A 54848-nucleotide genomic window follows, 5' to 3' on the forward strand; every position below is an offset into this window, starting at 1 on the left:
ACTGCGCGGCATTCTGGACGAGTTCGCCGAGCACGTGCGTAAAAAGACCGGCAATGTGGTGGTCTCGGACGTGGCGTTCCACCTGGCGGTGGCGACGGCGACGGGCAACCGCTATTTCCACGACATCCTCAAACAACTGGGCAAGGCCATCATCCCCCGGACGCGCGTCGATTCGGCGGCCCTGGCGGAAGACGACCGTACCGCCTATCTCGGCCGCGTCCATGTCGAGCACGAGGACATCTACAACGCCATCGTCCGCAAGGACCCGGACGCGGCCCGTGCGGCGATGCGCACGCACCTGACCAACAGCCGCGAACGCCTGCGCCGCGCCCAGGAAGCCGCTGAGCAGGGCGCCTGAACGCTTGTGTCATCGTATAAGCGATAAGCGACTGTGGCATGCCTTGTCCATTGACGAAATCGCCACACAAAATGACTTTATATAAGGGTATACGCTAGTCCGAAAGGATTCTTCTTGTTCATGGTTGTCTTATGTCATATGATGACGTACGACATGAACGGATAAGACAGGCGCCAAGTGCGCCTGTCCAGACCAGAGGACACCACGCAAATGACGACTTGCCAGGAACTGAAAGAAATCATGCGGGACGGACTGCTGTCCTTCCCCATCACCGATTTCGATGCTCAAGGAAATTTCGACCCCAAGGGTTACCAGGCGCGCCTGGAATGGCTGATGCCGTATGGCGCCCGCGCGCTGTTCGCGGCCGGCGGCACGGGTGAGTACTTTTCCCTGACGCTGGAAGACTTCTCGCAAGTCGTGCGCACGGCCGTGCAGACCTGCAAGGGGCACACGCCCATCCTGGCCGGTGCGGGCGGCCCCACGCGCACCGCCATCGCTTTCGCCCAGGAAGCCGAGCGCCAGGGCGCGGCCGGCCTGCTGCTGATGCCGCACTATCTGACCGAGGCGCCGCAGGACGGCATCGCCGCACACGTCAAGGAAGTCTGCCGGTCCGTCAATATCGGCGTGGTGATTTACAACCGGGGTCAGTGCCGCCTGTCGGCCTCCGTGCTGGAGCAACTGGCCGAAGAATGCCCGAATCTGATCGGTTTCAAGGACGGCATCGGCGACATCGAGAACATGGTCCGGGTGCGCCGCCGGCTGGGCGATCGCTTCTCCTACCTGGGCGGCCTGCCCACGGCCGAGGTCTTTGCCGAAGCCTATCGCGCCCTGGGCGTGCCGGTGTATTCGTCCGCCGTGTTCAACTTCATCCCCGCGACGGCGATGAAGTTCTACGAAGCGGTCCGCGCCGGGGATCATGAAACCACCGGCCGGTTGCTGGACACGTTCTTCCTGCCGATGCTTGAAATCCGCAACCGCAAGCAGGGTTATGCTGTGAGCATCGTCAAGGCCGGCGCCCGCATCGTCGGTCATCCGGGCGGTCCGGTGCGCGCGCCCCTGGTGGATCTGACGGCTGCGGAAGAAGACGAACTGCGCGCGCTGATCGAAGCGCTCTGATCCGCCCATGCCCATGTCCGCCGTCTCCGCCTCGCCTGCCGAACTGGTGCTGCACCCGCGCAACCTGACCGGGGAAAGCCCGGTCTGGCATGCGGGCGAGCAGGCCCTGTACTGGGTGGACATTCCCGCCGGGACGCTGCATCGCTGGCGCGCCGGGGATGGGCAGCACACCAGCTGGCGTGCCGATCAACGGCTGGCGTGCATCGCCCGACAGGCCGGCGGCGGCTGGCTGGGCGCCATGGAAGACGGCGTCTACCGTCTGTCCTTGCAGGCCGGTCAGCGCTTGGAGATGACGCCGTATGCGGGCGTGTCCCACGCGCATCCCGGCATGCGTTTCAACGACGGCCGCTGCGACCGCCAGGGGCGTTTCTGGGTCGGCTCGATGCTGGACAATGGCGGGCCGGCGGCGCCGGTCGGTGTGCTGTATCGCCTGACCGCTCCGGACGGTGCGCCGCGCCTGGATGTCTTTGAGCAGGGCATGCTGACGCCCAACGGGCTGGCCTTCAGCCCCGACGGACGCACCCTGTACCTGTCCGACTCGCATCCCGATCAGCAGCGCGTCTGGGCCTTTGACTACGACCCCGACGACGGGACGCCCAGCGGGCGCCGCCTGTTCATCGAGAAACTGCCGGGCGGCCGCCCCGATGGCGCGGCGGTGGACGTGGAGGGCTGCTACTGGATCTGCGGCAATGACGCCGGCCTGATCCATCGCTACACGCCCGACGGCCGCCTGGACCGCAGCCTGAGCGTGCCGGTGGCCAAGCCCTCCATGTGCGCGTTCGGCGGCCCGGACCTGGATACCTTGTTCGTGACCTCGATCCGCCCGGCCGGCGCCGGACCCCTGGCGCTGGACGGGGCGCTGTTCGCCCTGCGCCCGGGGGTGCAGGGGATCGAGGAACCCGCTTACGCGCCTTGATGCGCCTGGGCGGCGTGCGGCGGAAACGGCTGCCGCGGCGGCTCTTTATGCTATCTTGCTGACCGCCCTGTAACGGAGCTTTTCCGCATGACGTCTCCCGCTGTCCTGCCCCGCCGCACCGCCGTGGCCATCCTGCTGTTCGTGGGGGCGCTGTTCGCCGGCAACCACGTGTCGGCCCGCCTCGCTTTTGATGATCAGGCCGGCTTGCTGCTGGCCATCGTCTGCCGTTCCGGCCTGACCTTGCTGGCCCTGGCGGGCTTTGTGTTGTGGCGTCAGCCGCGCCTGCGCATGGCGCCCGGCCTGCTCAAATGGCAGATCACGCTCGGCCTGCTGGTCGCGTTGCAGAGCCTGTGCCTGTACTCGGCCGTGGCCCGCATTCCGGTGGCCCTGGCGCTGTTGATCGGCAATACCTTTCCGATCCTGCTGGCGCTGCTGACCTGGGCGCTGGGCGGGTCGGCGCCCACGCGGCGCGCCTGTCTGCTGATGGGCATGATTCTGTGCGGCCTGGTGCTGGTGCTGGACCTGCCGGCCTGGTTGTCGGCTTCAGAACCCATGACGCCGGCCTGGAAGGCCGGGATCGGCTTTGCCTCCCTGGCCGCTTGCGTGTTTGCCTGCGGGCTATGGATCACCGAGCATCGCCTGTCGTCCCTGCCGGGCGCGGTGCGCAGTCTGTACACCATCATGATCGTGTTCTGCGGCATGCTGGCGGCCGGTGCGGCAGGCGTGGTGCCCGGCGGCATGAACCTGCCGGCCGGCGTCCAGGGCTGGGCCGCCCTGGCTACGCTGTCGGTCTTGTACGCCACGGCGTTCACGGGCCTGTTCGTGTTCGTGCCGCGCCTGGACATGGCGCGCAACTCGCCGGTGATGAACATCGAGCCCGTCGCCAGCCTGCTGTTCGGCTGGCTGCTGCTGGATCAGGTCTTCGGCGGTCTGCAGTTGGCGGGCGGCGCCGTGGTGCTGGGCGGGATCGTGCTGCTGGCGTATTCGAAGCGGCGCTGAATGCGCCGGTTTCCCCACCTCGCCGCTTGCAAGCGGCTCCGATTCATCCACCTCGCGGCCTGCATGCCGCTCGGATTCGGCAGGCGCATCAGGGTCCGCAGGGACCCTGATGTGTCCTGCCTCATCCTGAGTTTCTCAATCCTGCGGCAATCCCGTTGATCGTCATGTGGATCGCGCGCTGGTCGCGCGATTCCTGCTCGTCGGCGGCGCGGCGCGTGGCGGACGGGCCGGAGCGCATGCGGCGCAGCAGCTCGACTTGCAGGTGGTTCAGCGGGTCGATGTAGGCGAAGCGTTCGGCCAGGGCGCTGCGCAGGGGCTCGTCGCGTTCCAGCAGATCGTGGCCGGTGACGGCGCGGAAGGCGTCCCGGGACGTTTGATATTCGGCGGCGATGCGCTCGAAGATCCGCTTGCGCAGGGGCTTGTCGGGCACCAGTTCGGCGTAGGCCCGGCCGATGGCGAGATCGGTCTTGGCCAGCACCTGTTCCATGTTGGACAGCAAGGTGCGGAAGAACGGCCAGTCCCGCGCCATGGCTTGCAGGCGTTGCAGGCGTTCCTCGCGCGACAGCGCATGGTCGGGGCCGCCTTCGGACAGATAGCGTTCCAGCGCCGTGCCCATCCCGTACCAGCCCGGCAGGGGCAGGCGGCACTGCGCCCAGGAGAACGACCAGGGGATGGCGCGCAGGTCCTCGATGCGCTGCAGGGCCTTGCGTGAAGACGGGCGCGAGCCGATGTTCAGGCCGGCGATCTCGCGGATCGGCGTCGAAGCGAAGAAATAATCCGTGAAGCCGTCCGTGCCGTAGACCAGGTCGCGGTAGGCGTGCCGGGCGGTGTCCGACATCCAGGCCATGGCCTCGCCGTAGCGGGCCGCGTGCTCGTCTTCGGCGCGGCTGGCCGGGGAGCCGGACGCCAGGCTGGCCTCCAGCGTGGCGGCGACGAACAGTTCCAGGTGCGAGCGCCCGACCTCGGCGTCCTTGTAGCGGCCCTGGATGATCTCGCCCTGTTCGGTCAGGCGGATCTGGTTGTTCACGGTGCCCGGGGGCTGCGACAGGATGGAGTCATAGCTGGGGCCGCCGCCCCGGCCCACGGAGCCGCCGCGCCCGTGGAACAGGCGCAGGCGGGTGCGGTGCTTGCGGAAGACTTCGACCAGACGCCGTTCTGTTTGATACAGCGACCAGTTCGAGGTCAGGTAGCCGCCGTCCTTGTTGCTGTCGGAATAGCCCAGCATGACCTCCTGGATGCCGTGCTGGGCGTGGCGCACGCGCGCGGCGACTTCGGGCAGCGACAGCCAGGCGTCCATGATGTCCGGACCGCGCTCCAGGTCGGGGATGGTTTCGAACAGCGGCACCACCATCAGTCCGCTGTCGGGGGCGGTGTCGCCGCCCGTGGTGGGGGCGATCAGGCCGGTTTCCTGCTGCAGCACCAGGACTTCCAGCAGGTCGCTCAGCGTTTCGGTGTGGGACACGATGGCCTGGCGCAGGGCGGCGGCGCCGAAGCGCCGGCGGCAGTCGGCGGCCGTGCGCAGGATGGCCAGTTCCTTGGTCGTTTCGGCCGAGTATTCGATCCAGGGCGATACCAGGGGACGCGGCTCGCGCAGTTCCTGGCGCAGCACGCGGATGCGGTCGGCTTCGGACAGCCTGGCGTAGCGCACGGGCTTGCCGTCCAGGGTCACGCGGGCGTGGCGCATCAGTTCGTCGATCACCCGCTCGTGGACGTCGGAGCTTTGCCGCAGGTCCACCGTGGCCAGGTGCAGGCCGAAGATGCCGACGGCCTGGCGCAGGTGCGTCAGGCGCAGCCGCGCCACCAGGGCGCCGTGATGCGCGTCCAGCGATTCGGCCACGACGCCCAGGTCGGCCGCCAGTTCGCCGGTCGTGCCGTAGGCCGGGGCCTCGTAGATGGTGCGTCGGGCCAGTCGCCGGCCCGTCAGGGCCTGTGCGGTGGCGGCGAGCCGGGCGTAGATATGGATGCAGGCGCGCCGGTAGGGCTCGTCCTGGCGATGGGGAGACGGGTCCTGGCTGGCTGCCGACAGTTCGGCCAGGGCCGGGGTGACGCGCGTCAGCGAATGCGAGATCGACAGTTCGGCGCCCAGGGCCTGGACCTCCGTCAGGTAGTAGCGCAGGACGTGCGTGCACTGGCGCAGCAGCGCCTGTTCCAGGGTGCCGGCGTCCACGTTCGGATTGCCGTCGCGGTCGCCGCCGATCCAGCTCCCCATGTGGACGAAGGGCGGCAGCGGCGCGTTGTCCACGTCGAACACGGTGCGCGCCGGCTTGCGCAGCAGCGCCCCCATGTCCAGGTGCAGTTGGGGCAGGGTGCTGAAGAAGGTGCTGGTGTAGTAGGACAGGGCGTTGTCGATCTCGTCGAGCACGGTGAGCTTGCTCTGGCGCAGCATGCGGGTCTGCCACAGGGCGGCGATCAGCCCGGTCAGGCGTTCCCCCAGCCGGGCGGATTCCAGCGGCGCATGAGGCGTGTCCAGATGGCGCAGGTGCCGGGCGATGTCCTGGTGCAGGTCCAGCGTGCTCTTGCGCTGGACTTCGGTGGGGTGCGCCGTCAGCACCGGCACGATGCAGGCCGAAGCCAGATGCTGGCGGATGCGGGCGCCGGACAGGCCGGCGCCCTGCAGCAGTTCGACGGCGTGCTGCAGGCTGCCCGGTGTGGCGGGGCCTTCGGCCTGCCACTGCCGGCGCTGGCGGCGGGTCTGGTCGCGGTCCTCGGCGATATTGGACAGGTGCAGGAAATAGCTGAAGGCGCGCGCCACGGAATTGGCCTCGCCGTCGGCCAGGCGGCGGATCTGGCGTTCCAGCATGCGGCCGTCGCTGTCCCGGCCTTCGCGGCGGAATTTCACGGCGGCACGGCGCAGTTTTTCGATCACGTCGTAGACGGCGCGGCCCTCGCAGTCCCGGATGACCTCCCCCAATGTGCGGCCCAAGAGCCGGATGTCCTGTCGCAGGGGGGAAATGGCTTCGTTCGGGGATGCGGGTCTCACGGGGTCTCCATCGTTGGGAATCGGTCTGCGCAATCCGCCCGCCCGGGCCGGCCGGGCGGGAGGAACCGTTTATGCGTTTATGTTTATGATAAGCGTTTTTGCCCCTTCCGCTTCCAGGACAGCCGCCATGCCGCACTATCGTTCCCGCACCTCGACCCACGGCCGCAACATGGCCGGCGCCCGCGCCCTCTGGCGCGCTACCGGCATGAAGGACGGGGATTTCAGCAAGCCCATCATCGCCGTGGTGAACTCCTTTACCCAATTCGTGCCGGGCCATGTGCACCTGAAGGACATGGGCCAGCTGGTTGCGCGCCAGATCGAGGCGGCCGGCGGCGTGGCCAAGGAATTCAACACCATTGCGGTGGACGACGGCATTGCCATGGGGCACGGCGGGATGCTGTATTCGCTGCCCTCGCGCGAACTGATCGCCGATTCGGTCGAATACATGGTCAACGCGCACTGCGCCGACGCCATGGTCTGCATCTCCAACTGCGACAAGATCACCCCGGGGATGCTGATGGCCGCCATGCGCCTGAACATCCCCGTCGTGTTCGTGTCCGGCGGGCCGATGGAGGCCGGCAAGGTCGTCGCCAAGGACGGCAAGACCGTGGTGCGCAAGCTGGACCTGGTCGACGCCATGATCGAGGCCGCCGACCCCAACATCACCGACGAGCAGGCTGAAACGGTCGAACGCAGCGCCTGTCCGACCTGCGGCTCCTGTTCCGGCATGTTCACGGCCAATTCCATGAACTGCCTGACCGAGGCCCTGGGCCTGGCGCTGCCGGGCAACGGCACGGTGGTCGCCACGCATGCCCGGCGCAAGGGCCTGTTCGAACTGGCGGGCAGCCTGATCGTGCAACTGTGCAAGCGCTGGTACGAGCAGGACGACGCCTCCGTCCTGCCGCGCAATATCGCGACGTTCGAGGCTTTCAGCAACGCCATGACGCTGGATGTGGCGATGGGCGGGTCCACCAACACCGTGCTGCACCTGCTGGCCGCCGCCCAGGAAGCCGGCGTGGCCTTCACCATGGCCGACATCGACCGGATTTCCCGCCGCGTGCCCTGCCTGTGCAAGGTCGCTCCGGCCACGCAGCAATACCACATCGAGGACGTGCACCGCGCGGGCGGCATCATGGGCATCCTGGCGGAACTGGCCCGTGCCGATCTGCTGAACCTGGACGTGGGCAATGTGCATGCCGGCACGCTGGGCGAGGCCATCCGCCGTTGCGACGTGCGGGGTGAGCATGGCGCCAATATGGCTGACTTTTACCGCGCGGCGCCCGGCGGCGTGCCCAGCCAGACCGCCTTCAGCCAGGACCGCTACTACGAAACCCTGGACCTGGACCGCGAGGCCGGCTGCATCCGCGACCGCGCGCACGCGTATTCGCAGGACGGCGGCCTGGCCGTGCTGTACGGCAATCTGGCGCCCAACGGCTGCATCGTCAAGACGGCCGGGGTGGACGAAAGCATCCTGACCTTTACCGGCCGCGCGCGCGTCTATGAAAGCCAGGAGACCTCGGTCGAGGGCATTCTGGGCGGCGAGGTCGTGGCCGGCGACGTGGTCATCATCCGCTACGAAGGCCCCAAGGGCGGCCCCGGCATGCAGGAAATGCTGTATCCCACGTCCTACCTGAAGTCCATGGGCCTGGGCAAGTGCGCGGCCCTGCTGACCGATGGGCGTTTCTCCGGCGGCTCGTCGGGCCTGGTGATCGGCCACGCCTCGCCCGAGGCGGCCGAGGGCGGCAACATCGCCCTGGTCGAAGACGGCGACACCATCGAGATCGACATCCCCAACCGTCGCATCAATCTGGCCATCGACGACGAAACCCTGGCGGCACGCCGTGCGGCCATGGAAGCGCGCGGCGCCAAGGCCTGGAAGCCGGTGGACCGCCAGCGCGAAGTCTCCCAGGCGCTGCTGGCCTATGCGGCCTTGGCGACCTCGGCCGATCGGGGCGCGGTGCGCGATGTGGGTCAGTTGAAGTGAGGTGACATGGCGGCGGCCCGCAGGCCGCCGCCATGGTGTTCAGGGTAATTCCTGATTCCAAGTCATACGATGACGTATCACAATACATCCGATCAATCAGTTCGATAATGCATTGGATGGAGAAGTGTGTGGCTGAAAACAGGTTCGAACGCGTGCTGCTGACGGGCGCGGCCGGCGGCTTGGGGCGCGTGCTGCGCGAAACGCTCAAGCCGATGGCGCGCATCCTGCGCCTGTCCGACGTCCAGCCGCTGGGCGAGGCCGCCGAGGGCGAGGAGCTGCAGCCCTGCGACCTGGCCGACCGCCAGGCCGTGGACGAACTGGTGCGCGGCTGCGACGCCATCGTCCACATGGGCGGCGTGTCGGTCGAGCGGCCTTTCGAGGAAATCCTCGAGGCCAACATCAAAGGTATTTTCCACATCTACGAGGCCGCGCGCCGCCACGGCGTGCGCCGCGTGATCTTCGCCAGTTCGAATCATGCGGTGGGCTTCTATCCCCAGGCCCAGACGATCGACGCCGCGATGCCCACCCGTCCCGACGGCTATTACGGCCTGTCCAAGATGTACGGCGAGGGCATGGCCAGCTTTTATCACGACCGCTACGGCATCGAGACCCTGTCCATCCGCATCGGTTCGTCGTTCCCGGAACCCCGGGACCGCCGCATGATGCACATCTGGCTCAGCTATCGGGACCTGACCGAGCTGATCCGCCGGGGCCTGTTCACGCCCGGCATCGGCCACACCATCGCCTTCGGCCTGTCCGACAACAAGGAGCCCTGGTGGGACAACCGCCTGGCGGCGCACCTGGGCTATACCCCCCAGGATACGTCCGAGGCCTTCCGCGCGCAGATCGACAGTCTGCCCATGCCGGCGGCCGACGATCCGACGATGGTCCTGCAGGGCGGCGCCTTCACGGCTCAAGGGCCGTTCGATCCGCTGGACGCACCCTCTTGAATATACGATGTCTTATCTTTAAGTCGTGAGTCGAGAGGCCTGGCGTGCGCTACACCTTCAATTTTCCCGGCCTCGCGCCTTACTGGGACGTCTTCCTGGGCGGCGCGCTGACCACACTGGAACTGACCCTGGCCTCGACCGTGTTCGGCCTGATCCTGGGCGTGCTGTGCGCCATCGGCCGGCGCGGCGCCCATCGCGGGCTGTCGGGGCTGTGCGGGGCGTACATCGAGACCGTGCGCAACACGCCGTTTTTGGTGCAGATCTTCATCTTTTACTTCGGCCTGTCCAGCCTGGGCTACACCATGCCCGCCGCCGTGGCGGCGGTGATCACCATGGTCATCAACGTGGGCGCCTATTCGGCGGAAATCATCCGCGCGGGCATGGATGCGGTGCCGCCGGGCCAGATCGAGGCGGCTGAATGCCTGGGTCTGTCGCGCGCCCGCATCTACTGGCACGTCGTCATGCTGCCGGCCTTTGAAAAGGTCTATCCGTCCATCACCAGCCAGTTCGTCCTGATGATGCTGATGTCCTCCGTGACATCGCAGATCTCGACCGAGGAACTGACCGGCGTGGCCAACAACGTGCAGTCCATCACCTTTCTGTCGCTGGAAACCTATATCGTCGTCGCCTTCCTGTATCTGTGCCTGGCTGTCCTGCTCAAGGCGCTGTTCTGGCTGGGCGGGACGCTGCTGTTCCGCCGTCGCCGGGTGGTGGCGCGGGCCGCGCGCCGTCAGGCCGCCGCCGCACCGCGCGGGGCCGTTCGGGAGATGCGCCATGGATGAATTCAGCCTCGTGCAGTTCGTCTATCTGCTGAAGGGCCTGGGCTGGACCCTGGTGTTGTCGGCCCTGTCCTTCGTCCTGGGTTCGGTCGCCGGATTCGGCGTGATGCTGGCGCGCGTGTCGCGCCTGGCGGTGGTCCGGGCGGCGGCGGTCCTGTTCATCCAGACGATCCAGGGCATTCCGTTGCTGGTGCTGCTGTTCGTCGTGTATTTCGGCGTCGGCATTTTCGGCATCGACGTGCCGCCGCTGCTTGCCGCCGGGGTCGCCCTGATGGTGTACGTCAGCGCCTTCCTGGGAGAAATCTGGCGCGGCAGTGTGGAAGCCATCGAGAAGACCCAATGGGAGGCCTCGGAATGCCTGGGGTTCTCGCGCTGGCAGTCGCTGATCCTGGTCGTCATTCCCCAGGCCGTGCGCCTGTCCCTGCCCGCCACCGTGGGCTTTCTGGTGCAGGTCATCAAGTCCACGTCCCTGGCCTCGGTGGTGGGGTTCGTGGAACTGACCCGCGCCGGGCAGATCATCAACAACTCCCTGTTCCAGCCCTTCCTGGTGTTCGCGCTGGTGGGCGGGTTCTATTTCCTGCTGTGCTACCCCTTGTCCCGGTGGAGCCGCGCCATGGAGAAAAAGCTCAATGTCGGCCGTCGTTAGTCTGCAGAACGTCCATAAGTCCTTTGGATCGAACCAGGTCCTCAAGGGGGTGTCCTTCGACATCGCCCGGGGGCAGGTGGTGGCCATCATCGGCCAGAGCGGTTCGGGCAAAAGCACGGCCTTGCGCTGTATCGACCGCCTGGAAACCATCGACGAAGGCCACATCCAGGTGTGCGGCCATCAGTTGGACGGCGGCAAGGTCGATCTGGAACAGTTGCGCAAGGATGTGGGCATCGTGTTCCAGAGCTACAACCTGTTCCCTCACCTGACGGTGGGCCGCAACATCACGCTGGCCTTGCGCCACGTGCGCAAGCTGCCGCGCAAGACCTGCGAGGAACGCGCCCGCCAGGTGCTGGAAACCGTCGGCCTGCTGGAAAAATACGACAGCTATCCCGAGCAGTTGTCCGGGGGCCAGCAGCAGCGCGTGGCGATCGCGCGTTCGCTGGCGATGGAGCCCCAGGTGATGCTGTTCGACGAGGTGACCTCGGCTCTGGACCCGAAGCTGACCGGCGAGGTGCTGAAGGTCATCGAGAAGCTGGCCGAGGGCGGCATGACCATGGTGCTGGTCACGCACGAGATGGCCTTCGCCCGGCGCGTGGCGGATCAGATCGTGTTCATGCACCACGGGCAGGTCTGGGAAACCGGCGGACCCGACATTCTCGTCAATCCGCAGACGCAGGAATTGCAGGATTTCATAGGCAACGGCCTATAGAAGAAAGCTGGGGCCCCAAGGCCCCGGCGCAACCACTTGATGGAGACTTCAATGAAACTCAAACAAACCATGCTGGCCGCTGTCCTTGGATTGTGCGCGGTTGGCGTCACCGCCCAGGCAGGCGATCTGGACCAGATCAAGAAGGACGGCGTGATCCGCGTGGCCATCGCCATGGGCGTGCCCATGTTCAGCTACGCCAACGCGCAGATGCAGCCCGAGGGCTCGGACGTGACCACGGCCGAAATGCTGGCCAAGGACCTGGGCGTGAAGCTGGAACTGGTGCCCATCACGAATGCCGCCCGCGTGCCGACGATCCAGACCGGCAAGGCGGACCTGGCCGTGGCCAATCTGTCGATCACGGAAGAACGCGCCAAGGTCATTGATTTCTCGGTGCCCTACGCCTCGTTGCAGATCATCGTCGCGGCGCCCAAGGACGTGAAGATCGCCGACTACAAGGATTTGAAGGGCGTGAAGATCGGCGTGACCCGCGCCACGGTGAACGATACCGACATCAGCAAGAATGCGCCGGATGCCAATATCCGCCGCTTCGAGGACGATGCGACGCTGGTGACGGCGGCGGCGTCCAGGCAGGTGCAGGCGATCTCGTCGCAGTGGCCCAATGTGGCCGAGGTCAACAAGAAGCTGAAGGCCGATCCCTACGAAACCAAGTTCGTGCAGCACGAATTCATGCTGGGCATCGCCATGCCCAAGCAGACGCCGCAATTGAAAGAATGGGTGGACGGCTGGGTGCGGACGAACCTGAAGAACGGCCGCCTGAACGAGGCCTACAAGAAGTACCACGGCAACGACCTGAGCCCCAAGGTCCTGGCCAACGGGAACTGACGGTTCCGCTTCGGGCGTCGCCCCTGCAGGGCGTCGCCCGCCTCGCGCCCGGGACGCCCGGGCGCGAGTGTTTCCGGGATCAGGGATCAGAACTTGTAGGTGACCCCCGCCGTCACGCTGCGGCCGTTGCCGGGCAGGAAGGTGGGGTCGGCGGCGCCGGCGGTGTTGCGGATGACGAAGGCGCTGGCGTAGGTCTGGTCCGTCAGGTTGTCGCCCTGCACGTAGGCCTGCCAGTGCTTGTCGATCTGGTAGTCCACCTTGAAGCCGAGCAGGGCGTAGCTGTCCTGCTGGGTGTCCGGCGTGTTGGCGTGATTGGTCTCCGTGGCCGCCGGCATCCAGCGCACGTTCGGGCCGAAGCGCAGTCCGCCGATGCGGTACAGGACCTCGGCGCTGAGCAGGTGGCGCGGCACGCCGGCGATGCGGTTGCCCGCGTACTCGCCGCCCTTGAAGCGGAAGTCGCTGAAAGTGTAGGCGACGCGGTAGTCGAAGGCCGCGCCTGCGCCCGGGGCGGGCAGGCTGCCGTTCAGGCCCAGCTCGATCCCCTGGTGGCGGGTGCCGCCGCGGTAGTTGTAGGTGCCCGCCGCCGTGCCGTTGGCGGTGCTGACCGACATCAGTTCGTCCTTCACGTCGCTGTGATACAGCGTCAAGGCCCAGTGCGGCGCATAGGATCCCGCGCCCAGCCGGCCCTCGCCGCCGATCTCGACGGTGTCGGCGCGCTGCAGTTTCAGGGCGCTGAGGCTGGTCGTCGCCGGAATCGGCATGACGGAGTTCGGGCGGGGCGGCACGGTGCCGTTGACGATTTCCCAGTAGGTCGGCGCTTCATTGCTGCGGCTGACGTTGACGAAGAAACGCTGGTCCTCGGCAGGCTGCCAGACCAGGCCCAGTTTCGGGCTGACGTAGTTCCAATCCTGGTCGAGGCTGTTGCCCGAGCCGCGCTCGCGCGCGTCCCGGACCGCCTGGGTGAACTTGGCATCGCCCACGACGGTCCATTGCGGGTTGACGTGCCAGGCGAATCCCAGCAGCGCGCTGCGATTTTCAGCCTGCAGGTCATAGTTCCCGAAGCGCTGCAGGCGCGAACCGTCTTCCGGCCGGACGACGTAGAGCTTGCGGTCCATGTTGCTGCGGGACCAGTCCAGCGCCACGCGGTAATCGATGGCGCGGTACTTGCCCGCGAGCTGCCACTGCGCGCCGTAGGTCATCCCGTCGGTCACGGTCGCGCTCAGGGGATCCTGGAAGGTGTCGTCGATGCTCTGGGCGTAGACGCCGAAGGTATTGTTCAGGTCCTCCGTGCCCCAATAAGTGCGATTGGCGGCGCGGAACTGGCTCGATGTGCGGTGCGGGTTGCGCTTGTATACGTTCAAGGGGTGATTGGCCGTATTGCCGTCGCCGATCACGCGGGTCGGATCGTCCTCCATCATGGCGCGAGGCACGACGAACGGAATGTCCACGTCCAGATCCACGTACGACAGGTACGTCCGGTTCTCGAAGCCGTCGCCCTGGACGCCGAAATTGCCCTGCACACTGGTGCGCTCGGACCCGGAGTGGTGGCGGTAGCCGTCGTATTTGTCGTGGGTGACGCTCAGGCGGCCGTCCAGGCTGTCGCTGCGGAATCCCTTGGCGGCCTGGGCGCCGAAGCGGCCGAAGCTGCCGCCTTCCACGCGCAGCAGGTCGCCTGCCGTGCCCGTCAGCGACTGGAAGTCCAGTTCGCCGCCCAGGGTGGTCGCGGCCGGCGACAGGGCGTTGGCGCCCCGGCGCGCGCTGATCAGGCCGGCGTTGCGCGGTTCCAGGAAACCGATCACGAAGGATCCGTCGGCCTCGTTCAGCGGCAGGCCGTCCTGCAGCAGCATGACGCCCCGGTTCACGGGGTTGCTCTGGATGCCCGAGCCGCGGATGTTCAGGCGCGGCTGGTCCAGCCCGCCGAAGAATTCCTGCACCACCAGGCCGGGCTGGTAGTCCAGGGCGTCCCGCAGCGTGGCCAGGCGGGTTTCTTTCTGCGGCTCGATCAGGTTGGTGCCGCCGGCCACGCCGTCCAGGCGGGCGCGTTCGGCCTTCACGCCGGGGTTCAGCGGCGTGGCCTGGGCGTCGCCGCTGACGGTGATGGGGTTCAGGCTCTGGACTTGCTGGGCGTGGGCGGGCGCCAGGCCGGTGGCTGCGAAGGCCAGGGCCAGAGCCAGGGGCGTGAGGGCGTAGGGTGCGCGCATGGGGGTTCCTCGGTGAGGGGATGTGGATGAAAAGGGTGGCAAGGATCGGGCTACGGACCGGCGGGCGGGGCGGCAGCGTTGGCCCCGTCCGGACGGCCGGCGGGGGCCGGCTGTTCCTGGACGCGGCCGCCGGCCACGCGCAGGATGCGGTCCACCAGGCCGGCGAGTTCCCAGGGCTGGTGGCTGATGCAGACCAGCGCGGCGCCGGTGGCGCGGGCCTGCTCGGCGCACAGCCGCCCCAGGTCGGCGCGCAGCGCCGGATCCAGCGCGCTGAACGGTTCGTCGAGCAGCAGCAGGTCCGGCTCCAGCGCCAGGGCGCGAGCCAGGGCCGCGCGCTGGGCCATGCCGCCCGACAGCTCGGCCGGCCAGGCCCGCGCCGCGTCGGCCAGCCCCACGCGGGCGAGCCAGCGGTTGCGCCGCGCGGCGATCTCGCCGGCGGGGACGCCGCCCGCGCGCAGGGCGATGTCCAGGTTGTCGGCCACGCTGCGCCAGGGCAGCAGTCGGGGTTCCTGGAAGACCAGGCGGGTGCGTTGGAAGGTATTGCGGCAGATCCCGCCGTCCGGGCGCAGCAGGCCGGCCGCCAGGCGCAGCAGGGTGCTCTTGCCGGCGCCGCTGGGGCCGATGACGCCGATGCGCTCGCCGGGGCGCACGTCCAGGCGGATGCCGTCGAGTACGGCGCGCGGGCCGAAGGCCAGGTTCAGGTCGCGCATTTCAAGCATGGCTGGGCTCCTGCCAGCGGGTCAGGCGGCGCTGGACGGGCTGCAGCAGCAGGAATTCCAGCAGGGCCACCAGGCCCAGGATCAGCAGCACCCAGGCGTACAGCCGGCCGCTGTCGAAGGTGCTGCGCGCATTGGCCAGCGCGTAGCCGACGCCGCTCTCGGCGCCCAGGACTTCGGCCATGACCACCAGCCGCACGCCGCCGCAGGCGGCGATCAGCAGCGCCGCCGTCAGGGGCGCGGCCAGGGCGGGCAGGTAGATGTGGCGCAGCCGCGTCCAGGCGCCGAAACGGTAGACCTGGCCCATTTCCAGCAGGCCGGCGTCGATCATGCGCATGCCCTTGACCGTGTTGACGTACATGCCGGGCGCCATCATCAGGACGGTGATGAAGATCACCATGCCCGAGCCCAGCCCGAACCAGAGCATGGCCAGCACGACCACGACCACGGGCGGAATGGCCATCAGCAGCCAGCGCAGCGGTTCCAGCAGGCCGCGCAGGCGCGCGTCGTGGCCGGCCAGCACGCCCAGGGCGAAGCCGATGCCGCAGCCCGCGCCCACGCCGATGGCGATACGCGTCAGGCTGTCGCGGCTGTGCGCCCAGAAACCCGGGTCGCCGGCCAGGATGCCGATCGAGCGCAGGGCCTCCAGCGGCGTGGCCATCAGCATGGGTCCCATGAGGCGGGCGGCGAGTTCCCAGCCGGCGAAGATCAGGACGACGCCCAGCGCGGACCAGCGCCGGGACGTGCGCTTGGGGCGGCCCGGCGCGGCCATCTTGTTCATGGCCCGTAGAAGCCGGCGTCGGGCAGGCGGCCGCCGACGGCTTCGGGGTTGTGCTGCAGGATCAGGCCGTAGAGGGCCTCCAGGTCGGGCTGCACGGCCTGCGCGTCGCGGCTTTCCAGGCGGGTGACGCGGATCGAGGCCTCGATGGCCTCGACCGGCAGGAAGTCCAGGTGCTTGTGCACCAGGCGCGCGCATGCGGCCGGTTCGGCCTTGCACCAGCGCGCCGACCGGTCGTAGGCGCGCGTGAAGGCCTCGCCCAGGGCGCGGTCGCCGGCCACGCCGGCATTGGCCATGATGCCGGCCTGCGGCAGGTCGGGATGGTCCGGGAAGGCGCCGCGCCAGGCGTCCTCCAGGCTCTGCACGCGGTGCAGCGGGGCGCCGCCGCGGCGGGTATTTTGCGCCAGCAGCAGCGAGACGGAGGGTTCCGGCAGCAGGGCGCTGCGGGCCTCGCCGGTCAGCAGCAGGGCGGTGGCGTCCTGGGCGTCGCGTGCATAGCGGATGACCGGCGCGTGCTCGCCGGTCAGGCCTTGCGCGTCCAGCAGCCGCTCCAGCAGCAGGGCGGGCAGGTCCCGCTGGAAGGTCGTCAGCAGCGGCTTGCCGGCCAGGTCGGCGACCGTGCGCACGTCCGGGTCGGCGCTGACGAACCACAGCAGTCCCCAGACCGAGACGTTCAGCAGGCGCACGGACATGCCGCGATTGGCCATGATGGCGGGCAGATTCACCGGCGTGGCGCTGAAGTCGACTTCCTGCTTGGCGAGCAGCACGCGCAACTGGTCCGGGCTTTTCCAGTGGCGGAATTCCACCGTGCGGGCCCAGTCCGCCAGGGCGCCGGTCTCGGCCATGTGGATGAGCGGAAAGCTGACGGCGGCCGTGGGGCCGGCCAGGACCAGGCGCTCGCGCGGCGCGGCCGAGACGGACAGGCCCGTACCCAGCAAGACGGTCAGCAGGCAGAGCCGCGCCAGGCGGTATGATGCTCGAAGGGATTCCCACATAATTGAATGCGAATTATTATCAATCTCGTATCGTCGCATCCCGAATCACCGAGTGCCAATGACAAAAGTCAATCCGACCGAGGATTCTCCCGCCCGGGTGCTGGGGCATCCGCTGTTCCAGGACGCGCCGTCCGAAGTGGCATCCCTGCTGCTGCGCGACGCCGCGATGCTCCACGTCCAGGACGGGGATGCGCTGTTCCGTGAAGGCGAGGACGCCATCGAGTACCTGTACGTCCTGAGCGGCGGCATCGAGGTGCTGCGCCACACCCAGGACGGCCAGGAGCGCGTGTTCCATATCTTTCGCGCCGGGCAGTTGCTGGCCGAGACGGCCATGTTCATGACCCACGGTCGCTATCCGATGCACGCCCGGGCGCATGGCGACGCGATCGCGCTGTGCCTGAAGCGGGCCGGCCTGCAGGCGGCCTGCCGCATCTGGCCGGCCCTGTCCATGCGGTTGCTGGCGCGCCTGAGCGACCGGATCTACCAGCGGGTCAACGAGGTGGAATGGTTCAGCGACAGCACGGCCGCGCAGCGCCTGGCCGACTACCTGCTGCGCCTGCGGCCGGGCGAGGGGGCGTCCGTGCATCTGCCCCTGACGCAGCGCCAGCTCGCGGCGCACCTGGGGGTGCGCGCGGAAACCCTGAGCCGCTTGCTGGCGGACTGGGTGGCGCAAGGCCGCATCGCGGGCGCGCGCCGGGACTGGATCCTGCACGATCCGGCCTTCCTCGACGATCTGGCGCAGCCGGCCCGGCGCAGCTTCTGAGCCCGAGGCGCCGCTTTCGCGCCCAATACCCGCGCCCGGCGTGCGCGTGTCCGGTCCGCCGGCGCGGAGAAGTCTTAAACTGAAAGATTCCGCACCGACTTTTCGAAAGGACTCCGTCATGGCCAAACCGCTGCGTTCCTCGAACATCACCCAGGGCGTCGCCCGGGCGCCGAACCGCTCGATGTATTACGCGCTCGGCTACACGGAATCGGATTTCGACAAGCCCATGATCGGCATCGCCAACGGCCAGAGCACCATCACGCCGTGCAACAGCGGCCTGCAGCCCCTGGCCGACGCGGCCGCCGCCGCCATCAAGGACGCCGGCGGCAATCCGCAGATGTTCGGCACGCCGACGATTTCCGACGGCATGGCGATGGGCACCGAAGGCATGAAATATTCCCTGGTGTCCCGCGAGGTCATCGCCGACTGCGTGGAAACCTGCGTCCAGGGCCAGTGGATGGACGGCGTGCTGGTGATCGGCGGCTGTGACAAGAACATGCCCGGCGGCATGATGGGCATGCTGCGCGCCAACGTGCCCTCGATCTATGTCTACGGCGGCACCATTCTGGCGGGCAGTTGCGGCGGCAAGGACCTGAACATCGTCAGCGTCTTCGAGGCCGTGGGCGAGCACGCGGCCGGGCGCATGTCCGAAGCCGATCTGCACGAGATCGAGACCCACGCCATTCCCTGCAGCGGATCCTGTGGCGGCATGTACACGGCCAACACCATGAGCTCGGCCTTCGAGGTCATGGGCATGAGCCTGCCGTATTCGTCCACCATGGCCAATGTGCACCAGGAAAAGACCGACTCGGCCGCCGAATCGGCCCGCGTGCTGTTGAACGCGGTGAAGCTGGACCTGAAGCCGCGCGACATCGTCACGCGCAAATCCATCGAAAACGCCGTGGCCGTCATCATGGCCACCGGCGGCTCGACCAACGCCGTGCTGCACATCCTGGCGATCGCCCACGCGGCCGGCGTCGAATGGACCATCGACGACTTCGAGCGCGTGCGCCGTCGCGTCCCCGTCATCTGCGACCTGAAGCCCAGCGGCAAATACCTGGTGGTCGATTTCCACAAGGCGGGCGGCGTGCCCCAGGTGATGAAGCTGTTGCTGAATGCCGGCCTGCTGCACGGCGACTGCATCACCATCACCGGCAAGACCATTGCCGAAACCCTGGCCGATGTTCCTGACGCTCCCAGTGCCGACCAGGATGTGATCCACACGCTGGACCAGGCCCTGTACGCCGAAGGCCACCTGGCCATCCTCAAGGGCAATCTGGCCGAACTGGGCGCGGTGGCCAAGATCACCGGCCTGAAGAATCCCGCCATCACGGGTCCGGCGCGCGTGTTCGACGATGAACAGTCCGCCATGGACGCCATCCTGGCCGGCAAGATCCATGCCGGCGACGTGCTGATCCTGCGCTACCTGGGCCCCAAGGGCGGGCCGGGCATGCCCGAAATGCTGGCCCCGACCAGCGCCCTGGTGGGCGAGGGCCTGGGCGATTCCGTCGGCCTGATCACCGACGGCCGCTTTTCCGGGGGCACCTGGGGCATGGTGGTGGGTCACGTCGCGCCGGAGGCGGCCGTGGGCGGCGCCATCGCGCTGGTCGAGGAAGGCGATTCCATCACCATCGACGCGCACCGCCAGTTGTTGCAGGTGAACGTGTCGGACGATATCCTGGCTGCCCGGCGTGCCGCCTGGACGCCGCCCGCGCCGCGCTACACACGCGGGGTGCAGGCCAAGTTTGCCTTCAACTGCTCCGACGCCAGCACCGGCGCGGTGCTGGACCGTTTCGAGGACCGCTGAATGAACGATGAGCAACGTGCGTTGCAACTCCAGATCCGTCTCTCCCTGGGCGTGGTCGACGCCTTCGACGCCCAGGCCGAAATCGAGCGGCGGGTGGAATTCCTGGCTGAACTGCTGCGCTCCACCGGCGCCCGCGCCCTGGTGCTGGGCATCAGCGGCGGCGTCGATTCCCTGACGGCGGGGTGCCTGTCGCAGCGGGCCGTTGAACGCGTGCGCGCGCAGGGCGGGGATGCGCGTTTCGTGGCCATGCGCCTGCCCTACGGCGTCCAGTTGGACGAGGCCGACGCCCAGGCGGGCCTGGCGGTGATCCGGCCCGACGACCTGCTGACCGTGGACGTGCGGCCGGCCTCGGATGCGATGCTGGATGCAGTGCGGGCCTCCGGCCAGACGTTCCGCGATGCCGCCCAGCAGGACTTCCTGCATGGCAACATCAAGGCGCGCCAGCGCATGATCGCCCAATACGCCGTGGCCGGTGCGCGCGGCGGGCTGGTGGTCGGCACCGACCATGCCGCCGAGGCGCTGATGGGTTTCTACACGAAATTCGGCGATGGGGCGGCCGACGTCACGCCGCTGGCGGGTTTGAACAAGCGCCGCGTGCGGGCCCTGGCGGCCGCGATGGGCGCACCCCATGATCTGGTGTTCAAGGTGCCCACCGCCGACCTGGAATTGCTCACGCCGCTCAAGCCCGACGAGGACGCCTTCGGCGTCAGCTACGAGCAGATCGACGATTTCCTGGAAGGCCGGGATGTGGCGCCGGAGGCCTTCGACACCATCGTGTCGACCTGGCGGCGCAGCGCCCACAAGCGGGCGCTGCCGATCGCGCCCTGAGCATCAGGCCATCAGCCCGGCCGCGATCTCGTAGGACCGCATCCGGGCCGCATGGTCGTGCATATTGCAGGTGATCATCAGCTCGTCCGCGCCGGTGCGTTCCACGAACGCGCGGATCTGTGCGGCGGCGGTGTCCGGCGCGCCGATGGCGGCGCAGGCCAGGACGTGGTCCAGCAACCCGCGGGCGGGCGGCGGCAGGGATTCCAGATAGCCTTCGACGGGGCGGGGCAGCAGCCCCGGCCGGCCGGCGCGCAGATTGACGAAGGACTGCTGCCAGGACGTGGCCAGGAAGCGGGCCTGCTCGTCCGTGTCGGCGGCGAACACATTGAAGCCCAGCATCACGTAAGGTTTGTCCAGGTGGCGCGAGGGCCGGAAGTGGCGCCGGTACACGGCGATGGCGTCCATCATCTGCGCCGGCGCGAAATGCGAGGCAAAGGCATAGGGCAGACCCATATAGGCGGCCAGTTGCGCGCCGAACAGGCTGGACCCCAGGATCCAGACCGGCACCTCGCAGCCCGCGCCCGGCACGGCGCGCACCGGCCCCTGTCCCTCGAAATAATCCATCAGCTCGGCCACGTCGCGCGGGAAGGCATCGGGGTCGGAATCCAGCGTGCGGCGCAGCGCCCGCGCGGTGGCCTGGTCCGAGCCGGGCGCCCGCCCCAGGCCCAGATCGATGCGGCCGGGATACAGGGTGGCCAGCGTGCCGAACTGTTCGGCGATCACCAGCGGCGAATGGTTGGGCAGCATGATGCCGCCGGCGCCCACGCGGATGCGCGAGGTCGCTGCCGCCACGTGGCCGATCAGCACGGCGGTGGCCGCGCTGGCGATGCCGGGCATGCCGTGGTGTTCGGCCATCCAGTAGCGCCGGTAGCTCAGGGCTTCGGCGTGGCGGGCCAGCGCAGCCGTGTGGGCAAAGGATTCGGCCGCGCTGCCGCCTTCGGCGATAGGGGCGAGGTCGAGGACGGAAAAAGGAATCGAAAGGCGCGTCATGCAGGTTCCGGCAGGTTGATGAGCGTTTGTTGCATCAGGGCGATGGGCGTTTTCTCGTCCGCATTCAGGGCGTAGACATCGACCTGGACGACGGTCAGCGTGCGGCCCGAGCGGATCACCCGGCCGACGGCTTCCAGGGATTCGCCCCGCGCGGGCGCCAGCATATTGATCTTGAATTCGACCGACAGCACCGTATGGCCCAGGGGGGCCAGCGTCATCCCGGCGAAACCGCCGGCGGCGTCGGCGATCGAGGTCGTGGCGCCGGCGTGGAAATACCCCAGGTGCTGAGTCAGCGTGGCGCTGTAGGGCAGGTGGATGTGCGTGCGGCCCGGGGCGACGTCCCCCAGGCGCGCGCCCAGGTGCAGCATCAGGCCGGAGCGGTCAAAGCTGTCCTGGATGCGGGCGTGCAAGGCGGCTGTGTCCGGCGCGGCGGTCGGTGACGTCATGGGCAGTCCTGTATAGTCGTGAGTCGCAAGCATCCAAAGATCGGAAGCCATTTTCGCTGTGCCCTACGATAAGCCATTTTCCCCTACGTCCTCAAACCCGGCGCCGGCGCTGGGGGCCGTGCCCACAAGGCTGGGCCAGGGCATCGGCCTGGCGGTCTGCCTGGCCGTGGCCGCCATGGTCAGCGTGCAGACCGGCGTGTCACTGGCCGTGCCGGTGATCCACGACTACGGCGCGCTCAGCACGTCCAGCCTGCGTCTGTGCTGGGCCGCGCTGGCGCTGCTGCTGTTCGTGCGCCCGCCGGTGCATCGTTACGGCCCGGCCGAGTGGCAGGCGGCCCTGATTCTGGGGGCCGGCATGGCCGTCATGTCGTTGGCCTTCTTCCTGGCGATCGAGCGCCTGCCGCAGCACCTGACCGTGGCGCTGGAGTTCTGCGGCCCCCTGGCCGTGGCGGCGTTGGGCGCGCGCGGCCGGCGTGCCCTGGCCTGGCCGCTGCTGGCGGCGGCCGGGATCGGTTTGCTGGTGTCGGGCGACGCGCACGCGGCCGGCGGCGTGGATCCTGTGGGCATTGCCTTCGCCCTGCTGGCGGCAGCCGGTTGGGGGGTCTACATTGTCATGATGAAAAAGGTCGGCCATGCATTTCCCGGGCTGCAGGGGCTGGCCGTGTCGCTGGTGGTCGCGGCGCTGCTGTCCTTGCCGTTTGCCGCGGTCGAGGCCGGCACCGTGCTGTTTCCCGGGCGTCAACTGCTGTACACGGCGGGCCTGGCCGTGCTGGTGCCGCTGGTGCCGTATGTCCTAGAATCCATTGCCTTGCGGCGCATGCCGGCCGCCTCGTTCGGCGTGCTGATGAGCCTGGAACCCGCCATCGGCGCGATGTCCGGCTGGATCCTCCTGAGCCAGGGCATGAGCCTCGGCCAGATGCTGGGCACCGGCCTGGTGGTCGCCGCCAGCGTCGGCGTCGTGCGGGCGGCTAAGGGACCTCTGATCAAGTCGAGCTGAAAACGGGACCGAGCGCGTGCTTTGGGAACTTGTTGCGAGACTCCGTTACTGAAGCACATACCTTCCTACATCCCGCCCGGGGGGCTCCCGGGCTCCCGGAGCCCGTTTTTCCATGCGTTTCCCGCTGATTCCAGCATTCCTGTTCAGTCTGTTGATCGCCACCTGCCTGGCCGCCGGGACCTGGATGACGGAAGGCTCGCTGCTCAAGGCCTATCGCGGCATCCTCGAATCCCGCTTCGCCATTGCGCTGGATCGTGCCGCCGAAGGCGCTACGCACGCCGCCTCTCTGGGCGTGGGGCTGGACAGCCAGGAAGACACCCTGGGCGCGGCTCTGCGGCGAGAGCGCACCCTGGACCCGGCCATCCTCGGCATGGCTGTTCAGGATGCACGGGGCCGGCGGCTCTATGGCGAAGGCGTCATGTCCGGTTCCTCGCCGGCCGACACCTTGCGGCAAACGCTGATCGACGACCTGGGGCTGCCGTTCGGGCAGATTCTGCTGCGTTACGATCCGCACGCCCTGGCCGCGCCTTCGGCGGAAATCCGCCGCGACATGCGCGGGCATGCCGTGCCTGTCGTGGCGGTCGCCGCCCTGCTGGGCCTGCTGGCGGCGCTGGCGCTGCGCGCCCGGCGCGCCGATGCCGGCCGCGTGGCGGCCCGGCTGCGCCTGCCTGTGGCGCTGGCGCTCATCCTGGGGGGCGGCCTGTTTCTGATCGACCACCAGGCCTTGCGCATCATCGACCGCACGCTGAATCCTCTGATCGAGACCAAGGTCGAATCTATCGGCAATGGCGCCCGTACGCTGATCGACAAGGCCCTGGATCTGGGGATCCCGCTCGATCAGATGCAGGGCGTGCCGGAATATTTCGAGTCCCTGCAGCGGCACTATCCGGAACTGGAGCGGATCACGCTGGATGCGGCGCCGGCCGCTGCCGGTGGCGACGCCGCGCCGGACAGCCTGGTTCTGCCGGTCCCGGCCCAGGGGCCTGTCGTGGCGAACCTGGTGGTCACGCCCGACACGCGCCAGGCGGCCGCCCAGATCCATGGCCTTTTGCTGGATACGGCCTTCCTGGGGCTGGTGGCGCTGCTGATCGGCTTCGAACTGCTGTCGATGCTGACGCAGACCGGCGCCTTCCGGCGCGCTCTCGACGCGGCTGATCCGCGCGTCGGCCCGTCCCCGCCAGCCGAACAGGTCCGGGGCGTCCTGTTCGTCTTCATGATGGCCGAAGAACTGAACCGGCCGTTCCTGCCCAGCCTGACCGAACGGCTGCTGCCGGCTGGCGCCCACGCGCCGCTGCTCGTCAGCCTGCCGATCGTCATCTTCATGGCCATCGTGGCCCTGGGGCAGATCCCCATGGCTCTGTGGTCCGAGTCTCTGGGCCGGCGCCGCGGCCTGGCGCTGGGCGCCGGCATCGCGGGTATCGGCTACGGCCTGTGCGCCTTCGCCGACGCCTATTCGAGCCTGCTCCTGGCCCGCGCGCTGAGCGCCGTCGGCTTTACCCTGGTCTTCACCTCGGCGCAGGGGCACATCGTCGATCAGCACGATCCCAAGGCCCGCTCGGCGGGGCTCTCGGTCTTCATCCGCGCCATCCTGACCGCCGCCCTGTGCGCGCCCCCCATCGGCGGCTTTCTGGCGGAACACTTCGGTGGCGGCATGGCCTTTCTGGGCGCCGCCGGTTTGTGCCTGGCGTCCCTGTGCCTGGCGCGGGTCATGATGCCCGCGACGCCGCCGCACGGCCGGCCGCGCGCCGCGCGGGGCACCGTCGGCGTGATCGGCGAGACCTGGCGCATGCCCGGCCTGCGCGCACTGCTGCTGGGCTGCGCCGTGCCGGCCAAGCTCATCCTCACGGCCCTGTGCTTCTTCCTGGTCCCCCTCATCCTGGCCGGCGAGGGCCATACGCTGTCGAGCATCGGTCGCGTCCAGATGATCTATCCGCTGATGATGGTGCTGTTCGTCCCGATCTTCTCCCGCTGGGACGAAACGCCCGGCCGCGACCCCCGGGCCCGCAAGATCGTCCTGGGCGGGATCATCGCCGGCCTGGGCGTGGCGCCGATCGTGCTCTGGCCGGGTCTGGGCGCCATCATGGCCTTCCTTGTCTTCCTCGGGCTGGGCCAGGCCCTGTCGATCACCCCCCAGTCCTCGCTGATGGCCACCTACGCCCACCACGGCCAGGGCCGGCATGCCGCCCAGGTTCTCGGGCTGTTCCGCCTGGTCGAACGCGGAGGGTCGGCCGCCGGCCCCGCCCTGGCCGGTGCCCTGCTGGGCCTGCTCGGTCCAGTGCCCACCCTGGCCTTGTTCGGTCTGTTGACCTCCGGCGGCGCCCTGCTCTACGGTTATGGGCAGTGGCGCCCCGCTTCCGATGCCTCAGGCAGCCTCTCATGAACGCTTACGTGCCCTCCCTTCCTCTCCGGCGCCGCCTGCTGCGCGCCGCCCTGGCCATCGGCCTGCTGGGCGGTGCCGCCCCCCTCGTCGCGCGCGCGGCGGACCGGCGCCGCATTCTGATGATCACCTATCGCGGGCGCACGGAAGTCGAGGACGGTTTCCTGGAATACCTGCGCGCGCAGGGCCGGGACCTGGACATCGTCCACCGCGACGTCGGCCAGGACATCCGCCGGCTGCCCGCCATCCTGGACGAGATCCCCGGCCTGGCGCCCGACCTGATCTACACCTGGGGCACGCCGGTGACCCTGGGGGTGGCCGGTTCCTGGCGGCATCCCGATCCCTCCGGCAAGGTGGGCCGCATCCCCGTCGTCTTCGCCCTGGTGAGCGCGCCGGTGGCCGCCGGGATCGTGCCTTCGCTCACGCAGCAGGGCCGCGACGTTACCGGGGCCGTGCACGTGGTGCCCACCGAAACCCAGGTCAAGGCCATGGCGGCCTACCGGGAATTCGGCAAGGTTGGTCTGCTGTATTCGACCACCGAGCCCAATTCCCGGGCGATCGCCGCCGAAATGGAGGCCTTGTGCCGTGTGACGCACCGCACGGCCATTCACCGGCATTTCCAGCTGGACGCAGCCGGGCGCCCCACCGCCGAAGGCCTGGAACGGCTGATCGCCGAACTGCGGGAAGAGGGCGCCGACTGGTTCTACCTGGTGCCCGACACCTTCCTGGGCACGGTCTACGACCGCGTGATCCCGGCCAGCATCGAACAGAAGCTGCCCACCTTCGGCGCCACGGAACTCGCCGTCCGGCAATATTCGGCCCTGACCGGCCTCGTCAGCCGCTACCGTTCCGTCGGGCGCCTGGCCGCCGTGCAGGCCGACGCCATCCTGTACCAGGGCACCCCCGCCAGCCAGATTCCCATCGAAACCCTGAAGCGTTTCGCCCTGCTGATCAATCTGCACACGGCCAAGGCGCTGGGGGGCTTCTATCCGCCCATCGAAATGCTGAACTACGCCGACGTGATCACCCGGGCTCCGCAGCCGACGAGGCATCTCGGATGAGCGCCGACGCGTTTTCCCGGTTGCGCTGGCATCGCCTTGGCCCGGCGGATCTCGACCGGATTTTCGCGCTGCACCTGCGCGCGATCCAGGGCCTGGGCCCGGACCAGGTCCGGCCCGAATCCCCCGGGTTCTTCGAGGCTCTGCTAGGCGGGGCGGGGCGGATCATCGGCGCCTGCGATCCGGACGAGGTCCTGGTGGCCTACGGCGTGCTGCAGGACGGCCCCGATCCCGGGACCCGGCCGGACCTCTGGCTGGGCTGGCACTTTGACGCACGCATCCAGAAGCTGGCCGGGTCCTCGGTCGCCCTGGAATACCGGGGGCATCGCCTGCAGCGCGAACTGATCCGCCGCCGCGTCGCCCTGGCCGATCCCGGCGCCTATCTTTACGCTACGGCTGCGCCGTCGAATCCGGCCAGCTGGCGCAGCCTGCTGGGAGAAGGCTTCGAGATCCGGCGGCTGCGCCGGGTCTACCAGGATTCGCTGCGCTATCTGCTGGCCCGCCGCGCCGGCCCGTTCGCTGCGCCGGCCTCGCCGGCGGACGGGGACGAGGTCCGGCCTCTCGACGGTCTTTCCCTGGACGAGCAGGACAGGCTGCTGTCGCAAGGCTGGCGCGGGCGTCTGACGCCGTCCGGCTGCGTCCTCGTGCTGCCGGAGGTCGTCGAGTGACCGCCGTCGTCAACGCCGATACGCCTCGGGTGGACATCGACCTGGGCCGCCTGGCCGTCAACTGGCGGATCGTGCGCGGCCGCTACACCGGCGCGGAACTGGGCGCGGTGGTCAAGTGCGACGCCTACGGCCTGGGGCTCGATCCCGTCGTCACGACGCTGTCGGCCCAGGGGTGCGGCCAATACTGGACCCTGGATTTCGATGAGGCCCGCCGCGTGCGCGTGCTGGCGCCGGCGGCCGAAATTTTCGTCCTGGGCGGGTTGCGTGGCGCCTCGCCGCAGGCCTTCCGGGACAGCCGCCTGATTCCCGTCCTGAATGCGCCGGACGAAATCGACCGGGCCCGCGACAGCGGCGCACTGACGGTGGCCATCGCTCTGGACACCGGCCTGGGGCGGCTGGGCCTGCGGCCCGAAGCCGTGCGCGATCTGGCTGCGCGGAGGCTGGACGGGCTGCGCGTCCGGGCCTGGATCACCCAGCCCGCCAGCTTCAGCGCGCCCGAAGGTCCAGGCAGTCAGGACCTGTACGACCGCTTCCTGGCGCTGGTCGCGCCGCTGCCTCGCGCGGCCTGCAGCCTGGCGATTTCGGCGAGCGTGTTCGCGCGGCCCGAGCATCACCTGGACATGGCCCGCGTGGGCAGCGCCCTGTACGGTGTGGACACCACCCCCGAGCGCGCTCTGCCGCTGCGGCCCGTGGCCCGCCTGGACGCTCCCGTCCTGCAGGTCGCGGACCTGCCGGCCGGCGCAGGCATCGGCTATGACGGGCAGTTTCGCTGCCCGAAACCCATGCGTGTCGCCACCCTGGGCATCGGCTACGCTCATGGCCTGCCCTACGCCTTGATGAACCGGGGGGCGGTGCGTTTCGGCGCGTACGCCGCGCCCATCGTGGGCGGCATTTCTATGGGCCTGACCAGCGTGGACGTGACCGGGCTCCCGGCCGATCTGGCCGTGCCCGGCGCGCGCGCCGAGATCTTCGGCGATCACCAACGGGTCGAGGATCTGGCGGCCCAGGCGGGTCTGCCCGCCAATGTGCTGCTGGGGCTTGCCGCTGCCGTGTGTCGCAAGCGCTATCATGCCCATCGTCCTGACCAGCCTCTCTCTCCCAGCCTGTCGGAAAGTCTGCCATGAGAACGCCCCTGCCCCTGATCCTGGCCCTGGCCTGCTGCGTCCTGGCCGCCGTGCTTGGCGCTACGCTGCTGACTGTGCGCATCGAGCAGCGGGCCATCGACCAGACCCGGCAGGCCCACGAGGAATACATCCTCGGCAATCTGCGCAATACGATCGAGGCCACCCTGACGCTGGGCCTGACCCTGGAACAAAGCTCCAGCCTGCAGCGGCTGATCGAGCGTGAAAAATCCGGCATGCCCGACATCCGGGACATCAGCATTCATGGCCCGTCGGGCCGGGTGCTCTACAGCACCGACCTGGGGTTGCTGGGTGCCGCCATGCCGACCGCCTGGGCGCGGCCGGGGGGCGGGGGCATCTGGTGCGCCGACGACCAGAACGGCCGTAGCTGCGGCATCGGCCTGCGCGACGAGCTGGGGCGGGATGCCGGTGGCCTGGTCCTGATGGCGCCGCATGCGGCGCAAGCCTACAGCCTGCAAGCCTGGCTCGCGCGCGGTCTGCCCACCTTGGCCCTGGCGGTGCTGGCCGTGCTGGCCTCCACGGCGGGCGCCTGCCTGCTGGCGCGCCGCCGCCTGCGGCCCTTTCTGCAGGCTGCCCGGATCCTGCGGGATCCGGCGGTTGCCGGCGACGTCCGGGATTCCCTGGTGGCGGCCGCCCGGCAGGCCGGCGAACGCCACCAGGCCAGCCAGAGGGCGCTGGACGGCCAACTGCTCCAACTGAAGGAACTGGATCATGCCGACGACTGACCGTTCCGTCCGCGCCTGGCTGCGCGACGCCGCCGGCGGGTTCCTGATCGTCCTGGTCGCGGCCGGCCTGGCCAGCGGGGTCCTGCTCTGGCGTCTCCAGGATACCGTCGCAGTCGCCACGCAAGGGCAGTCCCGCGATCTCGCCGCCTCGGTCGGCCGGTCCCTGGGCCGGCAGTTCATTCGCGCCGGTCAGTTGGGCATTCCGCTCGACGAGATTCCGGCCATCGATCGCAGTCTGGACGGCACGCTGACGCATGTGCGGCAGTTGACGGCAATCACGCTGACCAATGCGGATGGCAAGATCCTGGGCGACGCGCGGCGATCCCGGGCCGGCGCGCCGACGGCCGTGAGCACGGCACTGATGATCGGCGAACGGCGCATCGGCACGCTCGAGGTCGCGGCGGCGCCGCCCGACCTGCGCGGTTCGCATGCGGCCCTGCTCACCGGCATGCTGCTGCTGATTCTGCCCCTGGCCTTGCTGGGCGGGTTGTGCACCGGCCTGTACGGCGCGCATCTGCGGCGTCATCGTGGCCGGTTGCAGGCCATGCTGCTGACTGCGCCCGATGATCTCGTGCCGCCCGTGCCGGGTCCGCAGCCCGAATCCCGGGACATCCTAGGACAGGCCTGGCACGGCTTGCAGACGATGGCGGCCCGGACCGCGCAGCGGCGGGCCGACCTGGCCCACCAGGCGGAATCGCTGCTGGCGGTCGATTTCGACGGCAGCATCCAGCCCCGGCTTGCGGCCCTGGGTATCCCGCTGTCCGAGCCGGCTCCCCGGTTCCGGATCGTCCCGCCGGACCGGGCCCGGCGGCTTTCGCTGCGGCTGCGCCTGACCCTGGCCATCGCTCTGGGCTTTGCCCTGCTGATCGGTTCGTTGTCGGGCCTCCAGGCCCTGCGCGAGCACCTGCTGCGCCAGCAGGCCGCCAATCTCGGCCAGGAGGACCAGGACGCCCTCTGGAAGCAATTCCTGTCGTCTCAGACCCTGACGATCGCCGGCGAGCTGCAGGACGCGTCCGCCCGGTTCGAGGTCTCGGGCGCGGACGCCGAAATCCCGCGTGCCTGGACTACACCGCTGGACCGCCTGGTCCTGATCGATCCCAATCGCCAGGCCTATCCCCTGAAGGGCGACGCCACCAACACCGCGCTGCTTGATGCCGGCACGCTGGACGAAGTCCTGGCGGGTCGGACGGCGCAGGGGCTGCGCAACCTGGACGACGATCAGACCCTGCTGGTCGCGGCGCGGCCCGTGCGGCTGCAGGGCGGTACCTGGGCGCTGGTCGGCGCGCGCGCGCTGGATACGGCCCTGCAGCAGGTCGATCCGGACGGGCTCGACGCGCAATACAGCGTCCATTTCCTGAATCCCAAGGGCCGTCTGGTGGCCAGCACCGGGCGCGCGCTGTGGGCGCGCCTCGGCTTGACCCCGCCCGTCCAGCACACACAATACCGGACGCTCGAGGACGGCGACCGGATCCTGCTGCTCACGGCCACGCCCGTGGCCAGCGTCTCGGGCAGCGCTGGCGGCCTGCTCCTGATCCTCAAGGACGTCACCGCCCTGATGAAGCCCAGTTTGACCCTGGGCTGGCTGACGCTGCTGCTGGCCGCCGTCCTGGCCATTCTGGGGCTGGCGCTGATCCACCGCATCATCTGGCGCAGCTTCCGCCCGCTGCAGGATTCCCTGCAGACGCTGGACGAACTCAGCGGTCCGCAGGCCGACGCGGGCGGGCGGTCCGGCGGCCGGCGGGACGAGATCGAGCAGTTGGGGCGCAGCATCGCCGCCTTTCGCCACAAGACCCTGCAACTGGCGCGCGACCAGGCTCAGCAGGCGCGCATCCGTCGCCGCCAGGAAGCCGTCATGGCCGGCGAACTGCGGGCCCTGGCCGATTCCATGGACGCCGCCAGCCGCCAGGAGGTCCAGGCGCTGATCGATCGCCAGGGCGAGACCGGAGACGGCGATGGCCTGCGGCGTCTCGCGGAAGTCATGAGCGATCTGCGCCATCGGTTGGTCGAACAGCACCAGCGGCTGTCCGACATGGTGATCGAACTGCGCGACGCTCTGGTCACCAAGACCAAGCTGGCCGGGCTGCAGCAGGAACTCCAGATCGCCAGCGCCGTGCAGCTCAGCATCCTGCCGCGCGCCATGCCCGACGATCCGCGCATGGAACTGGGCTGCCGGATATTGCCGGCCCGCGACGTGGGCGGGGATTTCTACGATTTCTTCATGCTCGATGAGCACCACCTGGGCTTCGTCATCGCCGACGTTTCGGGCAAGGGGATCCCCGCCGCCCTGTTCATGGCGATCTCACGCACGCTGTTGAAATCGACGGCGCGCTTCGTCCGCAAGCCGGCCGCCTGCGTCGAGCGCCTGAATGCGCTGCTGGCGGCCGAGAACGAACAGATGCTGTTCGTGACGCTGTTCTACGCCACGCTGGATCTGCGCACCGGCAAGCTGGATTACGTCAATGCCGGCCACCATGCGCCCTGGCTGATCGACGCCCAGGGGACGTTGTCCGCCGTGCCGCTGACCCACGGCATCGCCGTGGGCGTCGAAGAGGAAATCGCCTACGAGCAGAAGACTCTGCATCTGCGCCCCGGCGACATGCTGTACCTGTACACGGACGGCATCACCGAGGCCTTCAATCCGGAAGGCGAGGTTTTCGGCGAGGCGCGTCTGGCCGGCCTGCTGCGCGCGCAGCCCGCGGATGCGGCGCTGGACGTCCTGACCGATGCGGTCATTGCCGATGTGCGTGCGTTCGAGAACGGCACCGATCCGACTGACGACGTCACCAGCCTGTGCCTGCGTTATCACGGCTGAGCCGTGACGCGGGCCGGCCGGATCCGGCGGTGCCCGAGACCGGTCGTCAGGCGATCTTCATGACCAGAGTCAGGCAGTTCCAGCCGTCCTGGCGCCGATAGGCGAGCGTATCCAGGTAGTGTCGCATCAGCCGTACGCCGTGGCCGCCGACCTCGGCCTCGTCCAGGCAGGCAACCAGGGGGGGCGGATCGCCTGCCGTGGGATCGTAAAGACGGCCGTTGTCGCGCAGTTCCAGTTCGATGCGCTGGCCGTCTGCCCGGCAGGACACGATGATGGCAGGATTGTCCGGTGCGCTGGTCTGATCGAAAGCATAGGACACCACATTCGTCAGCGCCTCGTCCAGCGACAGGGTCAGGCCGAAGGTCGCGCGGGGCGTCCAGCCCTGGCGCTCGGCCAGCGTCTCGAGCCATTGCAGGGCGAGCGGCACTGCGCTCAGATCGACGGGTAGATCGAGAGTGTGGTGGCTGTCGGGCATGGGATCCCTGGGGGCGTGGGGATGAATTACCGGGTCGCGTCGCCTCGGATACGGGCAGCGAGATCGGCGGCCACTGCGGCCGAAGGCACCTCGAAGGCCAGGATGCCGCGGTCCAGCGGGCCGCCGATGCGGGGTGCAGCCACCAGTTCGCGACCGATGACCAGGGCCAGCAGGCTGCCGACGTTCTGGCGGCTGACGGCATTTAGTCTTTCGGCGCCCGCAGGGGTCAGGCGCAGACCGACAAAATGCCCCCCCTGCCGATCCGAGAGGGCTGCAGCGTCGGTCAGATCTTCGCGGGCGAGGACGGGGCGGGCATGGAGATAGAGTGCCCCGTCGGGGATCGGGACGGCGACCAGTTGGTCGCCAGGGGCTGACTGAGCGAGATAGATGGCGATCGGCTGCACGACACGGGGTGTCCCGGCGGCACTGTTGCCGGATGCCGTGACCGGCGTGTCTGTCGTTGTCTGTGGAGCGGCCGAAGGCAGGGTTTTGCACCCTGACAAAGCCAGCAGGGCCGCCAGCAGGGTGGGAATGAACGCGCGAGTTGTCAGATACATGATGGGTGGTTCTGGTGGTCGGGCAGAGTGAAAACCGACCGCCGTGCGCCAGTGTGTCGCCCTGCGGGAACTAATCGCCGGGGATCTGTCACTCAGCAGCCAATCGGCGTGCAGCGACGCCATCACCGGAGACTATACACATGGATGCAAGCCAAGCCAATGTCTACGTGGCTGATTTAGGGCAGGCGTTAGGCCTGGGCGGCCTGAGCCTGGACGAGGGCGGGACGTGCCTGCTGGCGCTGGGGGCGGACGATGATCTGATCGTGTCTTTGGGGCTGGACGTGGCCGGCGGCCTGCGCATCATGATCTGTCTGGACGATGTCGTGCCCGAAGGCGAGCAACTGGCCGAGATCCTGACGGCGAATTTGTCCGGGGCATTGACCGAGGGCGGTACGTTTGCGCTATTGCCCGAGACCGGGGCCTTGGTGCTGCATCGCCGCTGCGGCGTGGATGAACTGCAGGCCGGCGGCCTGACTGCCGTGGTGGCAGGCCTGGCGGGTGTCGCACGGCACTGGCGCAGCCGGCTGGGGTCTGAACCCTTTTCGTCGGTGACGCATTCTTTTCTGGGAGATCGGGTATGAACGGCATTACATTGCGTCAATTTGAATCACTGGCGGGTCAAAATCAGTCCGGGGTCATCACGCTCGACAAGAGTAATCAAGACCTGTTGATCAATAACAAAGGCACGTTGGGCCGAGCCATTGTCAGCGCGTTCAAGGATATCGGGCAGGCGCTGGGCTGGGGTGATTCGACGCGCGCCCAACGCCAGTCAGAAGCCCTGGAGGTCTTTCAGAAACTGCTTGAAAGCCGGTATGGCAAGGCCGCCACGGCGCAGGCCATGCAGCAGGCGGGTTTGCAAGGCGCCAGTCAGTTGAATGCCCGGGACGTGGATCGCGTGATTCAGTTGGCCGCCCGGGGTCGCCACGAAAATCTGCTGGATCAGGCCGCGCGTCTGAGCAAGTACGAACCGCCGATTGCGGGGTCGGACCCTTCAGAGGCGTTCCAGCGCATTCTGTCGAGCTTCAAGCCCCCCGTGGTCTTGTCCAGCCTGAGCGATCAGGTCTGCCGGGAATACACGCAGCGCCTGTCCGAAGGGTGCAAGGGGATCAGCAACCTGGGGGTCAAGCCGCTGAGCGAAGAGAAAATGTTCGCTCTGGGACGTGAAACGCTCAAACATGTACTCGGGATGGAGGCACGGGGCCAACTGGACGATGCCCGTGCGGTGCGAGACAGCCTGCGCCAGGGCTGGAAAGACCTGCTCCTGGCCATCGGCCAGGGCGCGACCCCGCAAGACATCATGAATTGCCTGGACGTCATCCAGCAGCGCACCAGCCTGCTGCTCAGGTACGAGACCGGGCCGGACGAGGATATCGGCTCGGACTTTTTCCAGGAATGTGCGGGGACCGCGCTGTTGGGCGCACTGAACGAAATGCGCGGCGAACAGGCCCCGCTCGTGCGCAGCTTGCTGGACCGCGCGCTGGACGACCAGGGGGCGTTGAAATCGATCTATCTGGCTGTCCAGGATGGTCTGTCCGCATTCGATGAGCATGGCTCGTTGACCAACCTCCAGTTCGCCGGCCGTCTGCAGCGCGACATCGGCACGCTGGTCAGCGTGCTCACCAGCGCGATGGGCTCGCGTGGTGGCAGTGATGACGACAATATCGACCGCCTGGGCGCCGAGACGCTGAAAGGCTCGTTGCGTCAGGAGGGTGTCCAGATGTTCGAGCAGGCGCGGCAGCGGCAATTCGACCCGCAGCGCGATCTGATCCAGGGTTACCTGTCTCGGTATGATGATCCCGACACGGATGAAGACCTGCCGCTCTGGTACAAGACCGAGGCGCTGGTGCAGCTCGAGCAGGATGTGCTGGCACAGGCCGAGTCCCTGCAGCGCTCGCCTCGCGAAATCCTGTCCGACCTGCGGGTCGCGCTGGATACGTTCGAGGACATGCTGCCCGAATTCAAGGCCCGCATCGTGGCGGCTTTTGACGCCATCGAGGCCGGACTGACGATGCACGAGCGCCTGGATGATCATCCCGTGTTCGGTGTGTTGGCGCCGCAAGACCATTGGCGTCTGTTTACCCCCGGCAACCTGCAGGATCTGCCCGGTGCGGGCAAATGGACTCTGGAACAGTATGGTCAGGGCTCGTTGGCCGCCATGCAGCGCGCCTTTCTCGGGATGATCGACGACCTGCGGGATGGGGCCCCCCTGGACGACCGCTGGTTGGACCGGATCCAGCAGACAGGCTCGAAGAACACCTTTCGCAACGAAGACTTGAGCAACACCTACAAGACGTCTTTCAAAGCGATGGACGAGGACGGCAGCGAGGCGATCAGCCTGCTCGAGGAATCGCGTGTGCCCTCGGGCTATCGCAATGGGGACACCAACCTGAATCTGCGGCAGGACACCCAACTGACGCCCGCCGGCCGTGACGAGCTGCGGGCATTGCTGCAGAGCGATCCGTGGTTCAAGAGTATCAACGAGACCGACACTGGATTCGATATCTCTTTTACATCCAGGACGGACCAGGAATGCCGGGATCGGGCGCGCGACATCCTGGCGCGCCACGAACAGGACATGACTCGGGCGCTGACCGACGAGGACCGGATCGCCGTCATCGCGCGGACCACGCAGGCCCTGTACCGTTCGCACCTGTTCATGGACGGCAACACCCGGACCACTGTGTTCGTCGCCATGAACGGGCTCCTGCTCAAGGCCGGCCTGAGCCCCTGCATCCTGCCCGAACCCAAGGCGGCGGCGGGCTTTTCGTCCGACGAGTTTGCCCAGGAAATCATCAGGGGACAGCAGGTGTTTCAGGCTCTGTCGGACAACCAGGACAGCCTTTGACCGACCACAGGGGAACCCGGGCGGCGTCCGGGTTACTCAATCGTCAGGATGTCATGAGTTTTTGACAAAATTACGGAGAACGTGATGGCAATCGGCCTCGACAGTTTCAGACAGGTAGGCGGCGGGGTCTTCGAGCGGGAAATCCGCCAGAACCCCCAGGGTCAGGAAGGCGTCCGCCAGAGTGGCCTGTCGCGTCTGGCGGGTCGTATCCAGAACTGGTTCCGCTCTCCCGAGGACATGCAGGCGCGCCACCAGGAGCGTTCCCAGGTCAAGGAATCCTTTGTCAATCTGCTCATCAAGACCGAAGGCCAGGCCGGCGCCCAGCGCGCGCTGCGGTCCTGCGGCCTGCCGGACAACTGGGTCAGCAACGATCGCCCGCTGACCAATCATCAGGTCGAAAAGATCCTGAACAAGGCCCAGGAATACCGGCTGCAGGTGGTGCGGCACAACGAAACCCTGCTGAACGACACGCTGCAGGGCCTGGAAGGCCCCGAACTGCGCGATGTGCGGGCGGCCGTCACCCGCGCCGTGCGCAACGACTCCCGCTACGGCAATACCCCCCTGAGCCGGGTGGATGTCCAATCCTTGCGCACCCGGGCCGAGACCGAACTGCGCGATGTGCGGGCCCAGCAGTGCAAGGAACGTTTCCCGGCGCTGACGAAGCTGATCCAGATGGCGCCTCCGGGCAGCCCGCTGTCGCGGGTCGAGCTCAATCCCGCCCGCCTCACTCAGGACCTGCGCCAGATCTGCGGCAGTGTCGGGCGGTCGGACCCGCAACTGGTCGAGATGTTGAACCGGCTCGACCAGACCACCGAAGTGCTGGGCCGGCAGGCCTGGACGCAGGACAGCCTGCAGGGCTTGTCGGGGGACCTGGATCAGCAGCGCCAAAGCCTGACAGAGGGGCAGGCCCAGATGCTCGACCGGTTTCAGGACTTGAGGGAGGTGGAGGACGAAGTCCGGGTCGAGCTGCTGGATGTCGAGGATCAACTGAGTCAGAACCCGGATCCCGATACGCGCAAGCAATTACAGGGACAGAAGGATCAGTTGGAAGGCCAACTGCGCATGCTGAGCGACAAGCAGGATCTCTGCCTGGCGCTGCGCAAAGAAATGGATCGCCAGACCAGTCTGCTGGACGCCAAGAGTACGTATATCGATACCATGCGCCTGACCGATCCTCTGACCGACCGTTCCGTCAAACACAGCAATCTGGTCTGGGCCGAAGCAGGTCAGTATTTATTGAACCAGGTGGCCGAGGACGTGCGCACGGGCGAATTGGTGCTCACGGTTGAACAGCAAAATGTGCTGGAGCAGGTTTGGAATCAATGGGATCAGGTGTGTCTCGACTGCAGCCAGGCCTACCGGGACAGTGAAAACGTCGATACGCTGCAGACCATCGAGGCGCCTAGCGGTTCCAACAAGGACACGCATCCGATCGTTCAGGGTAAGCGCGACATGCTGCAGGATTTGCGGACACGCCTCGAGGGCGTCGGCATCCCCCGGGATGCGCTGGATGCGCTGTTCTCCAAGACCAGCCTGGCCCGCAGCGAACGTCTGGCCTTGTCGGGGCTGGACACCTGGCAACCGCTGCGGCGCGAGATGCCGGTGATGCGCGATGGCGTGATGCGCACCTATACCAGCGAGATCGTACCGGCCCAGTTCATCAATCACAGTCTGGGCGTTGACTTGGGTAACGGCCATACTGGCGGGGTGTCTGCCGGGGTCAAGGACAGCGACGACCATGCCCGCAATCTCAAGGTCAGCCGCTTGCTGGACCCCGATGGGCAGGTGATGACCACAGTGGTGGGTCATGGCGTGCTCGATATGTGGGGGATAGAGGACGAAAACCTCCGCCAGCAGTCCAACAAAGACGGTGCGCGCGAAGTGCTGGAGGTCGCCTTGACCAGCAATGACCGGATGCGCCGGGTGCTGACTGATCCGGATCGGCCGCAGGACGCGCCGCCGCCCAAGCTGGTCCATGTCAGCGTCAATTTGATTTCGCCCGATACGATGCGGGACTTCTTCGGTGTCAAGGACTACCAAGAACGCACCTACACGCGCAATCAGTTCCGGGCCTTCGAGGAAAACTCGGGGCCGAATCAAAGTCTGCGCGTGTTTGATCCGGACCATCCGGGCCAGCAGGGGCAGGTGCGGGACGTGGATGTGGACACCATCACCTTCTCGTTCGGTATCAACGGCATTGCCACCAGCGGCTTGCAGAATTTCATGGGCGTCTGGCACAACGTTCACGAGCACAATACCGCCAATATGATCAAGCTGGTGGGGGATCTCGGTGACGGGCAATTTGGCGCCCGGGGCGTGCGGCCGGGCGGCTTTGTGGGCGAGGTCTATGATCGTCTGGAAGCGGTAGTGAATGATCCTGGCACGCCGCCCGGACAATTCGCGAAGGCCCGGAGTCTGATGGCCCAGTTGCGCGGCCAGACTGATCTGGTGCGCGGCATGTTCACCGAAAAAACCTTCCGCGAAGGCAAGGGCGACACGGCCAAGATGGGCCGCGAGGTCCTGGTGCTGCAGGGCTTGGCCGAACAGGGCCTGGACCTGGTGGGCGCCACCGACCTGGCCGGCACGATGTCCAAGGGCTGCAAGAGCGACAAGGACCGGGGCGGCGTCACCGATGTCGAACTCAAGTCCAAGCTGATCCTGCGCGATCTGGGCGGTGAAATGAATCCGGACGAGCAACTGCAGGGCGACGACCAGGGTGTTTACTATACGGTCAGCTCCAGCTCCGGCCAGCTCGAAAACCAGCGTTGGAACACAGGCCTGTCCGGCAGCAAAGAGGCAGGCCACCTGAAAGACCGGCTGCCCGACCCCGAGGTCCGGCAGTTCCTGTGCGGACTCGGTCAGTTCGCCAAAGCCTGACCTGATCCCGCGACCCGATATTTCTTGAATCACAGGAGCACCGCATGTCTCTTTCTTCATACCAGGCCTTGATGGCCGAACTGGGCCAGACCTTGGGCATGGCCGACATGGCTGCGGGCGAGGACGGCTACGTGGGCCTCATGATCGATGCGCACGAGATCCACATCCAGTACGAGGCGGAAGACGATCTGGTCATCCTGTTCGCCCGTCTGCCCGAGGTCGACCCCGACCGCCGGGACGCCATTTATGCGATGCTGCTGGCGGCCAATGTGTTCTGGCAGGGCACGCAGGGGGCGACTTTCAGCGCTGATTTCGACACGGGACGCGTTTTCCTGGCGGATCGCCGCGTGCTGCCGGGCTTGGACGTGGCGGTGTTGTCGGCCTGGATCGAGCAGTTCACCAATGTGGCGGCGCATTGGCGCTCGCGCATCGAGGATGCCAACGACGGCGGCCCTTTGCGCACCGCCGGGGCACAGGCGGCGCCTCGGGCGCCGGCCGGCCTGCCCGGGTTCCCGCCCGGCGGCACTCTGGCCTGAACACGGCGCCGCTTGCCTCAAAACCAGGGAATGCCTGCGCATCCCCTGGTTTTTGCTATCTGTTCAAGGACGCCAGCCTGGCGTATTTTTGACACTCCTAGAACATTCAAGCCCGCTTGCTCGGGCATGCTTCCATGTCAGTTGACTCACCCTATGTCCGTTTGATCGCTGAATTGGGTTCGACGCTGGGCATCGCCGGCCTGGCGCCTTCGGCCGAGGGGATCTGCCAACTGGTGTTCGATGGCCGCCAGGTGGTCCAGGTGGTGCATGTGGGCGCGCATGGGCTGGTGCTGGTTTCGTGCCAGATGGCCGATCACGGCATCGACGCCCGCCAGGCCGACCGCATGGTCCGGGCCAATTTCATGCAGGCGGGCCACGGCGCGGTGCTGTGCCTCGCCCCGGACGGCCGGCCGCACATGCAGGTGGCCCTGAAGCTGGCCGAATGCACTGCTGCCACGCTTTGTCCCGTGCTGGAATCTCTGCTGGACCAGGCCGATGCCTGGGCGCAGGCATCGGTGGCCGCCACGGATGTGCCCGGCCCGCGCGACCCGGCCTTCTTTCTGCAATCCGTCTGAGCGCATCCCGGCCGGCCGAGGCCGCGGAAGCGCCGAGGCTGGCCAGGACGCCGCAGGCGTCGCGGATTCAGGACGATTTCTGGATAATGCCTTTGAGCGAATCCGCAATCTGCTTGGTGAGCGTGCTTTGCAGCTCGATCATCATCGTCCATTGCTGGGTCTGCTGCTGCAGCATCAGCAGATCGGCCTGTGAAATATTGCCGTCAGCATCCGCCTGCAGGCCGGAAATCGTGTCACGCAGCTTGCTTTCTTGGGTGCGGATGCCGCTGTAGATCGTGTTATTGACGGCGTTGAAGTTCAGGCCGGCTGAGCCGGAAAGACCGTTGAGTGCCATGATGGGTTCCTGGCTAGGGGTAAAAGGGGGTTAAAGCGGATGCGTGGGCCCGGACGAAGCCGGTGCCGCCGTATCATTGACCGGCCACGAGGCCAGAACTGTCTGCGCGGCGGCGGCGGCTTCGGCGACGCTGTGCCATGCCGGGAAATCCTGGCGCGGCAGGCCGTCGGCCATGCGGGCGCGCAGAGAGGTCTCCAGGCGGGCGGCGCGTGCGACCAAGGCATCGCGCAGGGCGCTGCCGCCGGGGGCGGCCAGCCGGGTTTCGAGGTCGGTCAGGGCAGTGGTCATGATGGGGTCCGTGTTCAGCGCAGCACGATGGCGGGGCGAGGGCCATCGAAGGTCAGGCGTTTTTCTTCGATGCCGGTCAGGCGGTAATTGCGGTAGGTGCCGCCTACGAGCAATTTACTCCCGTCTTCCAGCACGATAAAGGGTGTTTTCCCGCTGACGACGCTCAAGATGGCGAAGGGCACGGTATCGGCGGCGGGCCGGTCCGCGCCGGGCAGCGCGACGACATCGAAGAAGCGGCGGTTGAAATCGGCCACGATGGTTTCAAATCGGGCCAGTTGGGCGTCGTCCAGTCTGGAGGTGTCGGTTTGCAGATGATGGCGGTCCCAGGTCAGGGAAATGCCGCTCAGGCCCGCTGCCGCGAGTTCGCGGGTCAGGGCGTCGGCCACGGCCGGCGCCAGTTGGATGGTGTTGCCCATGACGGTCATGCCCGGCAGCTGCTCGCGCACGGCCTCGATCGCCGCCGTCCGGCCCGTGTCGTCGGCCGCGATGCCCAGGATGCTCAGGCGGCCATCGCCGTCGTAGCGGGGCTCGTACTTCACCGAATAGCCGTCCAGGGCGGTCCGGGCGGTCCGGACCGCGTCGGCCTCGACGCTGACCTGCATGGCCGGCATGGGCCAGATCTGCGCCAGCGCGGCGGCCAGCGCGTCGCGTTCGGCCGCGTCGCGCACCCAGCCGGAGACCTGCGCCGTCGCGCCGCCGTCCGCCAGGGCCGCCCGCAGGCGCGAGGCGAGGCCCAGGCGTTCCAGCGCGGCCTGGATGTGCGGCAGCGATTGTTCAGCGGCCATGCGTGGATCGGCGCGGGCAGGTGTCGGAGGCGTGGATGGCAGCAGCCAGGCCAGCAGCAGCGCGATGGTGATGGCCAGGCCGGCAGCGGCCAGCCCCAGGGTCATGATCCAGGATCGGCCGCGTGAGGGCTGGATAGCCGTGTCGACGGCGTGGTTCGGGCGGGGATCGGCGCGGATCACGGGCGCGGCCTGCGGCGCGTCCTGGGGATCGGGCGCGGTGTCCGGTTTGGCATCGGCCGTCACGGCCGTTTCGCCGATCGGGTCGTCATCCGGGATCGTGGCGTGCGCGGTGCCGTCGCCGCCGTTTGCGGCGGTATCCGGCGGCGGCGCCCAGGGGTCTTCGGGACGGGCCACGGTGAGCCAGACGGGCCCGAGGGGCAGCGGCTGATTGTAGGCCGTGTCGGTTGATGTGTCCGGGCCGTGCTCGCCGTCGCCGGACGTCAGATTCCAGCCCTCGGCACCCAGGACCAGCCGGGCGGCTCGCGCCGGCAGGCCGGCATCGGCCAGGACAATGTCGCAGTCCGGGTCGGCGCCCACAAGATCGCCGTGGATGGCCGGGCAGCGCGCCTCGCGGTGCAGGCCCGACAGCACGCGCAGTTCGAGTGCTGCGTTCATGCAGGTCTCCGATCAGGGCGACACGGCGAGGCGGTCGCGGACCGGCAGGCGGCGGATACCGTCATAGCTCCACCCGGGCCAAGGGCTGTACGTTGATTTCCTGGGTCAGTTCCTGGTAGGACAGCACGGGCAGTTCGTACAGATCCTGTTCGATCATTTTGCGCAGGTAGCGGCGGATATCCATCGAGGTCAGCAGCACCGGTTTGCGGCTATTGGCTGAGATTTCGCCCACGGTTTTGCGAATGTTTTCCACCAGTTTTTTAGTGGCGTTGGGATCCAGCGCCAGGTAGCTGCCGGCCGAGGTCTGGCGGATCGCGCCGCGCACGGTTTCTTCGACGTTGGGCGCCAGCAGGTAGGCGGGCAGGATGTTCTGGCCGCTGGAATATTTGTAGCTGATATGCCGTTTGAGCGAGACACGCACATATTCGGTCAGCAGCACGGAATCTTTTTCCTTCTGGCCCCATTCGATCAGGGCTTCCAGGACAGCGCGCAGGTTGCGCACGGAAATGTCCTCGGACACCAGCCGCTGCATGATCTCGGCGATCTTCTGCACGGGCATGACGCGCAGGGCTTCCTTGACCAGGTCGGGGAAGCGGTCCTCCATGGCGGTCAGCAGGAAGCGTGTTTCCTGGATGCCGATGAAATCCGAGGAGTATTTTTTCAGCACGAAGGCCAGATGCCAGGTGAGAATCTGGTGGGCGTCCAGGCAGGGGATGCCGGCGGCGGCCAGCATGGGGACGTGCGAGGCGTCGGTCCACAGCGACGGGATTCCGGGCAGGAAGGGCTTGTCGGTGGTGTAGGGCACCTGCAGCGCCTGCAGGTTTTGTTCGGTGTCGCGCACCAGTACGTGGCCCGGCCGCAGTTGGCCCTGGGACACCGGGACCTCAGAGAGCAGGATGAGATAGGTGTTTTCCGGCAGCGCGTCGTTAAAGCGCAGTTGAATCCCCGGAAAAGGCACCCCTAGGTCGAAATACAGTGCGCGGCGGATTTTGATCAGTTCTTCGTTGAGTTCATCTGCGTCGAAATGCCGCTGCAGACCGGCAGCCACGTCCATCATCAGGGGCAGGGTGGGGGCGAATTCGGCGCCACCCTCGGTCCGGGGCTTGGGGGCCGGCTGGCCATCGGCCGCCAGTGCAGGGATCTCGGTGATTTCGCCCGTCTTTTCGTCCACGACCTTGCGGGTGCCGCGTAGCAGCACAAAGCCGATCGTGCCCACAACAGCGGCCAGCGCAAGAAAGGTGAGGGTGGGCATGCCGGGGATCAGGCCCATGCCCAGCGCCACCGCCGCAGCGATCAGCAGGGCGCGCGGCTGGGCCAGCACTTGGGCGCCGATGTCCTTGCCGACGTTGGAGGGGCCGCCCTCGCCGGTCTGCACGCGCGTCACGATCATGCCTGCGCAGATGGCGATGAACAGCGCCGGGATCTGGGCGATCAGGCCGTCGCCGATGGTCAGGATGGAATAGACCTGCACGGCTTCGCCGGCCGTCAGGCCGCGCTGCATCGTGCCGATCAGAATGCCGCCCAGCAGATTGACGGCGACGATAATCAAGCCGGCGATGGCATCGCCCTTGACGAACTTCATGGCGCCATCCATGGCGCCGTAGAGCTGGCTTTCTTTTTCGACCGTGCTGCGGCGTTTGCGCGCCTCGTCCATGTCGATGGTGCCGGCGCGCAGGTCGGCGTCGATGGACATCTGCTTGCCCGGCATGGCGTCCAGCGAGAAGCGGGCGGCCACTTCGGCCACGCGTTCGGCGCCCTTGGTGATGACCACGAACTGCACGATGGTCAGGATCAGAAAGACTACCAGGCCGACGATCAGGTTGCCGCCGACCACGAAATTGCCGAAGGTCTCGATGATGTGACCGGCGTCGCCTTGCAGCAGGATCAGCCGCGTGGTGGCGATGGAGATGCCCAGACGAAACAGGGTGGTGACCAGCAGCACCGAGGGAAAGGACGAGAAGGCCAGCGGCGAGGGCAGGTACATGGCCACCATCAGCAAGATGGCCGATATCGTCATGTTGGTGCCGATCAGCACGTCTACCAGCGAGGTCGGCAGCGGCAGAATCATCATGAAGATGATCGAGACGATCAGCACCGCCAGGACGATGTCGTTGCGGCTGGTGAGGAGCGCGACGGCGCGGTTCAGGGTCTGTTGCATGGCGGTTCAGCGAGAATCGGCGGGGGCGGTCTGCCGGGCGCGCAGATCCATATAAGCCCGCATGGCGGCTTCGGCTTCGGCCTCGCGTTCCAGGGCGACCAGGGTCTGGGCGCGGACCAGGTGGAAGGCGCTGCTCAGGCCGCCCTGGAGCGCTATGCGGTCCAGAGTGCTCAGGGCGGTTTCGGGCTTGCCGGAGCGCAATTGCGCCAGGGCCAGCGAGGTGCGTTGGCGTGCGTCCGCCAGACCCAGCTCATCCAGCGCGGCCAGCAGGACCGCCGCTTTTTCCGGGCGATCATTTTCCAGATAGATGTAGGCCAGCAGATCCAGCAGCGCAGGCCCGCGCTCGCCCAGCGGGCCGGTCGCCTCGGGCGCGGCTGCGTCAGTCTGATCAGACGGTGCGCTGCTCATGGTGTTATCCCTGGTATAAGGCGCTACGGTACATGGCAACCAGATCGCGCAGATTGGTTTCTTCTTTGAGCAGGCGCACGGCGCGGTTCAGGATGCGGCTGTCACCGCCGCTTTCAGCCATGCTGGCGAGCGCTTTCAGGGCCTCGCGCAGGGCTTCGGCGAATTCCGAGGGCATGAGCAGATCACGGTTGCCGATGTCGGGGCGCAACGCGTCTTCCAGGAAATGGCCGATGTTGGGCTTTTCGAGTAGCTGTGTCAGCTGGGCGCGCACCGGATCGTCGGACGGCATCAGGTTGCGCCGGTCGGGCAAGCCTTGAGCGGCCTGCTCGTTCTTGCGGGCGTAGGTGATGGTGTCGATGCCGTGATCGAAACTCATGAGCCGGTTGGGGCTGATGTCAGGCATGGCGCGCTCCGGTTCAGGTGTCGGCGCTCAGGGCGTCGAGCCATTGGGCCAGGTATTCAAGCGCCTGGCGCAGGCGCAGCTCGGTGAATTCCTGTTCGTTCATGCGGACCAGTGCCAGCAGATGCGGGACGCCCAGGTATTCACGCAGCGCAGGCTGCACCGGCCAGTCGCCCAGGTGGCTGTGGTGGGCGCGCTTGCAGGCGCGCCGCAGCCAGTCTCCGCTGTCATAGTGAACCGGCAGAGCAGTGTAGACCAGAATTTCCTGATCGGCCTGTTCCAGGCCCAGCAAGCGGCCTGGCCCGGTGCGGAAGACGGCCTGGCCGCGAGCATCGAAGCGCAGGTTGGGGATGCCTGCGGCTTCGCCGAATTGCTGCAGAATGGCTGCGGGACCGCTCATCAGAGATCTTCCTCGTCGATGGCCATGTCCAGGGCGTCCTGGATGGCGTTCAGGGTGGCTTGCCGGGCGTCGGGGTCCGGGAATACCTGGATGGGGAGATCGCGCATCAGCGCTTTGATGCCGGCCAGGAATGCCACTCGCCCCTCGGGCGAGGTGACGCCATGCTGCTGCGCCAGAGCCGTAAAGCGTGATTCATTGAGCCATTTGTCCCCGGTGAGCCCCACCAGGTCGCGCATCAGGCGTTCGTTGTCGGGCGCGCCCAGACCTTTGGCTTGCAGCTTGCCGGACAGTTCGGTGCAGCCATCGAGCACGGTCACGGCGACTTGCAGGTGATACAGATCGCCCGTGAGCGCCTGCAGCCGTTGGGGCGAGGTCGAAGGGCGCGCCGAAGACAGGTCCTGGCCCAGGGCCAGCACCAACTGTTGCAGGCCGCGCCCTACGTCCTTGCTGCCGAACCGGTCCAGGGCCAGATCCAGGGTCTTGCCCAGACTGTTTTCCCCCAGAACAATGTCGCGGTAGGTATCCTGAAAGGATTGGACGCCCTGGGCATCGGCAGCGAATGCACCGGCGCTGTCCAGCGTGTTGAGCCCGGCCCGGATCCGGGGACCGCTTTCGATCTCCAGATCAGCCAATGCGTCGCGCAGAGATTCCAGCAGTTCGGGGGCGGCGCCTTCCTGTTCGCCCTTGCGCAGGGCGTATTGCAGGGCCAGGTATTGCTGCGATACGTCGCCGAAAGCCTGGGCTGTCTGCTGCCGGGGCGACCCCCGGCCCGACAGCAGTTTGGCGGTCAGTGCCTCGAGCTTGGCCTGAGCGTTCGGGTCCTGGGTCTGCTGCAGCATCTCGAGGACTTCTTCGAGGCGCATGAGTTCCATGGGACGTTCGGGCTTGACCTTGCGTTCGGCGTGGTGCTTGTCTTCGGTTTTTTCAGCCATGTGCAGGCTGATTTCCTCGGCCGCGTCGCCCAGCGAGGACACTTCTCCTTCGAGCAGCACGGCATGCTCGCCCAGCAGCGTGCCGGTCCGGGGCTGCCCGGTGTTGAACCCGGCCTGTTGGCCGAGCGAGCCGAAGCCGGGGGCGGGTCCGCCGGTGTCGATGCGGTTCATAGTGAGACGAGACTCCGAGGGGATGCTGTGCCCGGATAGTAACCGCCGGGGGTGAAAAGGTTCCCTGGAAAGTATGGGACACCCTCTGGTGGCGTATCGCGCTAGGGTTTTCCCTGGTTGTCGCCAGGGTCATGGAACCGGCGAGGGGGTGAGTGACACTACATCCGGGAAGGCGGCCTCGTGAGGCGCCGCGCCTCCCGGGGTCCGAGCCGGGGAATGTCCATCGGGAATCCATCATGAACATGACAGTCAACAACAACGGCGGCATCAATTTCCAGGCCGCGCTCGCAAGCGGCGACATCCAGACCATTATCCAGATGGTGCAAAGCGAACGCGTCCGGCTGCTGGATTCGCAGCTGGTGGATCAGGTCAAGACCGTGCAGGCGCGCAACGACCAGATCGCCAAGCTGAACAACGTGCTGTCCGAATTGAACGCTGCGGCGGCGCGTTTTGACGGCAAGTCCGATCCCACTTCCAAACTGAACAGTACCAAGGACTGGGGCAAGTCCGAGCAGCACGTCACCAACGGGACCACGGTGAACCAGGGCACCAACGTGCGCGACAAGGTCGGGATGGCGTTGGGCGAAGCAGGCCTGGACAGCAAAACCATCCTGAATGCGACGTTTCAGGCCAACAAGGGAGGGGGCACCGGTTCGATCGGTGATGTCACCAAGGGCGACATCGACGCCGCGATCACGAAGATCAAAGGCATGATCGACGCCGAGAGCAACAACCAGCAGATGGACATGCTGCGCCTGCAAAGCCTGAACAACAAAAAGAACGAGTCCATCGAAATCCTGACCAACACGCAGAAGAAGCATACCGACGCTGCATCCAACATCATCCGCAACCTCTGACGCGATCCAGACCCGCACGGTGCGGGCCGATGCCATCACTCATCTCGCCGCCCAGGCGGTCCGACTCAAGGAGCAGATCATGAATACTTCCGGCGTAGGCAGTTCCCTTCCCATCGACATCAGCCAGGCGATCGCCTCGGGCGACATCCAGACCCTGATCCAGATGATCCAGGGCGAACGGGTCAAGCTGCTGGACCAGCAGCTGGTGGATCAGGTCAAGGCCGTGCAGGCCCGCAACGACCAGATCGCCAAGCTCAACAACGTGTTGTCCGCGCTGACCAAATTCCAGGGCGCCATCGAGGGGACCGATGCCGGCAGCAAGGTCAAGGACTGGAACTGGGACAAGGTCGACAAATACGAAATCCCGCTGAACGACGCCATCAAGGAAGCCGGCGTCGGGGACCTCGGGTTTTCCGGCGCGGGCCGTGTGACCCCCGAAAAGGGCCAGAGTGTGGACGACGGGCACGGCCATGTGGTCAGCGGCCAGACCAATATCAGCAACGGCAACACGACCAAGGGGCAGATCGAGGCGGCCATCACCAAGATCAAGGGCCTGATCGACGCCGAGAGCAACAACCAGCAGATGGACATGTTGCGCCTGCAGAGCCTGAACAACAAAAAGAACGAGTCGATCGAAATTCTGACCAATACGCAGAAGAAACACACCGACGCCAATTCCAATATCATCCGCAATCTTTAAACGCGAGGTAACGAGGCCATGACCAAGAAGACCCCCGAAGACATCATGCGCGAAGCCGAGGCGCTGATCGAGCAGACCCGGCAAAGCCTGGCGGCGACCTCCGATGCCTATCGGGACCATGGCCTGGATCCGCAGAAGCTGTCCGACGGTCTGGACGAAAAACACCGGGCCGAGGCTGAAGCCCTGTTTCGCCAGGATATGGAAGCCATCGAGCGCGAGGTGGCCGAGGAATCCGCACGCCTCAGTTTCGCCAATGCCGCGCCCCGGACGGGCGGTTCACGCAAGATGCGCAACATGATCTGAGAACCGCCCCCGCTGCGGCGCGGCGGCAAGCACACACTGAAGGAATACTCATGAATGCACCGACGGAACCTGAAATCACCGACCAGGAAGCCGCTGCCATCTCCGAGAACCTGCTCGGCCTCTGGAAGGCGGGCGGCACGCTGGCCCAGGCGATGGGCCTGTCTTCCCGGGAATGCGAAGCCATGTACGCCCACGGCCACGCGCTCTATGCGCAGGGCAAGTACAACGAGGCCTTCAAGGTGTTCGCCCAGCTGGTCGCCTACGATCATATGGACTCGCGCTATCAACTGGCGCTGGCCTCCGCGATGCAGATGACCAGGCGCTACGAAGAAGCGCTGCAGCACTACATGATCGTCACGGTGATGCGGCTGGACGATCCGGTGCCGGTCTTCCATTGCGCAGAATGCCTGCTCGCGCTGGGCAGGCCCGCCGAGGCGGCCGAGTCGCTGGAACTGGCGATCAATACTTTGTGCAAGCCGGGCGAGCACGATGCCGTCAAGGCCAGGGCCGAGGCGCTGCTCCAGGCGATCCGCGCGCGGGCGCCAGTGGACAAATGACCGCCCGGCATGGAACGACTTTGCTTCTGATGTGCACATAGCTTGTATGGACGCCGATCACGGCGCAAGACGAAACACCGAGACAGCATTCTGGAGCCTATGATGACGATCTCCCTGCAATCCACCTTTCCGCCTGGCTATATTCCGCCCGGAGTCGATCCCAAGTCGCTCGACCCTGCCACCCAAAAAATGGTGGAAACCACGGGCATCACGCTGGAAGCCGCGCTCAAGCTGATCGGGGTAGAGGTCAACGAGTCCAACGCGGGCCGCCTTGAAGCGCTCATGCAGTCCCTGCTGCCCGAACCCTCCGGCGACAAAAGCACGGGAGATCCTTTCGGCAAGCTCACCCCCGAGAACGTGGCCATCGACATCTATTCGGTGATGGCGCTGTTCCAGAAGTGCGCCCAGGACATGCGCAGCCAGGCGCGCGAGGTCCGCAATTCCGAAATGCAGGCCCAGGTCTCCAATCTGAAGAACGCAGCCCAGGAAATCCGCAATGCCGCCGAAGACCGCCTGCAGGCGGCCATCATTCAGGGGGCGTTCCAGATCACCGGCGGCGCGGTGTCGATGGGCATGGGGCTGGCGGGCGGGATCATGGGGGCCAAGGGCATCAAGGCCGACCCGACGACCGTGACGGGCATGCAGTTCAGCAATACCGCCAGCATGCTGTCCAATTCGGCTCAGGGAGCCGGCAGCATATTCACCGGCATCGGCACCATGGCTTCGGCGGGCAAGGAAAAAGAAGCCGCCGAACACGATGCGAAGAAATCCGAGTTCGAGTCCGACGCCCGGGTGCACGAACAGGGCGTGCAGCAGGCCAACGACCTGATGCAGCAGATGATGGACGTGATCCGCGATGTGCGCGAAAAACTCGGCGCCATCGATCAGGCGCGCAACGAAACCATCCGTGGCATTGCGCGCAACGTCTGACCGGCGCGCCTTTGACAGACAGGAACGAGCATGAATACGACGATTTCAAACGGACCGGGGTATACGCCGCCGATGGGCGGGGGCTCGTTGGGCCAGATCGACGGATCCGGCGGCACGGCCGGTGCGGGGGGGGCCGATCAGGTCGACCTCGAAAAGCTTTATCAGGACGTCCTGAATTACGTCAAGCAGCAGGACGGGTCTGACGGCGGCGGCAATCCGCTGGTCGACGGCAACGGCGCGCCGCGCATCGACACGCCGAATCAGGTGTTCAGCGCCAACGACATGGTCGATTTGCTGCGCAGCCTGCGCAGCAAGACGCAGGACGAGCAGCTCAAGACCTCGCAAGAGGGCCTGGAATCCGCGCGGATCAAGGCCGAGAAGAACACCGAGCACCAGCTCGAGAAAATCAAGGAATGGATCGACAAGTGCGAGGAGGCCAATTCCAAGGGGGCGCTGGGCAAGATTTTCGGCTGGATCGGCAAGATTTTTGCCTTCGTCGCGGCCATCGTGGCGGTGGTCGCCGCTGCAGCGGCGACGGTTGCCACCGGCGGCGCGGCGGCGCCGCTGCTCGCCCTGGCCATCGTGGGCGCCATCAGCGCCACCATGACGCTGGCCAGCGCCATCTCCCAGGAATGCGGCGGCCCTGAAATCAGCCTCAACAGCCTGATCCAGAACACGGTCGGCAAGTTCCTCACCGAGGTGTGCGGCGTGGACCCCAAGGAAGCCGAGAACATCTGCAAGATCGTGGGCGGGGCGCTGGCGATCGCCTGCCCGGTGATGCTGGCCATCGAGCCCTCGCTGCTGGGCAATATGGCGCAGAGCATCGCCCTGATGGCCGGCGCGGACGAGAAGACCGCCGGCTACATCGGCATGGCGCTGACGATCGCGGCCGCTATCGGGGTGGGCATTGCCATGGCGGTGGCGACGGGGGGCTCGTCCGTGGCTTCGACGGCGACCCAGATCAGCAACAAGGTGGTGCTCTCCGCCCTGAAGACCTTCAACACGGTCTTGACCGGCACCTCCGCCGTCGTCTCCGGCAGCACCCAGATCGCGCAGGGCGGCCTGAACATTTCCAAGGCCCAGTCCGAAGAAAAAGCCCAGCAGGCGATCTCGGACAAGAAGGACCTCGAGGCGATGATGATCAAGCTGCAGAAGCAGATGGAAGAAGGCCGCGAGGAAATGAAGAAGATCATCCAGCAGATCGAAGAAAGCACTCAGGCCGTGAGCAAAATGATCGCTGGCACGACCGACAACATGAACCAGATCGCCATGAACATGGGCAGCAAGTCGACGGTGTGATCGACAGCACGGACTCCAGGAGAGAAACACATGCCCCAGAACGCCACCCCATCCCGCGGCCCCTTCGGTCAGCAGCTCCATGACGGCTTGCGGGCGTTGCCGGCCAGCACCCGCCTGAGCAACGAGCAGCTTGAAGTGATCTACGCCCTGGCCTATGCCCACGTCACTCAGGGGCAGTACGCCCAGGCGCTGCCGGTCTTTTCAATTCTGGCCACTTACGGCCCCACGCGCAAGCATTACCTGGCCGGACTGGCCTTATGCCTGGAACAGTGCGAACGCTACGAGGAAGCCATCAGCATGTATTCGCTGCTGATCGTGCTGTTTCCGGGCAGTCCGGAACCGGCCCTGCAGATCGCCGAATGCCTGCTGATGCTCGGCCGTACAGCCGAGGCGGCCGAGGAACTGGACCGGGTGCTGCGCAGCATTGCGGAATCGGGCGGCCAGTACGAGGCCTTGCGGTCGCGTGCTCAGGTGCTGCGCGATCTGGCCGGGCGAAGGGCCTCCTGATGCGGGCGGAGCGAAAACCGCCCGCCGGTGCCTTCGTGCCCGGATCCCAAGCCGTCTCTCACGAGACGGCTTTTGTGCTTGATGCCGACGACGCGCGATTCCTGACCGAAATCGGGATGCTGGCCGCCGGTCGAGGGGATGTGCGACATGCGGATACAATTTTCGACGCGTTGCGCGGTTTGAGACCGGACCGCGCCTATCCGCTGGTGGGCCTGGCCGTTGCGCGCCTGAACGCCGGCCGTGCCGCCGAAGCCGCCCGTCTGCTCGAAGACGCCGATCTTGCCGGACCGGAAGAACGGGCGACGGTACGGGCCTGGTACGGTCTGGCGCTACAGCTGGCCGGGCGCGCCGCCGAAAGCCGCCGGGTGTTGGCCGATGCCGCCACGCTCCCTGGTGAAGGCGGGGTGCTGGCCCGGCAGATGCTGGGGCTGGCGGTGGAAATACCGAGTGATGTGCCTGATGTCTGATCAAGGAGCCTGAAGATGGAAATCGCCGCACTGACTGCCGCGCTGGGCGCCCAGGCGCTGCCTGCCGCCCCTGCGGTGCGCGCCGAACCCGCCGATCTGGCGGCCGAACGTTTCAATGCGCTGATGAGCGCGCCCCTGGACCCTGCGCTGAACGGGGTCGCGGCCGCACTACAATCGGCGTTCGTCGCGGCGCCGCTGGATGCTGCGCCCACCTTGGGGGGCCAGATTTTGTCGGGTCTGCGGGGCGTCGCGACCGAATTTTCGGGTAAATGGCAGAACATCGCTCATGGCCTGGATGGCCTGGGGGCGCAGCCGGCGATCAGTGACATGCTGCGTTTGCAGACGGAACTGCTGCAGGTCTCGGTGCAGTACGAATTGGTGGGCAAAGCCGTATCGCGCTCCACCCAGAATATTGATACGCTGGTCAGGATGTCTTGATGGCTCTCTCTTGCAGGCTTGCTTTCCGATCTTTCTCCAGCGCGTTGCGCTGGCTGCTGGCTGCACTGGTGCTGTCGGTCCTGACGGCCTGCAGTTCCAGCGTCACGCTGTACTCCTCCGCCAGCGAAGGCGAAGCCAACGAACTGCTGTCGGTGCTGCTCGACGCCGGTATCCATGCCGAAAAAATCTCTGGCAAGGAAGGCGTGGCGGTCTCTGTGGACGGCGCCCAGGTGGCTCGCGCCCTGGATATTTTGCGAACCCGCGGTCTGCCGCGCGAACGCTTCGACGGTATGGGTCAGATCTTCCGCAAAGAAGGTCTGGTGTCCTCGCCCCTGGAAGAACGCGCCCGGTACATCTACGCCCTGTCCCAGGAGCTGACCAACACCCTGTCGCAGATGGATGGTGTGTTGGCGGCGCGCGTGCACGTCGTGCTGCCTGAGCGGGGCGAAATCGGCGAGGCCGCCACGCCCTCGACGGCGGCCGTCTTCATCAAGCACCGGGTCGGCTATTCATTTGACGCCCTCAGGCCGCAGATCCGTCAGCTGGTGACGCACGCCATCCCCGGGCTGACCGAGGACCGGGTTTCCATCACCCTGGTGTCCGCCCAGCCCGGCACGGCGGGACACGAAACACCCGTCCAGACCTCGGTCCTGGGATTCCAGGTGTCGCAGGCCTCGGCCGGTGGGCTGACGCTGCTGCTGGGTGCGCTGGTGCTGCTGGTGCTGGCGCTGTCCGGCGGTCTGGGTTATCTGCTGTGGCGCGGGGGTTGGCTGCCTCTGGGTGCTGAACCACGAGAACGCCATGAACCGGCGGTTCGCCCGCCGGTACGCGAAGGTTCCGAATGAATGCCGCCCTGTTTGGCGAGCGCTTGCTGGCGTTCAATCTGCTGCCCAGCCTGACGCTGCATCCCAGCCGGTACGCGGCTTTCGGCGCGCCATCGCGTCCCGTCCCGGCAGCTTGTGCGGCGGCCTGGCACCGGCATTGGTCTGCGGCGATTTTGCGCCGTTTGAATCTTCGAGACCGCCCCGTGGCCGATGCGGATCGGCCGGAGCTCCCCCTGGCGCTGCTGTCCCCGGACCGATTGGCCAGGGTGGCGCGTCACCTGGGTGCTGTGTGCTGTGCGCCCCGTTTGCGCCGGGTGATCGCGGGCAGCGAGGTGCGCGTCCTGGCGGTGGCTGTGGGCGGGGATGTGTTGGCTTTTGCGCGTCAAGCCGAGACGGGGGGCTGGTCGCGTCCGGCGGACCTGGATGACGGCCTGACCACCGGCTGGGCGGATCGGCTGGATCAGATCGGTTGTGCGGCGTTGCGTCATATTTTTCATGCGGCCGGCCCCGAACTCGGCTTGCGCGCTGAACTCCGGCTGGCCGATGAGCCCGCCGTCAATGTGCCGGATGCAGGCCAGATCCCGCTGGACTTGGCCCTGGACATCCTCGAACGGATCGAACCGACATGGCATTCCTCGTTTCACGCGACGCGCTGAATCCGCGTACCCTGACGGTGACGCCGGACCCGGCGGCCCGCGTGCTGCGCGCGGCCGACCATGCTGCGCTGGTACAGGCGCAGGCCTTGCTCGACCAGGCGCGCACACAGGCCGACGCCATTCTGGCGGGGGCGCAGGAGGCCTTCGAGGCCGAACGCCGCCGCGGCTATGAAGACGGCAAGCAGGAAGCCCTGCTGGACCAGGCCGAAAAAATGATCGAGACCGTCAGCCGCACGGTCGATTATTTCGCGGGCGTGGAAAACGAGATGGTCGACCTGGTCATGGCGGCTGTGCGCAAGGTCGTCGACGGTTTCGATGATCGGGAAAAGGTCATGGTCGTGGTGCGCAACGCACTGGCCGTGGTGCGCAACCAGAAACAAATGACCCTGCGGCTGCATCCAGACGATGTCGAGGTCGTGCGCGAGCGCATCAATGACATTCTGGCGGCCTATCCCGGCGTCGGTTATCTGGACCTGCTGCCCGACGCCCGCTTGTCGCGGGGCGCTTGCATCCTCGAAAGCGAGATCGGCATGGTCGAGGCCAGTCTGGAAGGCCAGATCGAAGCCGTGCGCGGCGCGTTCCAGCGCACCTTGGGCAGCCGGGTGTAGAGGCGGGATCATGCGTCAATTCGACTACATCACCGAAATGATGGAAATGGCGCTGCACGACACGCCGACCCTGCGCATCAAGGGGCGGGTGACGCAGGTCATCGGCACCATCATCAAGGCCGTCGTGCCCACGGTGAAGGTCGGCGAGGTCTGCATCCTGCGCAATCCGGGCGAGGATTTCGAGATGAAGGGCGAGGTCGTCGGCTTCGCCCGGGACGCCGCCCTGCTGACGCCGCTGGGCGATATGTACGGCATTTCCTCGGCCACCGAGGTCATCCCCACCGGCCGGGCGCACATGGTGCCCGTGGGGCCGGGGCTGCTGGGCCGGGTGCTCGACGGCCTGGGCCGTCCCCTGGACGAGGCCGAGCGCGGTCCGCTGGAGGCCAGCAAGTTTTATCCGGTGTTCGCCGAGGCGCCTGATCCGCTCAAACGCCGCATCATCGACAAGCCGCTGGAGCTCGGGGTGCGGGCGCTGGACGGTGTGCTCACCTGCGGCGAAGGCCAGCGCATGGGGATCTTCGCGGCGGCCGGCGGAGGCAAGTCCACGCTGATGGGCATGCTGGTCAAGGGCGCCGACGTGGACGTGACCGTGGTGGCGCTGATCGGCGAACGCGGCCGTGAAGTGCGTGAATTCCTGGAGCATGAACTCGGTCCGGAAGGGCGGCGCAAAAGCGTCATCGTCTGCGCCACCAGTGACAAGTCCTCGATGGAGCGTGCCAAGGCTTCCTACGTCGCCACCGCCATTGCGGAGTATTTTCGC

The 54848-nt window shown here is 66.9% G+C and carries 55 protein-coding genes (2 of these 55 running past the window's edge); 38 read left to right on the forward strand and 17 right to left on the reverse strand.

The features are described from left to right. From ACFO0J_RS06730 to ACFO0J_RS06745, 4 genes are all read left to right on the forward strand, one after another. A protein-coding gene (locus ACFO0J_RS06730; RefSeq protein ID WP_376812281.1) for a FadR/GntR family transcriptional regulator crosses the window boundary here: on the forward strand, positions 1-358 show its 3' portion. The gene continues 377 nt to the left of window position 1, outside the view; the window shows 358 of its 735 coding nt (coding positions 378-735); its start codon lies off the left edge, out of view; its stop codon occupies positions 356-358. 210 nt (positions 359-568) lie between these two features. Beyond that, a complete protein-coding gene (kdgD, locus tag ACFO0J_RS06735) occupies positions 569-1474 on the forward strand; it encodes a 5-dehydro-4-deoxyglucarate dehydratase (protein ID WP_376812282.1) in 906 nt (301 codons plus the stop codon). A 13-nt stretch (positions 1475-1487) separates the two neighbouring features. Further along, positions 1488-2390: an SMP-30/gluconolactonase/LRE family protein gene (locus ACFO0J_RS06740; protein WP_376812367.1), complete on the forward strand. Its 903-nt coding sequence runs from the start codon at positions 1488-1490 to the stop codon at positions 2388-2390. Between the two features lie 87 nt (positions 2391-2477). Next, positions 2478-3389: an EamA family transporter gene (locus ACFO0J_RS06745; protein WP_376812283.1), complete on the forward strand. Its 912-nt coding sequence runs from the start codon at positions 2478-2480 to the stop codon at positions 3387-3389. A 121-nt stretch (positions 3390-3510) separates the two neighbouring features. Here the strand turns inward: ACFO0J_RS06745 and ppc are convergent, their stop codons facing one another. Then, positions 3511-6369: a phosphoenolpyruvate carboxylase gene (gene ppc, locus ACFO0J_RS06750; protein WP_376812284.1), complete on the reverse strand. Its 2859-nt coding sequence runs from the start codon at positions 6367-6369 to the stop codon at positions 3511-3513. Between the two features lie 127 nt (positions 6370-6496). Between ppc and ilvD (ACFO0J_RS06755) the strand changes: the two genes are divergently transcribed. The 6 genes from ilvD (ACFO0J_RS06755) (at position 6497) to ACFO0J_RS06780 (ending at position 12283) form a co-directional block, all read left to right on the forward strand. Beyond that, complete coding sequence (ilvD, locus tag ACFO0J_RS06755; RefSeq protein WP_376812285.1) at positions 6497-8353, forward strand: dihydroxy-acid dehydratase; 1857 nt, start codon at positions 6497-6499, stop codon at positions 8351-8353. Positions 8354-8469: 116 nt separating this feature from the next. Next, complete coding sequence (locus tag ACFO0J_RS06760; protein WP_376812286.1) at positions 8470-9303, forward strand: NAD-dependent epimerase/dehydratase family protein; 834 nt, start codon at positions 8470-8472, stop codon at positions 9301-9303. 44 nt (positions 9304-9347) lie between these two features. Further along, positions 9348-10085 (forward strand): amino acid ABC transporter permease, encoded by a 738-nt coding sequence (locus ACFO0J_RS06765; protein ID WP_376812287.1) that lies wholly within the window; start codon positions 9348-9350, stop codon positions 10083-10085. After that, the gene (locus tag ACFO0J_RS06770) at positions 10078-10728 is read left to right on the forward strand and encodes an amino acid ABC transporter permease (RefSeq protein ID WP_376812288.1); all 651 of its coding nucleotides are present in this window, start codon (positions 10078-10080) and stop codon (positions 10726-10728) included. The genes ACFO0J_RS06765 and ACFO0J_RS06770 overlap by 8 nt, the downstream gene beginning before the upstream one ends. Continuing rightward, entirely contained in the window at positions 10712-11440 is a 729-nt protein-coding gene (locus ACFO0J_RS06775) for an amino acid ABC transporter ATP-binding protein (protein WP_376812289.1), read from the forward strand. The genes ACFO0J_RS06770 and ACFO0J_RS06775 overlap by 17 nt, the downstream gene beginning before the upstream one ends. 51 nt (positions 11441-11491) lie before the next feature. Beyond that, positions 11492-12283, forward strand: a complete 792-nt coding sequence (locus ACFO0J_RS06780) for a transporter substrate-binding domain-containing protein (RefSeq protein ID WP_376812290.1) — start codon at positions 11492-11494, stop codon at positions 12281-12283. Between the two features lie 86 nt (positions 12284-12369). Here ACFO0J_RS06780 and ACFO0J_RS06785 read toward each other — a convergent pair whose 3' ends face one another. The 4 genes from ACFO0J_RS06785 to ACFO0J_RS06800 are packed head-to-tail and all read right to left on the reverse strand — an operon-like array spanning position 12370 to position 16973. Next, entirely contained in the window at positions 12370-14484 is a 2115-nt protein-coding gene (locus ACFO0J_RS06785; RefSeq protein WP_376812291.1) for a TonB-dependent receptor family protein, read from the reverse strand. A gap of 50 nt (positions 14485-14534) precedes the next feature. Continuing rightward, positions 14535-15203, reverse strand: a complete 669-nt coding sequence (locus ACFO0J_RS06790; RefSeq protein ID WP_376812292.1) for an ATP-binding cassette domain-containing protein — start codon at positions 15201-15203, stop codon at positions 14535-14537. After that, positions 15196-15981 (reverse strand): ABC transporter permease, encoded by a 786-nt coding sequence (locus ACFO0J_RS06795; RefSeq protein WP_376812293.1) that lies wholly within the window; start codon positions 15979-15981, stop codon positions 15196-15198. Before ACFO0J_RS06795 ends, ACFO0J_RS06790 begins: the two co-directional genes overlap by 8 nt. Further along, a complete protein-coding gene (locus ACFO0J_RS06800; protein ID WP_376812294.1) occupies positions 15978-16973 on the reverse strand; it encodes an ABC transporter substrate-binding protein in 996 nt (331 codons plus the stop codon). Before ACFO0J_RS06800 ends, ACFO0J_RS06795 begins: the two co-directional genes overlap by 4 nt. Positions 16974-17031: 58 nt before the next feature. On the opposite strand from ACFO0J_RS06800, the gene ACFO0J_RS06805 reads away from it, so the two are divergent. From ACFO0J_RS06805 to nadE, 3 genes are all read left to right on the forward strand, one after another. Continuing rightward, positions 17032-17736: a Crp/Fnr family transcriptional regulator gene (locus ACFO0J_RS06805; protein ID WP_376812295.1), complete on the forward strand. Its 705-nt coding sequence runs from the start codon at positions 17032-17034 to the stop codon at positions 17734-17736. A gap of 118 nt (positions 17737-17854) precedes the next feature. Next, positions 17855-19543, forward strand: coding sequence for a dihydroxy-acid dehydratase (gene ilvD / locus ACFO0J_RS06810; RefSeq protein ID WP_376812296.1), 1689 nt, complete (start codon positions 17855-17857; stop codon positions 19541-19543). Further along, on the forward strand, positions 19544-20371 hold the full coding sequence (gene nadE, locus ACFO0J_RS06815) for an ammonia-dependent NAD(+) synthetase (protein ID WP_376812297.1): 828 nt from the start codon (positions 19544-19546) through the stop codon (positions 20369-20371). It begins immediately after the preceding gene. A gap of 3 nt (positions 20372-20374) precedes the next feature. Here nadE and ACFO0J_RS06820 read toward each other — a convergent pair whose 3' ends face one another. Together ACFO0J_RS06820 and ACFO0J_RS06825 are read right to left on the reverse strand one after the other, a co-directional pair. Continuing rightward, entirely contained in the window at positions 20375-21361 is a 987-nt protein-coding gene (locus ACFO0J_RS06820) for an LLM class flavin-dependent oxidoreductase (RefSeq protein ID WP_376812298.1), read from the reverse strand. Further along, entirely contained in the window at positions 21358-21807 is a 450-nt protein-coding gene (locus tag ACFO0J_RS06825) for a PaaI family thioesterase (RefSeq protein ID WP_376812299.1), read from the reverse strand. Before ACFO0J_RS06825 ends, ACFO0J_RS06820 begins: the two co-directional genes overlap by 4 nt. Before the next feature lie 118 nt (positions 21808-21925). Between ACFO0J_RS06825 and ACFO0J_RS06830 the strand changes: the two genes are divergently transcribed. The 7 genes from ACFO0J_RS06830 to ACFO0J_RS06860 all read left to right on the forward strand — a co-directional run bounded on the left by ACFO0J_RS06830 (position 21926) and on the right by ACFO0J_RS06860 (position 31586). After that, a complete protein-coding gene (locus tag ACFO0J_RS06830) occupies positions 21926-22804 on the forward strand; it encodes an EamA family transporter (protein WP_376812300.1) in 879 nt (292 codons plus the stop codon). 112 nt (positions 22805-22916) lie between these two features. Beyond that, a complete protein-coding gene (locus ACFO0J_RS06835) occupies positions 22917-25184 on the forward strand; it encodes an MFS transporter (protein ID WP_376812301.1) in 2268 nt (755 codons plus the stop codon). After that, a complete protein-coding gene (locus tag ACFO0J_RS06840; protein WP_376812302.1) occupies positions 25181-26242 on the forward strand; it encodes an ABC transporter substrate-binding protein in 1062 nt (353 codons plus the stop codon). The genes ACFO0J_RS06835 and ACFO0J_RS06840 overlap by 4 nt, the downstream gene beginning before the upstream one ends. Next, on the forward strand, positions 26239-26907 hold the full coding sequence (locus ACFO0J_RS06845; RefSeq protein ID WP_376812303.1) for a hypothetical protein: 669 nt from the start codon (positions 26239-26241) through the stop codon (positions 26905-26907). The genes ACFO0J_RS06840 and ACFO0J_RS06845 overlap by 4 nt, the downstream gene beginning before the upstream one ends. After that, positions 26904-28031, forward strand: coding sequence for an alanine racemase (locus ACFO0J_RS06850; protein ID WP_376812304.1), 1128 nt, complete (start codon positions 26904-26906; stop codon positions 28029-28031). The genes ACFO0J_RS06845 and ACFO0J_RS06850 overlap by 4 nt, the downstream gene beginning before the upstream one ends. Next, positions 28028-28774: a hypothetical protein gene (locus ACFO0J_RS06855; RefSeq protein ID WP_376812305.1), complete on the forward strand. Its 747-nt coding sequence runs from the start codon at positions 28028-28030 to the stop codon at positions 28772-28774. The genes ACFO0J_RS06850 and ACFO0J_RS06855 overlap by 4 nt, the downstream gene beginning before the upstream one ends. Further along, positions 28761-31586, forward strand: a complete 2826-nt coding sequence (locus ACFO0J_RS06860) for a SpoIIE family protein phosphatase (RefSeq protein WP_376812306.1) — start codon at positions 28761-28763, stop codon at positions 31584-31586. Before ACFO0J_RS06855 ends, ACFO0J_RS06860 begins: the two co-directional genes overlap by 14 nt. 46 nt (positions 31587-31632) lie before the next feature. Here the strand turns inward: ACFO0J_RS06860 and ACFO0J_RS06865 are convergent, their stop codons facing one another. After that, positions 31633-32061 (reverse strand): ATP-binding protein, encoded by a 429-nt coding sequence (locus tag ACFO0J_RS06865; protein ID WP_376812307.1) that lies wholly within the window; start codon positions 32059-32061, stop codon positions 31633-31635. Between the two features lie 26 nt (positions 32062-32087). Then, a complete protein-coding gene (locus ACFO0J_RS06870) occupies positions 32088-32618 on the reverse strand; it encodes a SecDF P1 head subdomain-containing protein (RefSeq protein ID WP_376812308.1) in 531 nt (176 codons plus the stop codon). A 140-nt stretch (positions 32619-32758) separates the two neighbouring features. On the opposite strand from ACFO0J_RS06870, the gene ACFO0J_RS06875 reads away from it, so the two are divergent. The 5 genes from ACFO0J_RS06875 (at position 32759) to ACFO0J_RS06895 (ending at position 39451) form a co-directional block, all read left to right on the forward strand. After that, complete coding sequence (locus ACFO0J_RS06875; RefSeq protein WP_376812309.1) at positions 32759-33199, forward strand: type III secretion system chaperone; 441 nt, start codon at positions 32759-32761, stop codon at positions 33197-33199. Beyond that, positions 33196-35463, forward strand: coding sequence for a hypothetical protein (locus ACFO0J_RS06880; RefSeq protein WP_376812310.1), 2268 nt, complete (start codon positions 33196-33198; stop codon positions 35461-35463). The genes ACFO0J_RS06875 and ACFO0J_RS06880 overlap by 4 nt, the downstream gene beginning before the upstream one ends. Positions 35464-35547: 84 nt before the next feature. Next, the gene (locus ACFO0J_RS06885; protein ID WP_376812311.1) at positions 35548-38340 is read left to right on the forward strand and encodes an inositol phosphate phosphatase SopB; all 2793 of its coding nucleotides are present in this window, start codon (positions 35548-35550) and stop codon (positions 38338-38340) included. A gap of 44 nt (positions 38341-38384) precedes the next feature. Next, entirely contained in the window at positions 38385-38876 is a 492-nt protein-coding gene (locus ACFO0J_RS06890) for a type III secretion system chaperone (RefSeq protein WP_376812312.1), read from the forward strand. 134 nt (positions 38877-39010) lie between these two features. Next, positions 39011-39451 carry a type III secretion system chaperone gene (locus tag ACFO0J_RS06895; RefSeq protein WP_376812313.1) on the forward strand — a complete coding sequence of 147 codons (441 nt, stop codon included), beginning with the start codon at positions 39011-39013 and terminating at the stop codon, positions 39449-39451. Positions 39452-39518: 67 nt separating this feature from the next. Here the strand turns inward: ACFO0J_RS06895 and ACFO0J_RS06900 are convergent, their stop codons facing one another. The 8 genes from ACFO0J_RS06900 to sctW form a co-directional block, all read right to left on the reverse strand. Then, positions 39519-39785 (reverse strand): EscF/YscF/HrpA family type III secretion system needle major subunit, encoded by a 267-nt coding sequence (locus ACFO0J_RS06900; RefSeq protein WP_376812314.1) that lies wholly within the window; start codon positions 39783-39785, stop codon positions 39519-39521. Positions 39786-39815: 30 nt separating this feature from the next. Beyond that, positions 39816-40073, reverse strand: a complete 258-nt coding sequence (locus ACFO0J_RS06905; protein WP_376812315.1) for a hypothetical protein — start codon at positions 40071-40073, stop codon at positions 39816-39818. Between the two features lie 14 nt (positions 40074-40087). Further along, entirely contained in the window at positions 40088-41473 is a 1386-nt protein-coding gene (gene sctD, locus ACFO0J_RS06910) for a type III secretion system inner membrane ring subunit SctD (RefSeq protein WP_376812316.1), read from the reverse strand. 61 nt (positions 41474-41534) lie between these two features. Continuing rightward, the gene (gene sctV / locus ACFO0J_RS06915) at positions 41535-43631 is read right to left on the reverse strand and encodes a type III secretion system export apparatus subunit SctV (protein ID WP_376812317.1); all 2097 of its coding nucleotides are present in this window, start codon (positions 43629-43631) and stop codon (positions 41535-41537) included. 6 nt (positions 43632-43637) lie between these two features. Continuing rightward, positions 43638-44039, reverse strand: a complete 402-nt coding sequence (gene sctY, locus ACFO0J_RS06920; protein ID WP_376812318.1) for a type III secretion apparatus assembly chaperone SctY — start codon at positions 44037-44039, stop codon at positions 43638-43640. A 4-nt stretch (positions 44040-44043) separates the two neighbouring features. Further along, entirely contained in the window at positions 44044-44442 is a 399-nt protein-coding gene (sctX, locus tag ACFO0J_RS06925) for a type III secretion apparatus assembly protein SctX (RefSeq protein ID WP_376812319.1), read from the reverse strand. 13 nt (positions 44443-44455) lie between these two features. Continuing rightward, positions 44456-44839 (reverse strand): type III secretion system chaperone family protein, encoded by a 384-nt coding sequence (locus ACFO0J_RS06930; RefSeq protein WP_376812320.1) that lies wholly within the window; start codon positions 44837-44839, stop codon positions 44456-44458. Then, a complete protein-coding gene (gene sctW, locus ACFO0J_RS06935) occupies positions 44839-45942 on the reverse strand; it encodes a type III secretion system gatekeeper subunit SctW (protein WP_376812321.1) in 1104 nt (367 codons plus the stop codon). The genes ACFO0J_RS06930 and sctW overlap by 1 nt, the downstream gene beginning before the upstream one ends. Positions 45943-46178: 236 nt before the next feature. Here sctW and ACFO0J_RS06940 point away from each other — a divergent pair, with 236 nt between their 5' ends. From ACFO0J_RS06940 to sctN, 13 genes are all read left to right on the forward strand, one after another. Beyond that, a complete protein-coding gene (locus ACFO0J_RS06940; RefSeq protein ID WP_376812322.1) occupies positions 46179-46799 on the forward strand; it encodes a hypothetical protein in 621 nt (206 codons plus the stop codon). Positions 46800-46878: 79 nt separating this feature from the next. After that, positions 46879-47499 (forward strand): hypothetical protein, encoded by a 621-nt coding sequence (locus ACFO0J_RS06945; RefSeq protein WP_376812323.1) that lies wholly within the window; start codon positions 46879-46881, stop codon positions 47497-47499. 18 nt (positions 47500-47517) lie between these two features. Next, a complete protein-coding gene (btc22, locus tag ACFO0J_RS06950) occupies positions 47518-47802 on the forward strand; it encodes a Btc22 family type III secretion system chaperone (protein WP_376812324.1) in 285 nt (94 codons plus the stop codon). A gap of 50 nt (positions 47803-47852) precedes the next feature. Then, positions 47853-48359, forward strand: coding sequence for a SycD/LcrH family type III secretion system chaperone (locus ACFO0J_RS06955; RefSeq protein ID WP_376812325.1), 507 nt, complete (start codon positions 47853-47855; stop codon positions 48357-48359). Positions 48360-48458: 99 nt separating this feature from the next. Then, a complete protein-coding gene (gene sctB / locus ACFO0J_RS06960) occupies positions 48459-49289 on the forward strand; it encodes a type III secretion system translocon subunit SctB (protein ID WP_376812326.1) in 831 nt (276 codons plus the stop codon). Positions 49290-49319: 30 nt separating this feature from the next. Continuing rightward, entirely contained in the window at positions 49320-50588 is a 1269-nt protein-coding gene (gene sctE, locus ACFO0J_RS06965) for a type III secretion system translocon subunit SseC family protein (protein WP_376812327.1), read from the forward strand. Positions 50589-50618: 30 nt separating this feature from the next. Next, complete coding sequence (locus ACFO0J_RS06970) at positions 50619-51095, forward strand: SycD/LcrH family type III secretion system chaperone (RefSeq protein ID WP_376812328.1); 477 nt, start codon at positions 50619-50621, stop codon at positions 51093-51095. Between the two features lie 74 nt (positions 51096-51169). Then, a complete protein-coding gene (locus tag ACFO0J_RS06975) occupies positions 51170-51562 on the forward strand; it encodes a hypothetical protein (protein WP_376812329.1) in 393 nt (130 codons plus the stop codon). Between the two features lie 15 nt (positions 51563-51577). Continuing rightward, the gene (gene sctI / locus ACFO0J_RS06980) at positions 51578-52000 is read left to right on the forward strand and encodes a type III secretion system inner rod subunit SctI (protein WP_376812330.1); all 423 of its coding nucleotides are present in this window, start codon (positions 51578-51580) and stop codon (positions 51998-52000) included. Continuing rightward, entirely contained in the window at positions 52000-52845 is an 846-nt protein-coding gene (gene sctJ / locus ACFO0J_RS06985; protein WP_376812331.1) for a type III secretion system inner membrane ring lipoprotein SctJ, read from the forward strand. Before sctI ends, sctJ begins: the two co-directional genes overlap by 1 nt. Beyond that, the gene (locus tag ACFO0J_RS06990) at positions 52842-53480 is read left to right on the forward strand and encodes a SctK family type III secretion system sorting platform protein (RefSeq protein ID WP_376812332.1); all 639 of its coding nucleotides are present in this window, start codon (positions 52842-52844) and stop codon (positions 53478-53480) included. The genes sctJ and ACFO0J_RS06990 overlap by 4 nt, the downstream gene beginning before the upstream one ends. Beyond that, positions 53450-54088, forward strand: coding sequence for an HrpE/YscL family type III secretion apparatus protein (locus ACFO0J_RS06995; RefSeq protein WP_376812333.1), 639 nt, complete (start codon positions 53450-53452; stop codon positions 54086-54088). The genes ACFO0J_RS06990 and ACFO0J_RS06995 overlap by 31 nt, the downstream gene beginning before the upstream one ends. A gap of 10 nt (positions 54089-54098) precedes the next feature. Continuing rightward, positions 54099-54848: the 5' portion of a type III secretion system ATPase SctN gene (sctN, locus tag ACFO0J_RS07000; protein WP_376812334.1), read on the forward strand. It continues 588 nt past the right edge of the window; the window shows 750 of its 1338 coding nt (coding positions 1-750); its start codon is at positions 54099-54101; its stop codon lies off the right edge, out of view.

Source organism: Castellaniella hirudinis (assembly GCF_042651965.1).
Classification (GTDB): domain Bacteria; phylum Pseudomonadota; class Gammaproteobacteria; order Burkholderiales; family Burkholderiaceae_B; genus Castellaniella; species Castellaniella hirudinis.

Excerpts from the sequence above, each read along its gene's own strand:
- ACFO0J_RS06775 (WP_376812289.1), top strand. The coding sequence starts at position 10,712 with ATGTCGGCCGTCGTTAGTCTGCAGAACGTCCATAAGTCCTTTGGATCG.
- ACFO0J_RS06885 (WP_376812311.1), top strand. The coding sequence starts at position 35,548 with ATGGCAATCGGCCTCGACAGTTTCAGACAGGTAGGCGGCGGGGTCTTC.
- ACFO0J_RS06970 (WP_376812328.1), top strand. The coding sequence starts at position 50,619 with ATGCCCCAGAACGCCACCCCATCCCGCGGCCCCTTCGGTCAGCAGCTC.
- sctV (WP_376812317.1), bottom strand. The coding sequence starts at position 43,631 with ATGCAACAGACCCTGAACCGCGCCGTCGCGCTCCTCACCAGCCGCAAC.
- sctW (WP_376812321.1), bottom strand. The coding sequence starts at position 45,942 with ATGAACCGCATCGACACCGGCGGACCCGCCCCCGGCTTCGGCTCGCTC.
- ACFO0J_RS06895 (WP_376812313.1), top strand. The coding sequence starts at position 39,011 with ATGTCAGTTGACTCACCCTATGTCCGTTTGATCGCTGAATTGGGTTCG.
- ACFO0J_RS06955 (WP_376812325.1), top strand. The coding sequence starts at position 47,853 with ATGAATGCACCGACGGAACCTGAAATCACCGACCAGGAAGCCGCTGCC.
- ACFO0J_RS06835 (WP_376812301.1), top strand. The coding sequence starts at position 22,917 with ATGCGTTTCCCGCTGATTCCAGCATTCCTGTTCAGTCTGTTGATCGCC.
- ACFO0J_RS06840 (WP_376812302.1), top strand. The coding sequence starts at position 25,181 with ATGAACGCTTACGTGCCCTCCCTTCCTCTCCGGCGCCGCCTGCTGCGC.
- kdgD (WP_376812282.1), top strand. The coding sequence starts at position 569 with ATGACGACTTGCCAGGAACTGAAAGAAATCATGCGGGACGGACTGCTG.
- sctE (WP_376812327.1), top strand. The coding sequence starts at position 49,320 with ATGAATACGACGATTTCAAACGGACCGGGGTATACGCCGCCGATGGGC.
- ilvD (WP_376812296.1), top strand. The coding sequence starts at position 17,855 with ATGGCCAAACCGCTGCGTTCCTCGAACATCACCCAGGGCGTCGCCCGG.
- sctJ (WP_376812331.1), top strand. The coding sequence starts at position 52,000 with ATGGCTCTCTCTTGCAGGCTTGCTTTCCGATCTTTCTCCAGCGCGTTG.
- ACFO0J_RS06855 (WP_376812305.1), top strand. The coding sequence starts at position 28,028 with ATGAGAACGCCCCTGCCCCTGATCCTGGCCCTGGCCTGCTGCGTCCTG.
- sctX (WP_376812319.1), bottom strand. The coding sequence starts at position 44,442 with ATGCCTGACATCAGCCCCAACCGGCTCATGAGTTTCGATCACGGCATC.
- ACFO0J_RS06865 (WP_376812307.1), bottom strand. The coding sequence starts at position 32,061 with ATGCCCGACAGCCACCACACTCTCGATCTACCCGTCGATCTGAGCGCA.
- ACFO0J_RS06740 (WP_376812367.1), top strand. The coding sequence starts at position 1,488 with ATGTCCGCCGTCTCCGCCTCGCCTGCCGAACTGGTGCTGCACCCGCGC.
- nadE (WP_376812297.1), top strand. The coding sequence starts at position 19,544 with ATGAACGATGAGCAACGTGCGTTGCAACTCCAGATCCGTCTCTCCCTG.
- ACFO0J_RS06795 (WP_376812293.1), bottom strand. The coding sequence starts at position 15,981 with ATGAACAAGATGGCCGCGCCGGGCCGCCCCAAGCGCACGTCCCGGCGC.
- ACFO0J_RS06790 (WP_376812292.1), bottom strand. The coding sequence starts at position 15,203 with ATGCTTGAAATGCGCGACCTGAACCTGGCCTTCGGCCCGCGCGCCGTA.
- ACFO0J_RS06940 (WP_376812322.1), top strand. The coding sequence starts at position 46,179 with ATGAACATGACAGTCAACAACAACGGCGGCATCAATTTCCAGGCCGCG.
- ACFO0J_RS06875 (WP_376812309.1), top strand. The coding sequence starts at position 32,759 with ATGGATGCAAGCCAAGCCAATGTCTACGTGGCTGATTTAGGGCAGGCG.
- ACFO0J_RS06890 (WP_376812312.1), top strand. The coding sequence starts at position 38,385 with ATGTCTCTTTCTTCATACCAGGCCTTGATGGCCGAACTGGGCCAGACC.
- ACFO0J_RS06745 (WP_376812283.1), top strand. The coding sequence starts at position 2,478 with ATGACGTCTCCCGCTGTCCTGCCCCGCCGCACCGCCGTGGCCATCCTG.
- ACFO0J_RS06930 (WP_376812320.1), bottom strand. The coding sequence starts at position 44,839 with ATGAGCGGTCCCGCAGCCATTCTGCAGCAATTCGGCGAAGCCGCAGGC.
- btc22 (WP_376812324.1), top strand. The coding sequence starts at position 47,518 with ATGACCAAGAAGACCCCCGAAGACATCATGCGCGAAGCCGAGGCGCTG.
- sctB (WP_376812326.1), top strand. The coding sequence starts at position 48,459 with ATGATGACGATCTCCCTGCAATCCACCTTTCCGCCTGGCTATATTCCG.
- ACFO0J_RS06825 (WP_376812299.1), bottom strand. The coding sequence starts at position 21,807 with ATGACGTCACCGACCGCCGCGCCGGACACAGCCGCCTTGCACGCCCGC.
- ACFO0J_RS06905 (WP_376812315.1), bottom strand. The coding sequence starts at position 40,073 with ATGACCACTGCCCTGACCGACCTCGAAACCCGGCTGGCCGCCCCCGGC.
- ACFO0J_RS06785 (WP_376812291.1), bottom strand. The coding sequence starts at position 14,484 with ATGCGCGCACCCTACGCCCTCACGCCCCTGGCTCTGGCCCTGGCCTTC.
- ACFO0J_RS06860 (WP_376812306.1), top strand. The coding sequence starts at position 28,761 with ATGCCGACGACTGACCGTTCCGTCCGCGCCTGGCTGCGCGACGCCGCC.
- ACFO0J_RS06845 (WP_376812303.1), top strand. The coding sequence starts at position 26,239 with ATGAGCGCCGACGCGTTTTCCCGGTTGCGCTGGCATCGCCTTGGCCCG.
- ACFO0J_RS06870 (WP_376812308.1), bottom strand. The coding sequence starts at position 32,618 with ATGTATCTGACAACTCGCGCGTTCATTCCCACCCTGCTGGCGGCCCTG.
- ACFO0J_RS06780 (WP_376812290.1), top strand. The coding sequence starts at position 11,492 with ATGAAACTCAAACAAACCATGCTGGCCGCTGTCCTTGGATTGTGCGCG.
- ACFO0J_RS06995 (WP_376812333.1), top strand. The coding sequence starts at position 53,450 with ATGGCATTCCTCGTTTCACGCGACGCGCTGAATCCGCGTACCCTGACG.
- ACFO0J_RS06805 (WP_376812295.1), top strand. The coding sequence starts at position 17,032 with ATGACAAAAGTCAATCCGACCGAGGATTCTCCCGCCCGGGTGCTGGGG.
- ACFO0J_RS06880 (WP_376812310.1), top strand. The coding sequence starts at position 33,196 with ATGAACGGCATTACATTGCGTCAATTTGAATCACTGGCGGGTCAAAAT.
- ACFO0J_RS06760 (WP_376812286.1), top strand. The coding sequence starts at position 8,470 with ATGGAGAAGTGTGTGGCTGAAAACAGGTTCGAACGCGTGCTGCTGACG.
- sctY (WP_376812318.1), bottom strand. The coding sequence starts at position 44,039 with ATGAGCAGCGCACCGTCTGATCAGACTGACGCAGCCGCGCCCGAGGCG.
- sctD (WP_376812316.1), bottom strand. The coding sequence starts at position 41,473 with ATGAACGCAGCACTCGAACTGCGCGTGCTGTCGGGCCTGCACCGCGAG.
- ACFO0J_RS06800 (WP_376812294.1), bottom strand. The coding sequence starts at position 16,973 with ATGTGGGAATCCCTTCGAGCATCATACCGCCTGGCGCGGCTCTGCCTG.
- ACFO0J_RS06820 (WP_376812298.1), bottom strand. The coding sequence starts at position 21,361 with ATGACGCGCCTTTCGATTCCTTTTTCCGTCCTCGACCTCGCCCCTATC.
- ACFO0J_RS06945 (WP_376812323.1), top strand. The coding sequence starts at position 46,879 with ATGAATACTTCCGGCGTAGGCAGTTCCCTTCCCATCGACATCAGCCAG.
- ACFO0J_RS06770 (WP_376812288.1), top strand. The coding sequence starts at position 10,078 with ATGGATGAATTCAGCCTCGTGCAGTTCGTCTATCTGCTGAAGGGCCTG.
- ACFO0J_RS06900 (WP_376812314.1), bottom strand. The coding sequence starts at position 39,785 with ATGGCACTCAACGGTCTTTCCGGCTCAGCCGGCCTGAACTTCAACGCC.
- ilvD (WP_376812285.1), top strand. The coding sequence starts at position 6,497 with ATGCCGCACTATCGTTCCCGCACCTCGACCCACGGCCGCAACATGGCC.
- ACFO0J_RS06990 (WP_376812332.1), top strand. The coding sequence starts at position 52,842 with ATGAATGCCGCCCTGTTTGGCGAGCGCTTGCTGGCGTTCAATCTGCTG.
- sctI (WP_376812330.1), top strand. The coding sequence starts at position 51,578 with ATGGAAATCGCCGCACTGACTGCCGCGCTGGGCGCCCAGGCGCTGCCT.